The following is a 57671-nucleotide window of genomic DNA, read 5'->3' on the forward strand; positions in this document are numbered from 1 at the left end:
AAAGGGGCAAGAGCGCTTGGTTACTTGGCGCTTCTCCAAGTGACTCGCCGTAAGGGCGAAACCAATAGCCGCCGTTACCAAAGAAACGGATATGTACACAATCAAAACGAGCGAACGCCAGACCTCAAGACCGCTTCGCCGGCAAGCCAACGCCTACAAGGTCAGGCTCAGGATTCAACTGCTCCCACAACTCCGCCGCACCGGGAAATTCCGTGCCGTCTTCGGCACTCATATCATCCGGATCATAACGACTCAAACACCCCTCCCCCAATGTCGCGGGAGCCTTGGAAGTAGCTTTGTCCAGTGGATCAGCCATGGTCATGTCCTCAGTGCAGAAACGGCGAAGGGCCTGGAACGATTGAACGCCCAGGCCCTTCGAATTTCAACCGCGTCGTGTGACGGTCAGAACACTACTGTCTTATTACCGTGCACCAGCACCCGATCTTCCAAGTGATAACGCAGACCGCGAGCCAACACCATTTTCTCGACATCACGACCGAAACGCACCATATCTTCGATGCTGTCGCTGTGGCTGACGCGCACAACGTCTTGCTCGATGATCGGGCCCGCGTCCAGCTCTTCGGTCACGTAGTGGCACGTCGCACCGATCAACTTCACCCCACGCATGGAAGCTTGGTGATACGGCTTGGCGCCGACGAACGACGGCAGGAAGCTGTGGTGAATGTTGATGACCTTGTGCGCATACTCGCTGCACAACTCGGGCGGCAGGATTTGCATGTAGCGGGCAAGTACCACCACTTCGGCATCGTGCTGTTTGACCAGGCGCGAGACTTCGGCGAACGCCGGCTCTTTATCCTGCGGATTGACCGGTACGTGGTAGTAAGGAATGCCGTGCCACTCGACCATGCTGCGCAAATCATCATGGTTGGAAATCACACAGGAGATTTCGCAATCCAGTTCATCGCTGTGCCAGCGGTGCAGCAAGTCGGCCAGGCAATGAGATTCACGGCTTGCCATCAACACCACACGCTTCTTCTGCGCGGTATCGGTAATGCGCCAGTTCATCGAGAACTCTTCGGCAATCGGCGCGAACGCCTCGCGGAAAGCCTCGATACCAAAAGGCAGCGAGTCGGCACGAATTTCGTGACGCATGAAAAACCAGCCACTGAGATTGTCCGAGTGGTGGCTCGCTTCAGTGATCCAGCCGTTATGTGACGCCAGAAAGTTACTGACTTTAGCAACGATGCCGACGCGGTCCGGGCAAGCAATCACCAGCCGAAAAGTGCGCATGAGGGGGAAACTCCAGAACTTCGCAAAGGCCGCCATTCTAGCGATTGCGCAAAAAAACTGCAGTATAGATGACACCTCGCGTTGCACGAAGGCCGGTGGCACAAGCGTTGAGGGCTGTCGGTTACCTGCGCGATGGTGATCCTGTCAGCATTCTTCAAGCATTCAATTGTGAATATCTGTGATACCTGCGTCACACTATTTAACTGTACATCCAATTTGCGCCCTATTCATCGCAACTAATTTAAATAAACCCCGGTTAAATGTTTACTTGATGAAACACCCTGACTATTATTGCCGCACTGTCCCCTGCCATCCAGCGCACAACATAAGGTAGTCCCCATGTCCTTGATCAACGAATATCGTGCCACCGAAGAAGCTATCAAAGAGCTGCAAGCCCGTTTGAAGAACCTGTCCCAAGACGACAAACTGCAAACCGAGCTGGAATTCGAAGGCAAACTGCGCACCCTGATGGGCGAATACTCCAAGTCCCTGCGTGACATCATTGCGCTGTTGGATCCAGAATCCAAAACCAAAGCACCACGCGGCGGCGCAGTAAAAACTACTGGCACCAAGCGTGCTCGCAAAGTTAAACAATACAAAAACCCGCACAACGGCGAAGTCATCGAAACCAAAGGTGGCAACCACAAAACTCTGAAAGAGTGGAAAGCCAAGTGGGGCGGCGACGTGGTTGAAGGCTGGGCTACCCTGCTGGGCTAAGCCGCAAAGCTTGTCGCAGACCCATCCGCGACAAAAAAGAACGCCAGCAATCGCTGGCGTTTTTTTATGCCCGAGATTCAGGCCCGTGCATTTTCATTTTCAAAGATTCAAACGTTTGCGCAATGCCTGGACATAATTGTTCCACTCATTGAGCACCTCTTGCTGGAATGGCGTCGCAGTAATGTTCAATTGGGCTGCAGCTTCTACAAATGCTTCCAGGGTATTGGGTGCCCCGCACTCGGGCGCTGACAAACGTTGCTGACAGAATACTCGCCAGCGTTCTTGCTCTTCGAAACTCAACGTTTCGGGAAAGTTACGTGCGCGATATCGAAACAATAATTCAGGCAAACGTTCATCATCGAAAGGCCATTGCTCTTGCGCTAATTGCGCCGGGTCAGCCGCCCGGACTTGCTCACAAAGACGCCGGTCCCGATCACCGATAAAACCATCGTATAACTGTTGTTCAGGGTCTTGGCTCTGAGCGAAATCCTCTCGGGCATAAATGGCCTGAACTTTATCTCGCCAAATTGTTTGTGCGGCACTTAGTCGCAGCGTGCGTTCCTGATAAAGCGCCATATCCAGCCCCAGTCGTTGCTGATCATCGGGACGAAGCACCGACAACGGCGCCACCACCGGGCATTTGTTGATGTGGATGAGTTTGAGCGGTACCGGCAGTTCGCCTTCGGCCAGTTCATCGCGACGGGTATACAAACGCTGGCGCAAGGTCTCGGCATCCAGGTCGAGCAACCCCTGGGGATCCAGGTGCAGGTCACAGACAATCAGCGCGTTCTTGTTGCGCGGATGCCAGGCCAGCGGCAACACCACGCCGACATAACTGCGTGCCGCCGAAAAACGCCCGGAAATATGCGCCATCGGCTGCAACAGCCGAATCTGATCCATCACCTTTTGTTTGCTGCGCAACTGAAACAGCCAGTCGTAGAGCTTCGGCTGTTTTTCCCGGATCAGCCGTGCCAGCGCGATGGTCGCGCGAACGTCCGACAGCGCTTCGTGAGCATTACCGTGATCGATGCCGTTGGCAGCGGTCAGGCGTTCGAGTTTGAGCGTCACCCGTCCTTCGTCGTCCGTCGGCCAAACCAGGCCATCGGGCCGCAAGGCATACGCCGCACGCACCACATCGATCAGGTCCCAGCGACTGTTACCGCCCTGCCACTCGCGGGCATAGGGGTCGAAGAAATTTCGGTACAGGCTGTAACGAGTCATCTCGTCGTCGAAACGCAAGGTGTTGTAACCCGCGCCACAAGTGCCCGGTGCCGCCAGTTGCGCGTGAACCCGAGTCATGAAATCGGCTTCGCTCAAACCGTGTTCGGTCAGTTGGCCCGGCGTGATGCCGGTGATCGCGCAGGCTGCCGGATGCGGCAGGATGTCTTCACTGGGCTGGCAATAAAGATTGACCGGCTCGTCTATGACATTGAGATCAAAGTCAGTGCGCAGCCCCGCCACTTGCAGTGGACGGTCGCAACGCGGGTTGATGCCGGTGGTTTCATAGTCGTACCAGAAGATCGAGGTCACGGGCTATTCCTGAACTGAAGATCGGCGAAGTCTAGGCGTTCACATCCCGCCCCGGCCAGTAATCTTGCATTCAATCACCTCTGACCACGCACCGTGCAATACATAGTTATGTCGTTCCCCCCCGTGAGGCTGCTAGCATCGGACACACAGAGAATCCCGATCAGGCCACATCACCAGGTTGCCCATGCTCGAGACCACAGCACTGCAAAGGAAAGCGACGCTGTCCCCGCCACTGGATACGCGGTATCAGGTTGAAACGCCGGAAGGCATCGACTTGCCACTGCGCCCGGCCGGGTTGATGGTCCGTGCGCTGGCGTTCTCCATCGACCTCGGGCTGCGCGGGCTGATTCTGGGTCTGCTGTTTATCGTCCTCGCGTTTCTGGGGAAACTCGGCGCCGGGCTGGGCTCGATCCTGCTGTTCGCAGTGAGCTGGTGGTACATGGTGTTGTTCGAAGTGCTCAATCAGGGGCGCTCGCCGGGCAAGCAATGGATGGGCCTGCGGGTGGTGCAGGATGACGGCACGCCGATCGGCTGGTCCGCTTCGCTGTTGCGCAACCTGCTGCGATTTGTCGACCTGTTGCCGTTCGGCTATTTCCTCGGCGCCATCAGTTGCCTGCAACACCCCAGCTTCAAACGCCTCGGCGACCTCGCCGCCGGCACGCTGGTCATTTACCGCGAACAGCCGCTCACCCGACCGCAAGTACCCGACGTCGAACCGCGACGTCCGGCCTTCGCCATGACGCTGACCGAGCAACGCGCCATCCTAGGGTTTGCCGAACGCCAGGGTGAACTCTCCGAAGCGCGGGTCAATGAACTTGCCTCTATCCTCGCCCAACCGTTGAACGTCCCAGCGCCACGGGCGGTGTCGGAACTCAACGGCATCGCCCGCGGCTTGTTGGGCCCCGCATGAAGCAAAGTCTTTTCGAGAATCGCCACAAGGCTGAATGGGCGCAGTTTTCCCTCATGCTCGACAGTCTGGAGCGCAACAAAGACACCTCACGTGTCGCCAGTTTTGCGAAAGACTATCGCCGGCTCTGCCAGCACCTGGCGTTGGCTCAGGAACGTGGATACAGCAGTTTCCTGATCGACTCGTTGCAGCAACAGGTCCTGCGCGGGCATCAACAACTTTATCGACATCGCAGCCGCCTGGGTGCCAATGTGCTCGGCTTCATCCTCTCGGATTTTCCGCGGCTGGTGCGCGAACAGTGGCGCTTCGTGCTGGCCGCCAGCCTGATGTTTTTCGGCAGCCTGATCGGCTTCGCACTGTTGGTGTATCTGTTCCCGGACCTGGTCTACAACCTGATCCCGGCGCAACAGGTCAGCGACATGCAAAGCATGTACGACCCCAGCTCCGGACACCTGGGTCGCTCGGCGGAACGGGCGGCCAGTGAAGACTGGGTGATGTTCGGCTTCTACATCATGCACAACATCGGCATCGCTTTTCAGACGTTCGCCAGCGGTTTGCTGTTTGGCCTGGGCAGCGCGTTTTTCCTGTTCTTCAATGGCTTGATGATCGGCGCGGTGGCCGGGCACCTGACACAGATCGGCTACGGGCAAACCTTCTGGTCGTTCGTGATCGGCCACGGTGCTTTCGAACTCAGCGCCATTGCCCTGGCGGGTGCCGCCGGCCTGCAACTGGGCTGGGCATTGATCGCACCGGGGCGCCTGCCACGCGCCGAAGCGTTGCGAGTCGCGGCGCGCAAAAGCGTATTACTGATTTGCGGGGTCATGCTGTTTCTGTTGATCGCTGCATTTATCGAAGCCTACTGGTCATCCATGACCGGGCCGGCGCCGATGACCAAGTATCTGGTCGGCGCGACGCTGTGGTTTTTGGTAGCAATGTATCTGCTGTTTGCCGGACGGACTAGTCATGCGCCTGAGTGACGCGACCGTGGTGATCCGCCCTCGAACAACCTGGGAAGCCATGGACCTCGGCGTCCTGCTGAGCCAGCGGCACCGACGCCTGTTGATGACCAGCTGGGCCATGGTGACCTTGCCGGTTTTCGCCTTGCTCTCTTTGTTGTTGTGGGATTCACCGTCCCTCGCCGCCTTCATTTTCTGGTGGCTGAAACCGGCGTTCGAACGCCTGCCGCTGTACATCCTGTCCAAAGCCATGTTCGGTGAAACGCCCACCTTGAAACAGGCGCTGCGCCAATGGCCGCGACTGCTCAAGCCACAACTGCTCGCCAGTCTGACCTGGCGACGCTTGAGTCTGAGTCGCAGTTTCCTGATGCCGGTGGTGCAACTCGAAGGCCTGAGTGGGCAAGCGCGGCAACAGCGCTTGCAGGTGCTGTTGCAACGCGACGGCGGCGCGGCGCGCTGGCTGACGATCATCGGCGTACATCTGGAAAGTGCACTGTGGATTGGCTTGATGGTGCTGTTTTATCTGTTCCTGCCGCAACAGGTTGAACTCGACTGGAGCTGGCAAACGCTGCTGTCCGCCGCCACACAAGACTGGCGCTGGCTGGAACACCTGACCAACGTGTTTTACGTGTTGGTGCTCGTGGTGTGGGAACCGGTTTACGTGGCCTGCGGCTTCAGCCTTTATCTGAACCGGCGCACGGTGCTGGAGGCCTGGGATATCGAGTTGGTGTTCCGTCGTCTGCGCCAACGCTTGAGCAGTACCGCCGTCACCCTGCTGCTGGCGGCATTTCTGCTGATGCCAGCGGCGCAAACCGTGTGGGCCGCCGAGCCCGCGATCTCACCGGACAGCCCGCGTCTGCTGGACCAGCCTCTGACCAGCCAGGCGTCCCGGGACAGCATCAAGGCGATCCTCGATCAGCCGCCATTCAAGAACAAGGAAACGGTCACCCGCTATCGTTTTGGCGGCGAAGACAAACCCGCCGCCGAAACACCGGACGATGGCAAGGCCCCCGAGTGGCTGAAGGCGCTGCTCAAGTTGCTGGATAACCAGCGTTTCGGTGCATTGGCCACCCTGATTGAAGTGCTGCTGTGGGGTACGGTGATCGGGGTCATCAGTTTGTTGATCTGGCGTTACCGCGACTGGTTGCAGGCGTTCGTCAGTCGCCGACCGAGGTTGCCGCGCAAAGTTGCACGGCCGCTGCCACAGCAAGCATTCGGCCTGGATCTCAACCGTGAAACCCTGCCTGCCGACATCGCCGCCAGTGCGGAAAGCCTCTGGCAAACCAACCCGCGTGAAGCTCTCGGATTGCTTTATCGCGCCCTGCTCAGTCACTTGCTGCACGACTACAACATGGCGCTGAAACCGGCCGACACCGAAGGCGAAGTGCTGGAGCGCGTTGAACACCTGCAGCAACCCGCACTGCTGACTTTCAGCAAAAAACTGACGGGGCACTGGCAGAACATGGCCTACGGGCATCGCCTGCCCCCCGCGCAGGTGCAACAGGAACTCTGTGATGGCTGGCGGGCGCTGTTCAGTTCGGGAGCGGCGCATTGAACCGGCGTCTCTGGCTGGCGGTCGGCGTGTTCATTGCCGTGCTGTTGGCTGTGCTGAGTGTTTATCTGTTCTTCAAGGCAACGCCCTATCAGGCAGACATCGATCACGGCCCTTCGCCCGAAGCCCAGGCCAACCCTTATCTGGCCGCCGAACACTTCCTGCGCAAACAGGGCCTGACCGTCGGCCATGCCAACAGCCTCGACGTGCTGCCGACGCTGGACCCGCGCCAGCACAGCCTTTTGTTGCTCGGCGACCGGCAAAACATGACGCCACGGCAGATTGACCAAGTGATGAACTGGACCCGCGCCGGTGGGCGCCTGTTGTTCATCGCCGAATCACTGTGGGATGAAAAAACCGGCCAAAGCAATGACCTGCTGCTCGACCGGGTGCAGGTGCACCAGTCACTGAGCAAAGACCTCAAGGACCCGCCACCCGCTACCGGTGAGGATCCTTACCCCAACCTGACCAAACTGTATCTTGAGGATGAAGACGCCCCGGCCTACGCCACCTTCGATACCGCGTTCCATCTCGAAGACCCGAACAATCTCGCGCAAGCCTGGGCCAACAGCGGCAAGGCCACGCACATGATGCAACTCAACCAAGGGCTGGGCTCGATCATTGTGGTCACCGACGCCGACCTGTGGAAAACCCCGGCCATCGACCAGTACGACAATGCCTGGCTGCTCTGGTACCTGACCGCGGACACCCAGGTGACGCTGCTGTTCAACACCGATCACGACAGCTTGCTGACCTTGTTGCTGCGCTATTTCCCTCAGGCATTGGTCGCGCTCATCGCCCTGATCGGCCTTGGCCTCTGGCATGTCGGTGTGCGCCACGGTCCATTGATTGAACCGGCGCCGAGAGCCCGTCGACAACTTCAGGAACACCTGCGTGCCAGCGCCGATTTCATCTTGCGCCGCAGCGGTCAGGACAGTCTGCTGCAAGCCTTGCAGCAAGACATCCTGCGCCGGGTACGGCGTCGTCATCCCGGTTTTGATCAACTCGGCGTCGCCGAACAATGGCTGGTGCTCGCACGCCTGACCGGCCAACCCACACGCGCTATCAGCCAGGCCATGAGCCCGCGACCGAAGCAACGGCTGTCCAGCGTTGAATTCAGCCGTCAGGTCGCCCACCTGCAAACCTTGAGGAACGCCTTATGAGTGAACGGATCGAGCCCGGCGCGCCTAGCCATGCCGAGCAGCAACGCCAGCGCGCCAGTTATCTGGCCCAAGCGATAAGAGTTGAATTGCAAAAAGCCGTGATCGGCCAGAACACGGTGATCGATGACGTACTCACCGCGTTGATTGCCGGCGGTCATGTGCTGCTCGAAGGCGTGCCGGGGCTGGGCAAGACCTTGTTGGTGCGCGCCCTCGCCCGCTGCTTCGGTGGCGAATTCGCGCGCATTCAGTTCACCCCGGACCTGATGCCCAGCGATGTCACCGGCCACGCGGTGTATGACCTGCAAACCGAGCAATTCAAACTGCGCAAAGGGCCGCTGTTCACCAACCTGCTGCTCGCCGACGAAATCAACCGCGCCCCGGCGAAAACCCAGGCGGCGCTGCTCGAAGCCATGCAGGAACGGCAAGTCACCCTCGAAGGTCGCGCCCTGCCCATCGCGCAACCGTTCATGGTGCTCGCCACGCAAAACCCCATCGAACAGGAAGGCACTTACCCGCTGCCGGAAGCCGAGCTTGACCGCTTCATGCTCAAGGTACGCATGGACTACCCCGACGCCGAACAAGAGCTGAACATGGTGCGTCAGGTCAGCCGTTCGACCCGGGCCGACATGCTCGATGTGCAACCACTGCGCACCGTGTTGCAAGCCAAGGACGTGCTGGCCTTGCAACGTATCGCCAGTGATTTGCCCCTGGACGACCAAGTCCTCGACTACGCCGTACGCCTGGCCCGCACCACCCGCAGCTGGCCCGGCCTGACCCTCGGCGCCGGGCCTCGGGCGTCCATCGCGCTGGTGCGCTGCGCACGAGCACGCGCCTTGTTGCGCGGCGGCGAATTCGTGATTCCGGATGACATCAAGGGTTGCGCGCTGGCGGTGTTGCGCCATCGCGTACGCATCGCACCGGAGCTGGATATCGAAGGGCTGGAGGTCGATCACGTGCTGCGGCAACTGCTCGATCAAGTGCCGGCGCCACGTCTGTGAAACCCTCGCGCCTGCTGCTGATCTGGCTCGCAATCCTGCTGGCCATAGGCATCGTGCTGGGCACCTTGCGCGCACTGGACATTGCGCTGCCCTCAAGCCTTTTGTCGATCCAGTGGGGTTTATTGCTGGCGCTACTGGCCCTGGCAATACTCGATGCTGCCCGCCTCACACGCCTGCACTCGCCCCGGATAACACGACAAATGCCCGGCAGCCTGGCCCTCGGTCGCTGGAGCGAAGTCCGACTGGACGTTGAGCACAACTTTCCCCAACCACTGACGGTCCAGATTTTCGACCACGTCCCCGACGGCCTGAACTTCGAAAACCTCCCCCTGTCAGTCGAACTTCAGCCCGGCCAGCACAGCCAGGTCGGCTATCGCCTGCGCCCGCTCAAACGTGGCCACTTCAGCTTCGATCACTGCGAAATCAACCTGCCCAGCCCATTGGGCCTGTGGTCCGGCAAACGGCTTCTGAGCGTCACCGACCACACCCGCGTCTACCCCGACTTCGCCCGCCTCTACGGCGGCCAACTGCTGGCGGTGGACAACTGGCTCAGCCAGCTCGGCGTACGCCAACGACAACGACGTGGCCTGGGTATGGAGTTTCATCAGTTACGGGAATTTCGCGAAGGCGACAGCCTGCGCCAGATCGACTGGAAAGCCACCGCCCGGCAACGCACACCGATTGCCCGGGAGTATCAGGACGAGCGCGATCAGCAGATTATCTTCATGCTCGATTGCGGAAGGCATATGCGCAGTCATGATGGCGAACTGGCGCATTTCGATCATGCGCTGAATGCGTGTTTGCTGTTGAGTTACGTGGCGTTGCGTCAGGGTGATGCGGTGGGTCTGAGTACCTTTGCCAGCGATCAACCGCGTTATCTCGCTCCGGTTAAAGGTGCCGGTCAGCTCAACGTGCTACTCAATGCTGTTTACGATTTGGACAGCAGCCAGCGCCCCTCTGATTATCAGGCTGCCATCAGCCAATTAATGGCCCGACAGAAGCGCCGAGGATTGGTGATATTGATCACTAACCTGCGGGATGAAGACAATGAGGAACTGATAAGCGCTGTTCAACGGCTGAGCAAGCAACATCGCGTATTGATAGCAAGCATGCGCGAAGAGGTCCTCGACACCACACGACAAATGACGGTGCAAACCTTGTCGGAAGCGCTGAACTACAGCGGAACAGTTGACTATTTGAACTCACGAGCAGAACTCCATGAACGCTTGGTCGCCCATGGAATTCCGGTAAAAGATGTCCGCCCCAGAGAGCTGGGACCAGAATTGGTGACACAGTACCTGGCCTGGAAACGCAGTGGAGCTCCTTGACTGCTTTTTCACTTGGACGAATGGGTGGATATCACTCATATCGACACATCAATCCGGTCTCCAACACTCAACGTTATCTACGGTGAGACTCTTTAACTCCAATGGAGGCAGCTCGATCTGAATATCAAAATCGGTAGTCCGCAATCCTCTTGCACCCGTAATGTCGGCACCATGAATTTGAAGAGCAACAGATTGATCAGCCTGAAGTACAGTGAGGGTGTGCCTTAGATAAGGATTCCAGCTTTCGTCCTCCACCAAGTCTTTTTTCTTCCCACTTAAATCAATCGAATCCTCCGTACCGTTACTGAACCTTAGAATAACCTTCGAGCCTGGACCATCGCCTTTGTTCTCATATTGAAAGCCCAACAAATACTCAACTTGCGCAAATTGCGAATCCGTAAAGGATGCCGTTGAAACAGACTGCGAGTAGACTCTTTTCCCGTTCAACATCAAAAAGTTTCCGTACAAAATACTTTCATACCACCCCTCCCCACCGCCGCTACCAACGCGCTGCCAATTCGTGTCCCAGCCACTAGGAAACCTCCCGCTTTTTACCAGATTACGACCACGGATTTTTTCTGCACTCATGATGCTCACCTTTCTCTGTTAGCTGCTGTTGTAGTATTCGAAACGCTTCGAATTTGATAGGGCCACTCAGCCGGGCAACAGGTCCATCACAGCATTTGTGTAGTCGTTTCCTCCCGCCTTCGCCAGATAACGAACCTCGACAATGATATCTGTCAAGCTGTCAATCAAGGCCTTCTGTCGCGTGTCGTGCCGTGTAAAGTGCAGTTGCCATCTGGATACCGCACCTGTCCCCTCAAAGGGCAAATAGCGCTCATCACCAAACATCATTTGATGCAAACCGGCATCCTCAATTCCGCGGCTGACGCCTATTTGTTGATGGCTGCGCAGATTTAAAAGAACATACGGTGGCGGCATTTGATCCTTGTCGCCATAAAAGTAATCGAGTATCCCAATGTCTGGTTTAAGCACCGTGGTACTGGCGATTTGCGTCAGTGTTGCGCATACATCCCTGTAAGGGCCAAGTACAACCGGGAGAGTTATCGAAACGCTGACAATCTGGCGACAGTAGTGCCCTGGATAATCGCAGTCAAATAATTGCTGGGTAAATTCAAAGTCGAATTTCCCTGTCTCTTTTATTCCTTTAAGTACGTTATCCCAGTCTTTTTTCGGCTTAATAAATTCGCCCGCTTCAAACAGCTGACGCAGAGAAACTGTCTTGATCAATTCCAGGCGACGCTCGTTTCGACTGAGGAACTCCTTCTCAAGCGACATCAAGTCAAACAGCATGGACTCGCCAGCGCACAAGCCGTAGTAGTTATCCATCCACATATTGGGGCGAATGATCTGCGAATCGAAGTCGCCCATTTCGTACTGAAAACCGGTTTCGGCACTCAGGCACAATCCGGCGACTGCATCGTATGCCTGGAAGTACAGCACAGCCATCTGGCTCAATAGCCAGCGGTACAGTTCGACATTGGTTGAACGGGTTTTATAGAACGAGTACACATCCTGAGCATGAGCGTTGGCTCTTTCAGCATGTTCCAGGCTGGCTCGCGCAGCATAGACCGCATGCATCTGTGCTGCTATTTGCGCGTCCAATACTTGCATTTCACGTTCACCTTGATTGAGCGCCAGTCCCCACTCTTCCGATCTGCGTCCATAGTGAGAGCTGGTTGCTGACCTGTCCGCGGCAATCAGTTCTTTTTCCGCCGCGCCTCCCAGCAATAGTCCCATTGCTCGAAATGAACTGCCGAATATGATGCCGCCGGTACCCGCAGCAAAGCCCATGATCACCATATTCGGCGCATTATTAGCGTAGCCTTCTGCGACGTAAGCCTGGCTCGCATCGCTCATATCAGTCCTGGCTGCCATTTGGTCCTCAAGCGCAGCTACTTCCCCCGCAGACACGTTCTGATCAAGCAACTGGCGATAATGATCGATGCGCCCATCAATCACTTTCTTGCTTTCCTGCAGCGACTTCAGCGACTCTTCCTGTTGTTTCAGCGACTCCTGTTGGATCGCCCTGGCGTAGGCGCCCAGTTCAATTTGCTGCTTTTGCAACTGCTCCTCGAGCAAACTTCGGTCACGTGCTTCCATGCATTGTCGGACTTCGCGGCCAAAACCGATGAGTGTTTGCACTGCGTTTTGGGCCGTGCTCAACATGACCCGGAACCGATAGTGCGGAATATTGCGCCAGCCCCCCGCACTACGGGATGCACCGGACGATCCACCTGCCTGAGCTTGAAGCAACTTCTTCGGGTCTGTCGGTGCAGCAAATAGAGGGATAGACGACTGTTTGCCATCAATCGTCAAGTTATTGCGCATATTGCTAAGGCAGTTGTCGATGTATTTCCAGATACCCAGTACATCTTCATTGGCTGTGGGGCGGAAAACATCTTTTCTAATAATTGAAAAGTCAGTTAACCCGGAAATTCGGGCCGGCAAATTCGCCACCTGTACGTCCAGGGTACGACTGAAATTTTCCAATGCACTGTGAGTGCCGGCCTGGCGACGGGCAAGAATCTTGTCCACACTAGTCGGTTCCCAATGGCTCATAGCCTTCGCTTTGGGAGCATCACCCATCAGAAACAGAGCACGGATATACTGCAGTTTTGCCGCCGCCAGACTGTCGCGGGTCAAATGCCGGTAAAGCGAATCGGCATGGGCAATGATGCACCGTACATAAGCGATAAAAATCGCTTTACGGTAATGAATGCGTTTTGCAAAAGCGATGGCATCGGGGTCCACCAAGTCTTTGGCAACAAAACTGATATCACCCGATTCCAGCAAAGGCCGACAGAGCCAATAACGCTCATTGTTAACCATTGCGCCAGGACGGTTCTCCCGCAGCTGTGGATTAAAAATGTAGTGATACCAGTTTTGTGACTCTCGATAGTTGCGCTCTTCAGCCAGTCGATAGGCGATCAAAAACGGCAGGTGAAAAAATAACTCCCAATAAAACATGCCATGGGCACTGTTGAAGTCCATAGGAATGGTCAATGGATTCGGTGCCTTATCGGGCGACTCCCAAGGCGCGGGCTCGTGAGTAAACTGGGTGGATCTGGACAATACTTCGTCAATGGAAATCGCCGCTTTAGCGACAAGTTTATCGCCAAAGGTAGAGTTAAGCTGGACCCATTTCAACTCGGTACCCAATGGCCGCAGGTCCAGAAACTGCCCTCCAGAACCCTGCTTGCTGATCAATGGCACAGGACTGGTATTTGGCACTTGCAACACTTCCAGCTTATAACGATTGCGACCATACTCTTCGTCGCTGCTTCCCCATACTATGTCGAAGCTCTTGTTGACAGGATTACCTGTCCAGCCATGTTCAATCCAACCAGACTGCCCCCAACCACTCAATTCAACGGTGCCTTTCCAGGTATCCGCCGCAATAATGCCTCCATCAATTATTTTCAGCTCCATCTGCGCTGTCTCTGGTTTCTTTTGCACCTCCAACCTATTAACGGAATTGCCTAAAAACACCTCATTGGCAGCGCTGGACGAACCATAAGCGATAAAAAATCCAGCGCCGCTACGAACGCTACTGGATGACAGCATCCATAGTCTTTCCAGTTGAGCATGAGTCAGCGTAATACCTTTTATCAACTTAACGCCAAACGCCGTACTGACAAAATCAGCCTCGGTAATCGATACCAGTACATCGGCAGTCTCCGCACCTTCATTCTCTAAATGCAAAGAAAAACTAAAGCCTATCTTACCCTGATGATGGCAAGTCAGCTTGATGCCTTTCGCCCCGACTTTTGAAAGCTCAAAATAGGTCATCAATGACAGGACATGTGCACTATTAGCAAACACCAAATGATTCAACGTATAGTCAGGTCTATCAACTTCACACACACCCTGGACCTGCAACACATTAGTAATCACCTCCTCCCCACCGACTATATTCAATCGACTTTTTAAACTTATATTGGTCGATATGTACTTACTGATTAATCCTTCCTGTGTGGAGTCACCTGTTGTGGACACCGATGCCGGAACAAGCGACTGGCGTACGAGGGAACGCTCGTTGATGTGCAACTGATGCTGCAATGCCATGGGATTCGCAAATCGCCCATTGATCAATACTTCGAGACTTTCCTCCTGAGCATCTTGCGGTTCGAACCTTGAGTTCAATGACGCAAACATCCACCCGGGCTTCTCTTCGTCAACCCTCCACATGGCGTCCTTCGACGACTCGATGGGTACATCCGTTGTCGTAAAGCAAACGGCTAATACATCATCCACGTATTTGCGCGCCCCTCCAAAAGTGACCGCCAGCAGACGTGCGGAATCCTTGGGTACAACCGAGAAGTCCTTTTTTCCGAGACTGATGGGAAGTGACCAACGGCCATTGATCGCCAGCTGGGACAGTTTCATTTCCAGATGCCACTGACCCGGAACGACTGTACCGTTCTCAAAGTGCAGATCCGGATCACGAATGCCCTCGACATACACGACCATCAACCGTCCAGCAAAATAAACAGGCCGGATGGCCAATACGTCAGGGCCTAGCGGTAGATCAATAGGCAGCCATTCACTCCAGCATGCCGGATGCAGATACTTGCTTTCCTGTTTTAGCTCAACAGTTGCCTTACGCCAATAATAACCGCAGGGTTCTTCCCGACGACGACCTAAAAAATAATACACCGCGTTCTTGAACTGCTCGCTGCCATCTTCGGTTTCATCTATATAAGCAGATATCAGATCGAGATTGCAGGTCTCCACAAACCTTTTAAGGTGTTCATAAAGGGCCTTCTGCACAGCCGTATTACTCACACTGGCTTGTGCAAGATCGTCTTCCAGAGCTTTGAAGGAAGCAGTTTTATTCAGGCGCATCACCGGATTTATATAGTTCTCTGCATAATACTCAAGAGTTGAGTAACCCGCCCAATCACTAATATTGCAATAACGCTTATGCCAGGCTTCCAACTCTTCCTTGGAAAAGTCCCTTTGGTGGCCGGGCTCCATACCACAGTAAATAGCGCCAATATAGACCTGCATTGCAGCAATGGCTTCAGCCACTCGGGACGAGTCCACTAATGAGCTGACTTGAGTATCCAGCAACAAGTATTGAAACAGATCTTCAAGCGAAGACAGCTCTGGAATTTCAGGTTTTGCGGGGGCCACCTTTGCACGATAAAAGTCGGCCAGCGCTTCGCTGCGATACTCATCAAGCACACCAATAATGGACTTTTCCATTTTATAATCCCTTTCGAAATACCTTCTTCGGAATTTGAAAAAAACGCTACCGCAGCATTCAGTTGAATACCATTAATCAATTACCCTACTTCAGGCCACACAATATCGCAGCAGCTTGATCAACCTCGATCAACCACCTCTACGACATAGTTTTCCAAGGCGTCAGAAGTTACATCATTCACACGCAATACCGCTTTGAACTTTAAGGTCCCACTCGCGAGTGGTGGAGAAAACTGCACCCTGAAATGACCATCCTTAGCAACTATGCCTTTGGCAACTTCAACGTCACCCACATTACTCAACAATCGGATTTCCGCCCCAGGCAAGCCCACCCCATCAACCCAGGACGAAGGCCCTACCTTGGCGTTCATCAGCGGACTGATGATGTGTGGTTTATCGATGAAGTTCGTCACCTTGACATGCGCGTCCGGCGCCCAAGCTGTACTTCCATCGAAATGACGTTGCATTACCGAGAACACATGGGAATCAAGAAGTACCGGTTCTGCCAGCCTCACCGACCAACCACCCTGGGCATTCACACTGGTTTGAGCGAGGCGCGTGTTACTGTTCCGCCCTTCAAATACATTTATTTCCGCGTAGGCACTACCAAAGCCGGTCAGCAGTGGCTGGACTTCAACCGCCTGGTCCCCATTTTCCGGATAGGTCAGGACAGGAGGCGGAGCATCCAGGCGCCCCGGTAGTTCCAGACGCTGGTTAAGGCGGTTGCAGAAGAACGTCAGTTTGAAACTGCCGTTGCGTTCATCAGCACACTTGATCAGCCAGCTGAGCATCAGGTCATCGGGTTTGATCTGTACGTATGCGCCTGTCAGGGGTGTGAAATTCAAGCCCAGTGCCTTGGCGGAAAAATCGCCACTCCAACTCAGCATCGCGCGGGCATTTTCAAGGTCCACGTCTTTTGGCAAGTGAATATCAAGGCGGTATTCATGACCTCTGACAAACAACAGAGGCGCCTCCAGGCAAGGTTTATCAGACTGACTTAGATCGACCCACTCATAACGCCAGTCAATGGCGGGCACTACATCCAGCAAGAACGAAACGGTTTCTTCAACTTTGTCCGTGCGCTGCGCGGTGACCTTGTATTTTCCCGGCTCCTTGGCTTCAAACGGATAGGCAGAGCGCCCATTCTCATCCGTCAAGATAATGGTAGAGGCCCAACGCCCAGCTTCAGGTTCATTGATCGGTTCTACCGTCCATGCAATTGAACAATTGGGCACAGGACGGGCCTGATTATCCGCTTTCTCAAGCACTTTCACCCACAGCAAAGTAGAGGACTCTTTTCCGGCTACCGGATAGAGATAATCCGTCGCCTGGCCGTGTATTACTGCGCCATCGGCCACGTAGAGTTTCAAGGCTTGTTCACTTGCTCCGACCGCGGCGGTGAATGTTTGCATGCCTGATGCTTCAAACCCGGGCACGGTGAACCGAACCACTCCGTTTGCATCAGTCTTGAATGGGCCAAGAGTCTTGTCCCCGTACTTGAGCGTTACATCGACATCGGGCGCGACGGCTCCACTTAACAAAATCACATGGCATCGCAGGATCAGTTCCATCCCTCTTACGGCCATGCTTTCTGCCACCAACAATCTGATGGAAGGCAGACCAACGAACGTTAGATTGCGTATCAGTTTCGGGCTGAGCGTGCTGTAACGAACAAGCAACGTCGCTTTCTCAATGGGTTCCATACTTGTGACGCGCACCCTGGCAATCCCTTTGTCATCCGTTGTCGCCGACAACTTATCGGCTAGGATGCCCAGACCGCCAAACTCCACAGTACGACCGACACCGGGATTGGAGTGATCATCTACCAACTTCACTTCGACAGGGATGAAGTCAACGCCACCCGCCAGATAGTCTCTGGTGTCAACGCGAAGGCTGTCCAGATCAAACCCTAGCGATCGCTCATCACAATCGATCACGACTTCGGCAATCGCTACCTGTTGCAAGCCATAGACGGCTTTCACATGCGCGACTCCCATCCAGCTGCCAGCCTTGAACCGCGCCACGGCACGTCCGTCTTGATCAGTAAAGGATTCTTCATCGAGCAAACCTGGCCGATCGCAGCTCCATCTCACGGTGAGATTTACATAAGGTTTATCGGTCAAGTCACGCACTTTCAACTCGATCAAGGCTACCTGCTCACCGGCATTGGCAATAAGCGGAGTACCGATACAGTTGATCTCTGCAGTATTGCTTTGCCCCAACTCGCCAAACGACTGGTCGTCACCCTTGACCGAGGTTTCGGACAAGGACTCCATCATGTGTTCTGCCGCAGCGCGATAAGCAGTCTTGCCACTGTCAGGCGTTAGCTCGCCCAGCTTGATGATGGCCTTCGCATCGAGGCCGCTGCGCGCAGCCAGACCGCGAATACGCAGCAACGTATCCAAAACATCAAAACTTTGAACAACCGGTCTGGCAGGAAGAAGAAACAGGATACATTCGAGAACTTCCCTTACCCCCCACCTCAACACATGGGCCAGCTGAGTTGCAGCAGAGTCGCGAATCAGCCGCAGATCTTCGGCGGTCAAAATACTCGGCAAACTGTTGACCAGCTTTAAATAGTCCAGCAATCGTTCGGCAGGTTGCTCGGTATGAATCACTGCACGCCGATACAACGTTAGTTTGTACATCGTGTGCAGCGTCAGGTCCTTGGCTTGCAGGAGACCGAACCATTTCCAGTTTTCACGGGTGGTCAGCGTGACCAGCATCGCCGAGCTCAAGTCCAGTTTTTTAACAACTGCCACGCGACGCATCAAATGCGCCAGCAACGACAATACCTCGTCACCGATCCTGACTTTATCGGCACCTGAAGTCACGGCATTCAAGGCTCGTGCTGCCTCCGTGAGCAAGAGCGGAACACCTCCCTGACTCACCCACTTGAGCAGTGGCAACGTCAAGTCCTGAGAACAATCCAGATAGACGGACAACGTTTCCTGTACCACGGCACTTTGGGCAGCCTGGATTTGCAGCAGTATGGCCAAAATGATCGACACCACACGTTCGGCTTCATCACGATGAAGTTTTTCTTCACTCACCGCGAATTCGATTTCTGCGCGGGCAAGCCTCTCGTATTCCTCCCCGTCATTAGCTGCAGAAGCCATCACCAATCCGCGGGCGTCGACCAATTCTTTCAGTAAATCCAGCCAACCTGCATAGTATAAATTCTGGCTAGTAGGGACACCGGCTTCCAGTAATTTGTCTTCTGTGAACAACACTGGCTGCAAACGTTTATGTAAAGTCTCAAGCAAACTTGTTTCGGCTGCGGTAGGCAATTGCGGTGGTGTCAGAGGTGACACCATTTGAACGACAAAGAGCACGCTCAGATCATTCTCCCGGCACCATTGCACACAATCTGCTGCGGCTCGCATCACGCTTAAAATGTCACCATCTCCCGTGATCCCACTTACCGAGATACGCGCCTCTCCGGTGACTTTCTGAAGTACCCCGCCCGCACCACGATCACTGAGGGTTTCGAGCAACGCGACCATTTCAATTGGGGTAACTTTCAGTAAAGAAGCCAACTTCACAATGCGATAGAGCGATGAAAGAACGGGCAGACTGCGCTTTAACTGCGTGGTCAAATTGTGCCCTTTGGCAACCACTCGAGCCAAGTAACGCCAGGCTTCCTGGTTCAGCCCCAAAGCACTGCATATTTGATCGACGGTGCGCCTGTCCGCACGCGTCTGCGCATCGATAAAAAAAGCACCATCGTCAACTATCAACGGAGCATCAAAGTAAGCCTTTTCGTTAAAAATAGAGTCGAACTGAGCGAGTGCCTTTCCAGTACCAAACAGGGACACTTCGTCAATCATCGCTGTGAATTCTTCAACCGTACATTTGAACTCCTTATGGAACTCCTGAAACAGTCCAATCGCCCGTAGCGTATTGTTGGTAATCCGCAATGGCTTGGGTTTCGGATCAGCGCTACTTTGCAAGTCCAGTCGTTGCTCGGCCCTGTTGGCGGCAACCACCAGTTGATCGCACTGTTGGTGGGACAACTTCAGCCAACGTGCCAGACGCAACATTCGGTTGATGCGTTCCAGGCGATTTTCGCGGGTATTGATCAACTGACGGGTCGAACCTTTTACTGCAGGACTCAAACCCAAGGCAGGATCCTGGCCATCATTGATGAAGACAGAACCAAATTGCGCGGACCCGAAGGATGGATTGGTCAGGATTGTCTGATTTTTTGATCGATTGGTTACGTAGTTTTCGATTGAAAGGAAGGCAGTCAACGCCTCGGCATCAATGGACGTTTTATGGCAAAAGTGCACTGAGTCCAGTAGGTCTGAAGGGGTTGTGTCGAAATTCTCTTTTATGAAATCCTCATACGGTGTACCCAGCGTTATCTTTCGCTGCTTGCCAGCATCAGGCGCTGCATCATCATTTTCGGAAGGTTTGGTCTGGGGAAACTTGAAATTCTCTGTCAGCAATAGCTGCCCAACAGGGCCCACGCAACTGGATTGACGCAGTGCCACATCGGAAGACGCCCCGTGCGCGCCTTTCTGTTTGAAATACGGAGCTGATGGATCAATGGTCCGCACCACCTCACCCAACATTATATTGAATTGCTGGAGCACCTGACTCCACTGCACGAAGTACCACTCGAACGGCATACTGGGGAACGGGTACCGCGACTCCAGCATCAAATCATCAACCACATGATCAGCTTGAAGCGGAACAGAGGCTTCAATGATTGATTCCATGACTTCGTTGACGATCGAGATCGTTCGTTTGACCTGATACAGGCTTGTCGGGTCGAGCCGCATAGTGCCGATATCCGGCCTGCGACTGCTGATTTTAATTGGAGTGCCACCCGCAGCAGCTTCCAGCTGACGGGCCAACTCATACAACCTGACCAGATAAGCGCACGGGCCATTATGTGCATCCGGACTTTGCGAAGGCGTGCAGTTTTCCCAGTCAGGCTTGAACAGATCATCGAATGTCGGCGAGTCTCCTGGCGGCTTGATCCCCGTATAGTGGAGCGGATTGGACGGGCCTTGAAGAACCAACTGATGCTCACTGAATTCGCGAGCAGCATGGACCGCCAGGACAGTGGCCTGTTTCAGGAATCCATGGACGTCCTGTAAGTGCACATCGAACTTTTTTACAATGCCCTGTGACCCCATGTCCAATAGGTCGAATACCGTCCCACCTTCCTGAATGAAACCCTGGCACCGACTCATTACCGAGGGTTCGTCAGTGTCAAGAGTAAGTCTGAAAAGCTGCTCAAGGGCAGGGTTGGAATGGCTATTACTCATTGAACTTCTCCTGCGAGCGAGGCTGGGAGGAACGGAATGCGAAAGGCAAATCTGTTGTCGTCTTGAGTTGTTTTTTACGCTGCGTATACCGCGACTTCTACCTGTTAAAACTGACAGTCACGACGAACGGTATTGTTAACGCGGCGCGCAATAGAACTCCTTACGAGCTATTCCGCAAAATGATGTTTCTGGAAATTCAATTGCCCCGCAGATATCTGAAAGGAAAGTTTGCGGGAGTCGAACTAGGAGGGAGGGGTCAAGACATATATATCGAAAATAAACTCCGCTTTATCCCCCTTATTGCCTTCTATCCACATGAAATGTACAAATACCTGCATAGGACCTGGATCTACTGGTACCGAAACATCATAAGGCGAACCGTCAAAGCGGACGGCGTATTGTCGTTCATCTTCGTAATGGACTAATACTCCGGCAGTTGCATTCGGATACCCATAAAAAAAAGCAAACCCGCTAAATCTAAGCGGATTGGCTACAAACGTATTTGGTTGAGGTAATGAATCAGGCGGGTAGGGATACGGTTCCGCGGAGTTGAATTCTTTAGGTGGCATGACGCGAGGGGTTACCATGGGTTTCTCCTTTTTGCATGCGGTGCTCCGGGAACAAATGCAGCGCACCATTGTTGTTGCTATTTAGCCTCCTTACTAAAGCGTCTGGCTACTGTCAGAAATAACAGGTGGTTACTCGACACCCCGAAAAATTGCTACCGCCTGTCGGTTTTGATCAATGATCAGCACTGTTCACCGATCCGTAAGACCCACTTGCCAGCAAGACTTTTGTTCCCACAATTCCCTTCTGTTCCATCTGGCCGACAGCGCGGCTTAAAGTCTCCGAGTTCGGGATGTGTTGCCAGGCCTGCTCGCGAAAACGATCACAAATGCACCGCAGATTTCACGCAGACGCCGGCAACGGCTGAAAACTGAAGTACTGCTTCAACGCCTCCACCAATTGCCCAAACTCCGGCGGTGCCCATTGCAGGCTGAACCCGGCGTCATAGTGGTGAGGTGTCGCATCTTCGTGGCACCACAGGCAGCAGGCCTTGAGGTCGATGACCTGCTGGCAGCCATCGGCCATGGGGATTTTCAAGCGCAGATCAAAATCGGCGCCGATCATCATCGGTAACTGGCTGATGAGCATCAGCCCGTCTTCAGAGACGTTGCCCAGGAAACCAATCGGTTTGTCGGTGACGCTGTTGAACACTTTCAGAAAATACGGCAGTTGATGCCGCTCGATCCGGCGGTCAGTGAACATGCTGATTTCGCTACGCAAGGCCCTTAAGCAGGGCCGCACTAATGCTTCGGAACGGGCCTGCCTGCCGTTATCAAACAAGGGCCAGGCATTGAGCGCGCTCTCCCCGATCCCGGTGCGGCAGTCCATGAAACCGCTGCCACTTACGCCTGCCGATCACAGGTGTTACGTCGATTTAGAAACAAGGTTCTAAACCGGTTATTCGACTATAGCTCACCACCGCCGGTGAGCCAGCGGTTGAATGACCGCTGCAATCAGAACCGCGTAGGGCGCACCGCTGCTGCACTGCGCAGCGGGTAGTGACCCAGCGACTGCAAGGTTTCCAGCCGGGCGCGGGCGCGGTAGGCGTACTCGCTTTGCGGGTACGACGCCTGGATGAACTGGTAGGTTTGCGCCGCATCCACGAACATTTTCTGCCGTTCCAGGCACAAGCCGCGCAGCATCGACACTTCTGGCCACACATAAGGCCGCGCGCGGCTGGCGCGTTCGACTTTGGACAGTTCGAGCGTCACTTGCTCGCAATTGCCACGGTCATAAGCGCTGTAGGCATTATTCAAATGATGGTTCATCGAAAAACGGGTGCAGCCCACGACACTGAGGGCAAGGGCGGCTATGAGCACGAATCGCATGGGGGTTCTCCTGTCTTGAGCTCTGTATCGACCTGTGAGCGGAAATCTTCAGGATTGTTCGGTTAAAGAAAGAAACGAATAAGTAGTGCACATGAACAATGACTACACCCCAAGACCATAGTAGCCTCACTCAGCGCTTGAACTCAGGAGTCTTTGCATGTCCGTCCGTCGTACCAAAATCGTCGCTACCCTTGGCCCGGCCAGTAACTCGCCGGAAGTTCTCGAACAGCTGATTCTGGCTGGCCTGGACGTCGCCCGCCTGAACTTCTCCCACGGCACCCCCGACGAGCACAAGGCTCGTGCCAAGCTGGTGCGTGACCTCGCTGCCAAGCACGGCCGCTTCGTTGCCCTGCTGGGTGACCTGCAAGGCCCGAAAATCCGTATCGCCAAATTCGCCAACAAGAAGATCGAGCTGAAGATCGGTGATCAATTCACCTTCTCCACCAGCCATCCTCTGACCGAAGGCAACCAGCAAGTGGTCGGCATCGACTACCCGGACCTGGTCAAAGACTGCGGCGTGGGCGACGAGCTGTTGCTCGACGACGGCCGCGTGGTGATGCGCGTCGATACCGCCACCGCCACCGAACTGAACTGCACCGTGACCATCGGCGGCCCGCTGTCCGACCATAAAGGCATCAACCGTCGCGGCGGTGGCTTGACCGCTCCAGCCCTGACCGAGAAAGACAAGGCCGACATCAAGCTCGCTGCCGAGATGGAAGTCGACTACCTCGCCGTGTCCTTCCCGCGCGATGCCGCCGACATGGAATACGCCCGTAAGCTGCGCGACGAGGCCGGCGGTACTGCCTGGCTGGTAGCGAAGATCGAACGTGCCGAAGCCGTGGCCGACGACGAAACCCTCGATGGCCTGATCAATGCGTCCGACGCCGTGATGGTGGCCCGTGGTGACCTGGGCGTGGAAATCGGCGACGCCGAGCTGGTGGGTATCCAGAAGAAGATCATTCTGCACGCACGCCGCCACAACAAGGCAGTGATCGTGGCGACCCAGATGATGGAGTCGATGATCCAGAACCCGATGCCGACCCGCGCCGAAGTGTCCGACGTAGCCAACGCCGTGCTCGACTACACCGACGCCGTGATGCTCTCGGCGGAAAGTGCTGCCGGCCTGTACCCGCTGGAAGCGGTGCAAGCGATGGCGCGCATTTGCGTCGGTGCTGAAAAGCACCCGACCAGCAAGACCTCCAGCCACCGTATCGGCAAAGAGTTCCAGCGCTGTGACGAGAGCATTGCCTTGGCGACCATGTACACCGCCAACCACTTCCCGGGCGTGAAGGCCATCATCGCGTTGACCGAAAGCGGCTACACCCCGCTGATCATGTCGCGCATCCGTTCCTCGGTGCCGATCTACGCGTTCACCCCACACCGCGAAGCTCAGGCGCGCGCCGCAATGTTCCGTGGCGTGTACACCATTCCGTTCGACCCGGCTTCGCTGGCTCCAAATGAAGTCAGCCAGGCGGCAATCGACGAACTGGTCAAGCGTGGCGTAGTGGAAAAAGGCGACTGGGTTATCCTGACCAAGGGCGACAGCTACCACACCACTGGCGGCACCAACGGGATGAAAATCCTGCACGTTGGCGATCCGATGGTCTGAGTTTCAGACCGCTGAAACGCAAAAGCTCCGCAGTTAACGCTGCGGAGCTTTTTTTTGTTTAAAAGCAGTCTGATAGATGGTTTACCGCTTCTTACCTGTCAGATCTGACAGTAGACGCCCCTGCGTTCAGCCCCTTTAATCGACTCCGTCCACCTGCTATCGCTGTCATCAAGGTTTTCTCACGCTTGGCTGTTGCGGCCTGTCATTGGCAGTTCTCTATGGATAACTCACTCCGAAAACTCCAAATAAAGGAATAGAACGATGAGCCAGTACACAGCCCTGACCGCTCGCGCCGACGGTGATCTCGACCCGACATTTGGCGACGATAAAGACGGTAAGAAGATTCTACGTTTCCTCGATGCCCGAGATACTTCAGGCGAATGTATTGTCGAAGGCCCCGACGGCAACATCTATGTCGGCGGCGCCGTCGATGCAGACGGCGATGACATCATTCACAAGTTAGGTATTGCCTGCCTGCACAAAGATGGCACTCCGAACGTCGATTTTGGCAACAAAGGGTACGTAATCGTACGTTTTGGCCCTATGCAGGACACCCATCTGCGGCAAATCCTGTTTGTGACGGTCGGGGGTGAAACAAGAATCCTGCTGTCCGGTATCGATACGAAAAAAGGCGAGGTTGTACTTGCTCGCCTTCATCTCGACGGGCGTGTGGATGAACGCTTTGGCGTGAAAGGTCAGCTAACGGTCAAACTGCCCGCCAACCTTTCCGAGAGCCTTGGTCTGGGCTCTACACCGCTGACGACAACCAGCAGCGGCGCCTCGGGGCCTTGCGCGGTGGATGAGGGGAAAATCTATGTGGTCATGGAAATGTACATGCCGATCTGGATTGCCAGGGTCGCGTTACTGATCCGGCTCAACCCTGATGGCTCGTATGATACCGGCTTCAACAAGAGTGGTTATGTCGCCGTGACCAATCAACACTGGGGCAATAGCACCATCAGCGACATTCTGGTGCACAACGGAAAAATCACCGTGTGCGGAACACTGGCAGGTCATGGCATGGTGGCTCGTGTGAATGAGGATGGCTCTTTCGACCAGATCTTTGCAGACAAGGGTTTCAAAGTTTTCGACAACCTTGGCTTCGCGTTCGAAAAGCTCACCCCGTACTCCGATAAAAGTGTTCTTGTTGCAGGTTGGGGGTTAACTCCACGCCATGGCGTACTGGCCTGCCTCACCGAAAACGGTGAGTTTGAATCAACATTCAATAGCGGGAAGGTGCTGCTTCAATCCCTCGGAGAAGGTGTGATGTTTTTTGGTTGTGGACTGGTTGATGGAAAAATCATTGCATCAGGCAGATTTTGGCAAGAAGACAAAATCCCCGAATTCGTGGTGGTGCGCTACCTGATTAACGGCAAATTGGATACCGATTTTGGCCGCGGAAAAGGCTGGAACTCAACCCGATTCGAAAATCATAATGCGGTCGCTAACACTATGACCTTGCAAAAAGACGGGAAGGTGCTGGTACTAGGCGATTGGGGTGTCGGCGTCAGCTACGCAGCGCTCATCGCCCGTTTCCTGAACACCACACCATCGGTGGCAGCAACCGCATGAAGATCCTTCACACTGGCGATCCGATCGTCTGAGTAATCGGTTGCTGAAAAAAGAAAGCCCCGCCATATGAATGGCGGGGCTTTTTGGTTTCTGATCTGGAACATGTGTTGTTTTCGCGGGCCCCATCGCTGGCAAGCCAGCTCCTACAAGAGCGGTGATAACCCTGTAGGAGCTGGCTTGCCAGCGATGAGGCCAGATCAGGCACCACAAATTCAATGCCTGTTGATAAACTCCGACAACGCCGCAATCGCTTCCGGCGAACGAAGCCGCTGGGTGAACAACGCGCCCTCTTCTTCTATTACTTTGCGCAACTGCTCGCGGTCCGGGGCTTTCATCAATTGCTTGCTGATGCGCACCGCTTCCGGTGGCAGGGACTCAAACCGCAATGCCATCTCCCGCGCCTTGGCCAATGCCGCTTCGCCACTGCCCAGCGCTTCGGTCGCAATGCCCCACTCGGCCGCTTGTTCACCGCTGAAACCTTCACCGAGCAACAACAATTGCGCCGCTTTGGCATGCCCGAGCAATCGAGGTAAAAGCAGGCTGGAACCAAACTCCGGGCAGAGTCCGAGGTTGACGAAGGGCATGCGCAATCGCGCATCGCGGGTGACATACACCAGATCGCAATGCAGCAGCAGCGTAGTGCCGATTCCCACGGCGGCGCCAGCCACGGCAGCGATTACCGGTTTGCGGCATTCAAGCAGGTTGAGCATGAAGTGGAACACCGGGCTGTCGAGGTTGCTCGGCGGTTGTTGAATGAAGTCGGCGATGTCGTTGCCGGCGGTGAAGCACTCGGCGCTGCCGGTGATCAACACGGCGTTGATTTCGGGGTCGGTGTCAGCCTTTTTCAACGCCTCGGCCAAGTGGCTGTACATCGCCCGGGTCAGGGCGTTTTTCTTGTCGGGGCGATTGAGGCGCAGGGTCAGCAGGCCGCGTTCGCGTTCAATCTGGATGGCATCGGTCATGGTCGGTCTCGCGTCTGGAAATCAGCGCTCAACCGCGGGGCAGGAAGACGTCGGCCAGCAGTTGATTGCGCGGCAGTCCCGCCAGGTACAGGCGCCGGGCGAAGGCGTCGACGCTGTCGGGGGCCCCGCAGAGTAAGGCCAGGGTTTGCCGGGAAACAAGCCGCAGTTGCGCCAAAGCCGCGGGCAACTCGGTCGGCGTCCACAGCTCGATGCTGAGGTTCGGGCGGCTGGCGGCCATGGCTTGCAGGGGTTTGGCCAGATAATGCTCATCGGCATCATGGGCCAGGTGAATGACGCGGATGGCGCCCTGGTGATCCTGGCGCAGGGCTTCGCGCAAAACACCGAACAATGGGCCAAGACCGGTGCCGGCGGCCATCAGCCACAACGGTCGGGTGTGCCAGTCGGCGTCGTAATGCAGCGCGCCGCCACGCAGTTCGCCGAGACGCAGCGAGTCGCCGATCTGCAACAGACGCGCAGCGTCACTGAATGCACCGGGCTGGCGACAATCAAGGTGAAACTCCAGAAAGCGGTCTTCTCCCGGCAGGCTGGCGAGGGAATATGGCCGCGCCACGTGACCGGCCCACAACACCAGATGCTGCCCGGCGCTGTAGCGCAACGGACGCTGAGGGGTCAGACGCAAACGCAACACGCTGCTGCTCAACCAATCGACGGCGGCGACCTCGGCCGGGCTGCCGTCCTGTAGCGGATCGAAGGCATGCACCTGCAAATCCTCGACCACCTGACACTGGCACGCCAGGCGCCAGCCTTGCTGACGCTGTTCTGCGCTCAAGGCATCGGGGCGGCTATCACTCGGCAATCCTTGCATGCATTGCACCAGGCACGCATGGCAACTACCGGCGCGGCAACTGTAGGGAACGGACACGCCGTTTTGATTCAACGCGTCGAGCAGGTTGCTGCCCACTGCCACCGACCATTGGCGATCGCCGACCCGCAACTCAGGCATCGACGTTCTCCCACGCCGCCGCGCAACGATTGCGGCCGTCGCGTTTGGCGCGATAGAGCGCCTGATCGGCACGTTGCAAGGCATCGTCGAGATCGTCGCCCGGCTCCAGCAACGTCATGCCCGCCGACAGGCTGAGATTGCCGACCTTCAGGCCGATCAACTCGACATCGGTGAACGCAATGCGCAGCCGTTCGCAGCAGGAGGTCAGGCGTTCGCCGCTGCAATCGGGCAGCAACACCACGAACTCTTCGCCGCCATAACGGGCCAGTACATCGCCCTCGCGCAGGCAGGCGCTGGCCACACCGGCGAAGGCTTGCAGCACTTGATCGCCGGCGGCGTGGCCGTGCATGTCGTTGATGCGTTTGAAGTGATCGAGGTCGATCAGTGCCAGGCCATGCAGCACGCCGGGTTCCATGGCGTTGAGCTCGCGGGAGGCCAGGCGCAGGAAATGCCGACGATTGAACAGCCCGGTCAGTTCGTCGGTGGCCACCAGGTCTTCGAGCTGGCGCATCATTCCGCGCAGGGTGTCCTGATGCGCCTGTAAGGCAAAGCGGCGCTGCCGCATCCGCAGGCGTGAGGCCTGGACGTAACGGGCGTAAAGCTCCAGCCAGACCAGCACGATAAACAGCACGCACACCTGCAACGCGGCCAGCGCCGGATCGGCCAACTGAAAGTGGTAGCCCTCCCACAGCGTGATTCCACTGAAACTGAAAAACACCAGCAGCGCGCACCGCAAAAAGGCCCGACGCGACAGGTGAAACAGCCCGAACAACAGAATCAGCACGTAGAACACCAGGAACGCGCCACGGGCCTCATCCAGATTGGCGATCAGCCAGGTTTGCCAGCCCAGCCCCAGCAACACTTGTGCTTCGGTCAGGCTGGGGTCGGAAAACCGCAGGTTGCAACCGCTGTAGAACACCGCGAACAGTGCCGCCTGACTGATGACCACCAGGGCGCTGCCGACGGCGACATTCGCCAGGGGTTCATCGTAATGACCGGTGAAAAACGCCAGCCACAGCAGCAGTAGAGCCAGGGCGTAGGTGCCGGCCGCAAGGGCAAAACGTTTGAGCAAAAGGCGCTGGATAGCGTTATGGGTCAATCGTTGACTCACCGTGCGAAAGGAGGCTGACCGAGTGTCCTACTCTACAGACCGAATGCCACTTTAGTGGCGTGTCTGATAAATGACCATTCAATTTTCAGGCCGGAAAACCGGCGTCAAGGGCATGACTTTAGACCCTCCCTGAATTTGCGCACAAACCTTTGTAGGAGCCAGCTTGCTGGCGATAGCGGTCTGACAGATACAAATACGCTGACTGCCCCATTGCCATCGCCAGCAAGCTGGCTCCTACAGGGAACAACGCTCCCGCAAGCCGAATCCGCCTGACGGGCCTATGCGACCAACGATTGACTGCCGGCGCGTGTGCCCGCCTGCGAGGCGCGTTATACTGCCGCGCCTTTTTAGCGTCGCGCCAGCATGCCCGGCGTGCCTTGAAAGGTGCTTGCAACCGACCGATGCACCCAAGCTGCAAGCACCTTATTGAATGTTCCCGTCTTTTAGAGGAGCGCGACTCATGACCGTGATCAAGCAAGACGACCTGATTCAGAGCGTTGCCGACGCCCTGCAATTCATTTCCTATTACCACCCCGTGGATTTCATCCAGGCGATGCACGAAGCCTACCTGCGCGAAGAATCGCCAGCGGCCCGTGACTCGATGGCGCAAATCCTGATCAACTCGCGCATGTGCGCCACCGGCCACCGCCCGATCTGCCAGGACACCGGCATCGTCACCGTGTTCGTTCGCGTGGGCATGGACGTACGTTGGGATGGCGCCACCATGGGCCTGGACGACATGATCAACGAAGGCGTGCGCCGGGCTTACAACCTGCCGGAAAACGTCCTGCGTGCCTCGATCCTCGCCGACCCGGCGGGCGCTCGTAAAAACACCAAGGACAACACCCCGGCCGTTATCCACTACTCCATCGTTCCGGGTAACACCGTGGAAGTGGACGTGGCGGCCAAGGGCGGCGGTTCCGAGAACAAGTCGAAAATGGCCATGCTCAACCCGTCCGACTCGATCGTCGACTGGGTACTGAAGACCGTTCCGGAAATGGGCGCCGGCTGGTGCCCACCGGGCATGCTCGGCATCGGCATCGGCGGCACCGCCGAGAAAGCCGCCGTCATGGCCAAGGAAGTGTTGATGGAATCCATCGACATTCACGAGCTGAAAAAGCGCGGCCCGTCCAACCGTATCGAAGAGATGCGCCTGGAGCTGTTCGAGAAGGTCAACCAACTGGGCATCGGCGCCCAGGGCCTCGGTGGCCTGACCACCGTGCTCGACGTGAAGATCATGGATTACCCGACCCACGCCGCTTCGTTGCCGGTGTGCATGATCCCGAACTGCGCCGCCACCCGTCACGCGCACTTCGTGCTCGACGGTTCCGGCCCGGCTTCGCTGGAAGCGCCACCGCTGGACGCCTACCCGGAAATCGTCTGGGAAGCCGGCCCGTCGGCCCGTCGCGTCAACCTCGACACCCTGACCCCGGAAGAAGTGCAAAGCTGGAAGCCGGGCGAAACCGTCCTGCTCAACGGCAAGATGCTCACCGGTCGCGACGCTGCGCACAAGCGCATGGTCGAGATGCTGAACAAGGGTGAAACCCTGCCGGTGGATCTGAAAGGTCGCTTCATCTACTACGTCGGCCCGGTTGATCCGGTGCGCGAAGAAGTGGTTGGCCCTGCCGGTCCGACCACCGCGACGCGGATGGACAAGTTCACCCGTCAGATCCTCGAGCAAACCGGCCTGCTGGGCATGATCGGCAAATCCGAACGCGGCCCGACCGCAATCGACGCGATCAAGGATCACAAGGCCGTTTACCTGATGGCGGTTGGCGGCGCGGCTTATCTGGTGGCACAAGCCATCAAGAAATCCCGCGTGGTGGCCTTCGCTGAACTGGGGATGGAAGCCATCTACGAGTTCGACGTGAAGGACATGCCGGTGACTGTTGCGGTCGACAGCAAAGGTGAATCGGTACACATCACCGGTCCTGCCATCTGGCAGAAAAAGATCAGTGAGAGTCTGGCGGTAGAAGTGCAGTAAGTTGCGCTGAAACGCCCCTGAAAAAACCGGCCTGTTGGTGACGACAGACCGGTTTTTTTTCGCCTGGAGTAATCCCGGAATTTCCCAGGCTAACAGGGCTGACCTGTCAGATATGACAGGTCACAGCCGCCGCAGCCCCTGATAAGTTGAATGCACTTGTGCGTCCTTGTCAGGTGGAAACGGAAATGGCCACGGAAGAACAAAAAGGCACTATCAATATTTCAGCCCCCGCCCAACCGAAAATCGGCGGCGCCATTGCCAGTTTTGGCGGCTGGGGAGCAGTGGGGACTACAGGTTCGGCCTCGTTGGCCATACCGGTGCCCATTTCCCAGGCTCCCAATCGGGAAATGGTGCCGGCTCTTTCGCTGAGCTACAGCAGCCACGTGGGCAACAGTATTTTCGGTATCGGCTGGCATTTGACCGTCAATGCGATAACGGTGCGCACGAGCAAGGGCGTTCCACTGTACGACAAGCGCAAGGATCTGATGGTCGGCGCCGATGGCGAAACCTGGATGCCGGAGCTGGATGCCCAGGGCGAGATCGTTGACAGACCCGTCACTCTCGGGACAACAAATTATCGAGCCATTCGCTATCAGCCACGCATCGAGGGCGGTTTTGCCAAAATCGAACGGCTGGTCAGTGACGACGATGCGGCCGGTTTCTGGTTGATTCATAGCGCCGACGGCAATCGCCATGTCTATGGCAAGACGCTGGCCTCGCGCCGGGTAGAACCCAGGGACGAGAACAAACCCCAGGAGCCCGAACGCGTCGGAGTCTGGCTGCTGGACGAAACCGTCACGCCTCGGGGCGAGCACATCGTCTATGAATACAAGGCCGAAACGCAGAACCCGGTCGCGCCCGATTTTCGCGACTACCGTGCCCAGAGGTATTTGCAGCGAGTGCTGTACGGCAATGCAGTGGCGGAGTCAGAGCTGTATTCGTTGAAAGACGGTGGCTGGAAAGATGTCGATTTCCACTTTCATCTGCTGTTCGATTACGGCGAACGCAGCCACGACTTGACGCAAATACCGGTCTACGGCCCCGAGTACCTGCAGGGAGGCGATCAGCACGACAAATGGCTCGAACGCAGCGACCCGTTCTGGAATCACGATTACGGATTCGAACTGGGCACGCGGCGCCTCTGTCGGCAGGTGCTGATGTTTCACCATTTCCGCAACGAACTGGGTGACTCACCAAAGCTGGTCCAACGGCTTTTTCTGCAGCACCGCCAGGGTGCGCTGGAATACAACCACCTGACTGCCGCTCATCTTCAGGCCTACGATCAACAAGGCAAAGTCGAGAGCCGGCCGCCGTTCGAATTCAGCTATGCGCCCTTCGATCTGAAAAAAGCCGATCAACCCGGCTGGAAAGCGTTCCCGCAGATGCCAGGCCTCAATGACGGTCAGCGTTACCAATTGGTGGATTTGTACGGTAAAGGCATGCCCGGCATTTTATGTCGCTACGACAAGGCCTGGTTCTACCGCGAACCGTTGCGCGATAACTACCCCAGCGATGACGTTCGCTACGGCGACCTGACTGAACAGCCATACACTCCGCTGGCCGACAGCAGTAAATCGCTGCGTCAGACGCTCACCGACCTGAACGGTGACGGCAAGCTCGAATGGGGTGTACACGCGCCGACCATGAATGGCTGCTTCACCATGAACCCTGACCGCCAGTGGTCAGGATTTGTCCCCTACAAAGCCTTCCCGCTGGAGTACTTCCATCCTCAGGCGCAGATGGCCGACCTGGTAGGCGACGGTCGCACTCACGTGGCCCTGATCGGCAGTAACAGCGTGCGGTTGTACACCAATCTGGGCGATGACAAAGGTTTCAGTGCAGGCCGAAATGTGGAGCACGACAACGACGATGCCCTGCCACTGCCGAGCAATTCTGAAACCGAAGTGGTGGGCTTCAGTGACGTGCTGGGCAGCGGCAAACAGCACCTGTTCCGTCTCCGTCACAACAGCCTGGAGTGCTGGCCCAACCTCGGTCATGGGCGCTTCGGGAAAAGAATCGTGCTGAGCGCCCCGACATTTCCTTACGAGTCATTCAATGCTTCGCAAGTCTTGCTGGCGGATCTGGATGGTTCGGGGGCAACTGACCTGATTTATCTGGAATCCGATCGGATGCGGGTGTTCATGAACCACTGTGGCAAGGGTTTCACCACCGAGCCTATTGCTCTGCCCTGGCCTGAAGGCGTGCGCTACGACCGGTTGTGCCAGGTCACGACTGCCGACCTGCTGGGACTGGGCTGCACCAGTGTGGTCCTGACCGTACCGCACATGTCGCCCCGGCACTGGCGCTACGACTTCGTGAAAGCCAAACCGTATCTGGTCAACCGCAGCAACAACAACATGGGCACGCTCAGCCTCATCGACTATCGCAGTTCGGCGCAGGAGTTCCTCGACGAGGAATACGAGCACCATCAGATCGATAATGACAAGGTCGTCGAGTCCGGTGTGCCGTTCGCCATGCACCTGGTCAAGCGCCAGACCCAGATCGATGAAATCACCGGCAATAAACTGACCCAGCTCATGAGTTACCGCCAGGGTTATTACGACCCCTTCGAACGGGAGTTCCGTGGTTTTGGCCTGTTATTGCAGACTGATACCGAAGCTACAGAGGCGGAACGCAGAAGCCTGGGCTTCACCGCGCCGATCCTGAGTAAAACCTGGTTTCACACGGGCAAGAGCATTGATCAGCCAAGGGACGGTTATTACAACAACGATGTGCAGGCCGTTGCGCTGAAAGCCACCAAACTGGAACGTTTTCACGCGCGCGACAAGGCCGGCGAACCGCTGGAGCCTGACGAAGAAACGGCCCGCCAGATCGCACGTGCGCTCAGTGGCTCGACGCTGCGCTCTGAAATTTTCGCTCGGGATAACCCGGTTGTGCCGTATGCAGTGACGGAAGCCCGCTATCAGGTACGCCTGCTGCGTGCAAAAAACGAGCATTACCCCTATGCCGTGCTGCAACCCATGGCGCTGGAATCGATCAGCTATCAGTACGAACCTGAACTGGCGGACGACCCGCGCTGCGAACACAGCCTGAGCCTGAAATGGGACGAGTTCGGCAGCGTACTCCACGCGATGATCGTCTACTACGCCCGGCGCAAAACCGACGCAACGCCGCCCTTTGAAGACGAGCATAAAAACCGCTATTGGAAAGATGCCCACGATGAGGCGCAGCAGTGCTGGTATTTGACCGAGTCCAAGGCCGAATTCATTCACGTGTACGACGAAGCGACCTGGAAGCCGGGTATGCCTTTTCGACTGGGGTTGCCGTATCGGGAGCGCAGTAATGCGCTGGTGCTGGAAAAGGCGCAGTTGAGTATCAAAGATATCCACCACGAGAACTTTCTGGAGTGGAGCAAGGACGAGGGTGAATGGGCGAAGCAGTCGGTGCTCGCGGGCATGTCGATGCAGCTCTACACCGATCCTCTCAACAGTCAGACACTGGAACAAGGCAAGGCGACTGTCCATGCGCTGCTGGCCCATGTGGTGATTGCCGAACTGTATCGCAGGGCCTTGAGCGCTTATGACAAGCTCAAGGACAAAGACGGCAACATGCCCTTCAACCTCAAGGAGAAGCTCGAATCACGCGAGGTGGGTTACCACATCATGAAGTGGTTCTTGCCTGAGGTTGAGCAGTCGGAGCCCACCGACCCGACTGACGCGAAGGAATACCTGTGGTCGATTCACCGAGGGTTTCCGAAATACTATGATTCCGAGGGTTTCTACAACGTCGAATCCTTCCAGCAAACCCGAAGCCACGGCATCACCAAAGTCACCTACGACCCTTACTGGTGCCTGCACACAGCCATCGAATTGCCGGACGGTTGCATCACTCAGATCGTCGACACTGATTACTGCACGTTTCTGCCCGCAGCGATCAAAGACCCCAATCAAAACACCCAGGAAGCGCGCTACAACGCTTTTGGCGAAGTGCTGGTCACCAGTTTTTATGGCACCGAACTGGGTGAGGCGGTCGGCTTCGACCCGCTGAGCGACTACGTGCGCCCCGACGACCGCAGTCCGGCCCATGCCATCGAATCGCCCTATGTCGCCATCGGCAATTACGCCATGGCCATGTTCAGCGACGCGTTCAGCTGGATGGGCCGTCTGCCGACAACCGAGCCGCCCGCTGAGGAATGGCTGACCTGGGCGCTGGCAGAAGGGTTTGTGCTACCCAGCGGCCACCTTTGTGATCGCGCTCGCGAGCATCTGCACGAACTTGAAACCCCCACACCCTCCGAGCGACTTCTCCAGCAATACGTCGACGCCGCCCATCGTGAGCCGGTTCACATCGCGATCCTGCAAGCAGACCGTTATCCCGGTGACCCGGAGTTACAGATTCGCATCGCCATCAGCCATCAGGACGGCTTCAGCCGGGTACTGCAAACCAAGCAGGAGGTCGAACCGGGCAAGGCTTGGGTGGTGTTGGACGACGGCACCTTGAAACTCAAGGACGATGGCACCCCGGACGAAGCCTTAGCCGCGCGACGCTGGCGGGTCAGCGAGCCGGTCGAATACAACAACAAGGGTGAAAAAGTGCGGATCTACCGGCCGTATTTCGCGGATAGGTGGATAAACATCAAAGACCACTCAATGCGTAAACACGCCTATCACGACCAGCAGTTCTACGATGCTGCAGGGCGTCCGACCGAAACCGTGCTGGCGAAAAAAATGCTGCAAGGTGATCCACCGGAGCTGAAACCGCTGCGCCGGGAAATGTGGTACTGGATCTGGTGCACCGTGGCGTTTGACGAGAATGATCTGTTTGAGCCGCCACCACCCGAAAAGCGCCGAACCAACAGAACGCTCCATTGAACATGAGCATCCATTCGCATACGCCACAACTGGCGGTCATCGACAACCGTGGCCTGCCAGTTCGTCAGGTCGCGTACTGGCGGCGAGACGCGGCGGAGCTCAGGCCCGAAGCGCTGGTGACGGCTCAGGAACATGACGGCGCCGGTCGCCTGGTGGCGCAACGGGATCCGCGCTTCCTCGCGCCCGCGTCCCGTCCGAACATGGCCACGGTTTACAGCCTGTCTGGCGCGGCGTTGTTCACTGAAAGTCGCGACGCCGGATGGCGCCTGGGCTTACCGGACAGGACCGGGCACATGCGCGAGCATTGGGATGGTCGAGGCAGCCATTGGCAGAACGAGTACGACACACAGCGACGTCTGACGGCAGTCCTTGAACAAACCCGAGACTCAACCTTACGTACTGTCGAACGCCTGACCTACGCCGACAACGCTGGTGAGTTCGCCGAGCGCAATCAGTGCGGACAATTGATCCGCCACGATGATCGGGCCGGTGTGGTCTGGCTCGACCAGCAAGCGCTCAACGGCGGCGTCATCCGCCAACGCCGACGGTTTCTGCCGGATCAATCTGACGTCCATCCACACTGGCCCGTCGTCGAAGCGGAACGCGACGCCCTGCTGCAACCCGGCGCGGGCTACATGACCGCGAGCCGTTTCGGGCCGTCGGGGCAAGTGCTTGAACAGACCGATGCCGGCGGTCATCGACAACACTTCAGCGTTGATCGCGCCGGGCAATTGCAACGCATTGACCTGACCCTCGAATCTCAAGACCTGCAACCGCTGTTGAAAGCGGCGAGCTACAACGCCGAAGGCCAACTGCTAACTCAGGTGACCGGCAACGACGTCACCGGCAGCGCGACCTACGAGGCGGCGAGCGGCCGGTTGAAGCGCTTGACCGCCACCACCTCGGCATGTGCTCGCTTGCAGGACCTGCGTTATGAGTACGATCCGGTCGGCAACATCCTGCGACTGGTGGACCATACCCAACCCGTCACGTTTTTCGCCAACCAGCGTGTAGCGGCAGAAAACACTTACACCTACGACAGTCTTTACCAACTGATCTGCGCCACGGGTCGTGAGACTGCCAATGCCGGGCAGATCCCCGGTCTGCCGGAACTGATCACGCCCAGTCCCATCGACCCCGGGCGGCTGCTCAACTACACCGAATACTACGCGTACGACGCCAGTGGTAACCGCACCGAACTGCGTCATGTCAGTGATGGAAATCCGTTCAGGCAACAGCTGCGCGTCGATCCGCAGAGCAACCGCGCCCTGCCCTGGAACGACGGTGAAGACGAGCCGGACTTCCCACGCAATTTCGACGCAAACGGCAACCAGCAATATCTGGCCCCCGGTGCACAGCCGATGTCCTGGGACGCGTTGAATCAGTTGCAAAGCGTGACCACCGTCGGCCGCCCGACCGAGGCCGATGACGCTGAAGGGTATCGCTACAACGCAGCCGGTGAACGGGTGGCCAAGTTCAGCAGCCAACAGGCCCATGCCGTGGCTCATCGGCGTGTCGTTCATTACCTTCCGGGGCTGGAAGTGCGCACCAGCGATGACGACGAAGAACTTCAGGTCATCTGCGTTCCGCTGGCCCGTGGCAGCGTGCGGTGCCTGCATTGGGTCAAGGGCAAGCCCGGCGATATCGAGGCCGATCAGTTGCGCTACAGCGTTGACGATCATCTGGGGTCTTGCAGTCTGGAACTGGATAAACACGCGGGTGTGATCAGCCACGAGGGTTATTACCCCTATGGCGGTACGGCGTGGTGGGCGGCGCGTTCGAAGGTCGATGCGGATTACAAGACCGTTCGGTATTCGGGCAAGGAACGGGATGCGTGTGGGCTTTATTACTATGGGTTTCGGTATTTCGCGCCGTGGTTGGGGCGGTGGGTGAATCCGGATCCAGCCGGCTCGGTTGACGGCTTGAACTTGTATTGCTTCTGTGGAAACAACCCTGTCTGCAGGACAGATTCTGATGGGCGTATGTGGGGGCCGTTCGAAGAAGCTGTAGATGCATTTTTGGAGATCGAACCAGTAATCAGAGCGGAGTATGGCCTGCCACCGATCGGGCTGCCTGCTTCAGAGCTGGAAGACGATGAGTCAATGGATTACCAGGACTCACCGGAATCATTTGCAAGCCATGACTCACCGGGCGAATCCAGTCCGGGTTCTGCTGACAGCCCCGTCCCGCCCCCCTCACCAACAAATGATCAAAATACCGTCCTCGATATTTTGAATGCGAACCCCGATAAACCCGTTCACTACTGGAACGATGCAAACCTGCTGGAAAGGACCAGCTTCGGCGGCAAAGTGTACCGGGCAGATCGGCGCCTCCCTGAAGAGGTGCTAAGGGATGGGTTGAACCCCTCAACCGAGTTCACTTCCATTGGCAAAATGATCAGTAGCGAAGCGTTGACTGTCGCGGAGACACTCGAAGGGGTGCTGTTTTATGCAGCACAATCGCAAGATGATTATTACTTTTATGAGATCGATGCCGATGAGGTAGGTGGCGTCTCTTTGCTTGAAAACCTCGTACTCAATACACCAAGAATGCTTCAACACCTTAATGCCGAGCCCACCGGCAGCCCGACCGAACAAACCGGACTCTCAAACAGAATGCGTGAAGCACATTTGAATTTTGATGATCTGAACGATGGCAAACCCAGGATTAAGTCACTGGGTCGACTGCCAGAAGATATGAAACGTGCGCGCGTGACTGTCAACCACTGACCGATAAGGAAGGCAACCGATGGCATGAGATGAGAGCTGGCGCGAGATAACCTACATGCTATCTTGCGCCTCCTATCGCCAGTCCGACTCGCGTTCCATGATTTCGATTTCCCGTACCCTGCGCCTGACGCTGTACACCTTCATCATCCTCGCAGGCGCAGCCCTTGCAGCCACGCTAGCCATGCGCCACGCCGAGCGTCAGGCCCTAGTGGAAGATGCCGCCCGCGCCAATCTGCAACTGGGCTTGTACGCCACGTCCCTGCACACCCTGATCGAACGCTACCGCGCCCTGCCCGCCGTGCTGGCGCTGGACCCGGAGCTGCGTTCGGCGCTCAACGGGCCGGTGACAACGGAACAGCAGGACGTGCTGAACCGCAAACTGGAAAAGATCAACGGCGCCGCCGAGTCTTCGACCCTGGAACTGCTCGATCACACCGGCCTCGCCGTGGCGGCGAGCAACTGGCGTTTGCCCAGCAGTTACGTCGGTCACAACTACGGTTTTCGCCCCTACTTCAGCCAGACCCGCACCCAAGGCACCGGGCGATTTTATGCGGTGGGCGTGACCAGCGGGATTCCCGGTTACTTCCTGTCCAGCGCCGTCACCGATGACGGCGGGAAGTTTCTCGGCGCCATGGTGGTGAAGCTCGAATTTCCCGAACTGGAGCGCGAATGGCGTCAGGGCAGCGACACGCTGCTGGTCAGCGATGCACGCGGGATCATCTTCATCGCCAATCAGCCGGGCTGGCGCTATCGCCAGTTGAAACCGCTGAGTGAAAGCGACCACGCCGAACTCAAGGCCACCCGCCAATACGACAAGCAGCCACTGACGCTGCTCGGCTATCAATCGCTGCGGCGCTTTGACGACAACAGCGAACTGGCCCGGGTCGATGGCCCGGACGGCAAAGCGGATTACCTGTGGGAATCCCTGCCGCTGACCGCCGAGGGCTGGACGCTGCACTTGCTGCGTCGTCCGCAAGTGGCGTTCGAAGACAGTCGCAACGCCGCCCTCGCCGCTGCCGGGTTGTGGCTGACGCTGGTGTTTCTGCTGCTGTTCCTCAACCAGCGCTGGCGCCTGGCCAAGATGCGTCAGCGCAGTCGCGAAGAGCTCGAACAGTTAGTGGAAGAACGCACCCGCGACCTGCGCACGGCGCAGGACGGTCTGGTGCAATCGGCCAAACTTGCCGCCCTCGGCCAGATGTCGGCAGCGCTGGCCCATGAAATCAATCAGCCGCTGACTGCCCAGCGCATGCAGTTGGCGACGCTGCGGTTGCTGCTCGATCACGGCCGGGTCGACGACGCCTACAAGGCACTGAAACCGGTGGATGAGATGCTGACGCGCATGGCCGCCCTCACCGGCCACCTGAAAACCTTCGCCCGCAAAAGCCCCAGCGGCTTGCGCGAACGCCTGGACCTGGCTTCAGTGGTGGACCAATCGCTGCAACTGCTCGACACGCGTCTGCGCGATGAGCAAGTCAGCACCGTGCTGCACCTGACACGCCCGGCGTGGGTGCGCGGCGATGCGATTCGCCTGGAGCAGGTGCTGATCAATCTGCTGCGCAACGCCCTGGATGCGATGCAGGATAAACCCTGCAAACGCCTGGAAATCCGCCTCGAAGCCGACGAACAACTGTGGCGTCTGAGCGTCATCGACAACGGTGGCGGCATCGCCGAAGAAAATCTGTCGAAGGTCTTCGATCCGTTTTTCACCACCAAACCGGTGGGCGATGGCCTGGGCATCGGTCTGGCCGTATCCTTTGCCATCGTTCACGAATCGGGCGGACGCCTGAGCGCCGCTAATCACGACAACGGCGCGGTGTTCGCCCTCACCCTGCCCATCGATCCGGAGGCGCCTGGCGCATGCTGAATTCTGTGATGGTGGTCGACGACGAAAGCAGCATCCGCAGCGCCGTCGAACAATGGCTGAGCCTGTCGGGTTTCGAGGTGCAGTTGTTCAGCCGCGCCGATGAATGCCTGGCGCAGTTGCCGAAGCACTTCCCCGGGGTGATCCTCAGCGACGTGCGCATGCCCGGCATGACCGGGCTGGAACTGCTCGCCGAAGTGCAGCGCCGCGATGCCGATTTGCCGGTGATTCTGCTGACCGGCCACGGCGATGTGCCAATGGCGGTCGATGCGATGCGCGATGGCGCCTACGATTTTCTCGAAAAACCCTTCAGCCCGGAAACCCTGCTCGGCAGCCTGCGCCGTGCACTGGACAAGCGCCGACTGGTGCTGGAAAACCGCGCGTTGCACGAACAGGCCGATAACCGCGCCAAACTCGACGCGACCTTGCTCGGCGTGTCCCGTGGCTTGCAGACATTGCGTCGGCAAGTGCTGGATCTGGCGGCGTTGCCGGTCAACGTGTTGATTCGCGGTGAAACCGGCAGCGGCAAGGAGCTGGTCGCCCGTTGCCTGCACGACTTCGGTCCGCGTGCCGACAAGCCGTTTGTCGCGCTGAACTGTGCGGCGATTCCCGAGCAATTGTTCGAGGCCGAGCTGTTCGGACACGAGAGCGGCGCGTTCACCGGCGCTCAGGGCAAGCGCATCGGCAAGCTTGAATACGCCGATGGCGGCACGCTGTTTCTCGATGAAATCGAAAGCATGCCGCTGGCCCAACAGGTGAAATTGCTGCGGGTGTTGCAGGAGCAGAAGCTGGAGCGCTTGGGTTCCAATCAGAGCATTCGCGTGGATTTACGGATCATTGCTGCGACCAAACCGGATTTGCTGGACGAGGCGCGGGCCGGGCGTTTTCGCGAGGATCTGGCCTATCGGCTGAACGTCGCCGAGTTGCGCTTGCCGCCGTTGCGTGATCGACGCGAAGACATTCCATTGTTGTTCGAGTCGTTTGCGCACAGGGCTGCCGAGCGGTTGGGTCGCACGTTTGCGCCGCTGAGCGGCCCGCAGTTGAGCCATCTTTTGAGCCACGACTGGCCGGGCAATGTGCGTGAACTGGCGAACGTGGCCGAACGGCAAGTGCTGGGGCTGGAAGAGCCCACGCCTGTGGGCATCGATCCGGGGCAGTCGCTGGCAGCGCAGCAGGAAGCGTTCGAAGCGCATTGCCTGCGCGCGGCGTTGACGCGGCACAAGGGCGACGTGAAAGCGGTGCTTGAAGAGCTGCAACTGCCGCGCCGCACGTTCAATGAAAAGATGCAGCGGCATGGCCTGACCCGCGAGATGTTTTTGTAGGAGACCTGAAGTATCCATTGCCTGAACTGGCCTCATCGCGAGCAGGCTCGCTCCCACATTGGTCCAGTGTTCACAATTCAAATGTGGGAGCGAGCCCGCTCGCGATGAGGCCGGCACAGACAACACAAAACCAAGAGCCGGTAAGCAATTATCCGCTCACACCCAATTTCCAATAAGCGGATTTCCGCTCACTCAAACCTCAACCCCCCTCTAAACCGCCCCTCCCCCCGTTGGCACACCTCCTGCTATAGCCCCTGCAGGCTGCGTTTAAACGCGCTCCACAAAAACAATTAAACGAAGGATCCTTCAATGGATAACTCCAACGCCCTGCCCCTTGGGTCGGCTGCCGTGCCGGTCAAAGAAAGAACCACCGCCAGTCGTATCAAATCGATCTTCAGCGGTTCGGTCGGCAACATGGTCGAGTGGTACGACTGGTACGTCTATGCCGCCTTCTCCCTGTACTTCGCCAAAGCGTTTTTCCCCAAAGGCGACACCACCGCCCAACTGCTGAATACCGCCGCGATCTTCGCCGTGGGCTTCCTGATGCGCCCGATCGGTGGCTGGCTGATGGGCCTCTACGCCGACAAGGCCGGGCGTAAACGCGCATTGATGGCCTCGGTGTACCTGATGTGCTTCGGCTCGCTGCTGATTGCCCTGAGCCCCGGTTATGAAACCATCGGCATCGGCGCGCCGATCCTGCTGGTGTTCGCCCGTCTGCTGCAAGGCCTGTCGGTCGGTGGCGAATACGGCACCTCGGCCACCTACCTCAGCGAAATGGCGACCAAGGAGCGTCGCGGTTTCTACTCCAGCTTCCAGTACGTGACCCTGATCTCTGGCCAGCTCATCGCGCTGGCGGTGCTGATCGTGTTGCAACAAGTGCTGACCACCGAAGAGCTGTACGCGTGGGGCTGGCGTATTCCGTTCGCCATCGGCGCGCTGTGCGCCGTGGTCGCGCTTTACCTGCGTCGTGGCATGGAAGAGACCGAGTCGTTCACCAAGGTCGAGAAAGAGAAAAAAGAAAGCGCCATGCGCACGCTGATGCGCCATCCCAAGGAACTGATGACCGTGGTCGGCCTGACCATGGGCGGCACCCTGGCGTTCTACACCTACACCACGTACATGCAGAAATACCTGGTGAACACCGTCGGCATGAGCATCTCCGACTCCACCACCATTTCCGCTGCCACGCTGTTCCTGTTCATGTGCCTGCAACCGATCATCGGCGGGCTGTCGGACAAGGTTGGTCGTCGGCCGATCCTGATCGCCTTCGGTATCCTCGGCACGCTGTTCACCGTACCGATCCTCACCACCCTGCACACCATCCAGTCGTGGTGGGGCGCGTTCTTCCTGATCATGGCGGCGCTGATCATCGTCAGCGGCTACACCTCGATCAACGCAGTGGTGAAAGCCGAATTGTTCCCGACCGAGATCCGCGCACTGGGCGTTGGCTTGCCGTATGCCCTGACCGTATCGATCTTCGGTGGCACCGCTGAATACATCGCGCTGTGGTTCAAGAGCATCGGCATGGAAACCGGTTACTACTGGTATGTCACCGCGTGTATTGCCGTGTCGTTGTTGGTGTACATCACCATGAAAGACACCCGCAAACATTCGCGGATCGAGACGGACTAAGCTCGTCAGCGCAACAAAAAAATGGGGCAGACCTTAGCGGGTCTGCCCCTTTTCTTTGCCCGACACATTCCCTTGTAGGAGCCGGCTTGCCGGCGATGGTGTGTCAGCGACAAAAGTGTTGGCTGACACTCCATCGCCAGCAAGCTGGCTCCTACAGAGATAGAGTCGACTGGAAATAAGGTGGTCGTCCTTGCACTATGAACGCCACACCAACAGGAATCCCTTCATGCCCGACGACATCCACTACTACGAACCCGCCAACGGCCACGGTCTGCCGCATGACCCGTTCAATGCCATCGTCGGCCCGCGTCCCATCGGCTGGATTTCTTCGCAGGATGCCGACGGCCGCCTGAACCTGGCGCCCTACAGTTTCTTCAACGCGTTCAACTACATTCCACCGATCATTGGATTTTCCAGCGTCGGACGCAAAGACAGCCTGAACAACATCGAGCAGACCGGCGAGTTCGCCTGGAACCTGGCAACCCGGCCGCTGGCCGAGCAGATGAACCAGAGCTGCGCGATGGTCGGGCCAGAGGTCAACGAGTTCGAGTTGTCCGGGCTGACGCCCGTCGCGTCGAAAATCATTCAGGTGCCACGGGTCGCCGAAAGCCCGGTGTCCTTCGAGTGCAAGGTCACGCAGATCATCCAGTTGCAGCGCGCCGACGGCAACGTGGTGCCGAGCTGGCTGATTCTCGGCGAAGTGGTCGCCGTGCACATCGCCAAATGGCTGTTGAAGGACGGGGTGTACGACACCGCCGCGGCAGAACCGATTCTGCGCGGTGGCGGACCAGCGGATTACTTTCAACTGGGCCCGGAGGCCTTGTTCAAGATGTTCCGCCCGGGAGCGGTCAGGTAATTACCAGATCAGCTCGCCGTCTTCGCCGACGCCCTTGAGGTGCGTCAGTTGCAGGGCGGCAGCTTCGTCCGCTTCTTTGGCGGTCTTGAACGTCTGGTCTTCCAGCAATTTGTTGAAGCGCGGTGCGCCCGAACCACCGATGGCTTTGGTGGCAATCGCCGCATAGTAACCGCCCTCGCGGGGCACTACGGCGGATACGGCTTCGAAGGTTTCAAAGGCTTTGCGTGCCATGTCGCGGATCCTGGCTGATTGAGAATGGCGTCATTAAACCCTCAACCCGCCAGTTTGTGTACCCGCGACCGGGACTGCCACTGCGCCTGGGCCGCCGACACGTCCTTGAAGGTATGGAAATCCAGGCTGTTGACCACCAGCTCTTGCACCAGCTCAGCAAAAATATCCATGGCCGGCGTGCTGAAATAGGCCGTCATGGCTTGCTGATGGGTCCAGAAACCGGACACCAGCCACAATTCCGGATCGCACTGCGAATGCTGCAGGGAAAAACTCAGGCAGCCAGGCGCGGTGCGCGACGGCTCGATCAAGGCGCTGAGGCGCGCACCGAGTTCCGCCGAACACCCGGCGCGGGCCCGGACGAAGGCCATATGACTGACGGGGATCTGCTTAGACATGTTCAACCCTCCCAGGTACTCGAGTGGCAGCCGTGGGACGGGCTGCGACAGGATCCAAGATTAAGCCCCTGCACGCCGCCCCGTTAGTCGATTCCTGCCGGCTTGTTGCACAATCCTGCGAGGCTGCATTCGGTACCTGTAACAATGTGTGAATAGTGTCACAGGCCTGAAACACGAGGTTCGAGCAAGTTTTCTCTGCCATAGACTGCCTTGGCAGCACACCTCTTCAACCCCGTGCAGAATCAGGCAAGCTTTTCGCAGGATGTGTCTACCGCTGTGCCTTGCACAAATTTAAGCTCAGCTCATTCCCATTGCTTCGCCGAGGATGCCCTGCATGTCGTCGCTCGATCACTTTCAAGCCCCGCTGGACGCCGACATGGAGAAACAGCGCGCGGAACTGGCCGCTATCATCCGTCGCAACACGATGGAGGATGGCACTTATGCCACTGCCGTCGCCTCGCTGTTCATGGGCAAACACAGCCAGTCCCATGAATTCGCCCCGGTGCTGGCGCAACCGGCGTTGTGCATCATGGCGCAGGGGCGCAAAGAGGTCAGACTGGCCGACGAATACTTCAATTACGACCCGCTGAATTACCTGGTGGTATCGGTCTCCATGCCCCTGAGCGGGCGGATAGTGAACGTCACCTCTGAAGAACCGATTCTCTCGGTGCGGCTGGACATTGATCCGGCGGAAATCACCGCACTGATAGCCGACGCCGGCCCTTTGGGCGTGCCGACCCGCCCCACCGGTCGCGGTTTGTATGTCGAACGGATCGACACCGCGATGCTCGACGCGGTGTTGCGCCTGGCGCGATTGCTGGACACGCCGAAAGACATCGCCATGCTCGCACCGTTGATTCGCCGGGAGATTCTCTATCGGTTGCTGCGCAGTCAGCAGGGCCATCGCTTATATGAGATCGCGATTGCCAACAGCCAGAGCCACCGCATCAGCCAGGCGATCAAATGGCTCAACGGCAATTATGAGCAACCGCTGCGCATTGATGATCTGGCCAAGGAAGTGAATCTGAGCGTGTCGACCTTGCATCACCGGTTCAAGGCGATGACGGCGATGAGTCCGTTGCAGTATCAGAAGCAACTGCGCTTGCAGGAAGCGCGGCGGTTGATGCTGGCCGAAGGGCTGGAAGCGTCGGCGGCGGGGTATCGCGTCGGGTATGAAAGCCCGTCGCAGTTCAGCCGTGAGTACAGCCGGTTGTTCGGGGCCCCGCCGCTGCGGGATCTGGCGCGGTTGCGGTTGACGGTTTGATCCGGATTTTGTGGTGTTGCAAATGAAGCCATCGCTGGCAAGCCAGCTCCTACAGGGGATCCGCGTTCACCGCAAAACCCTTGTAGGAGCTGGCTTGCCAGCGATGAGGCCAGTCAATCCAGCCAGGTTCTAATGTCAGGCGCCTAGTACTCGGCAAGCCTCGGCCGGCAACGTCACCGACACCGGGTTGCCAATGCTCAACCCGAACCCCTGGCACGGCGTGCTCAACGCGGTAAACGACACCCCGGAACACTCCACGGTCGTCTCGATCGTCGCGCCGATGTCTCGCACGAACGTCACGGTGCCCAACAAACGATTCCCCGCCGTCGCCTGCGGATGCGACAGTTGCAGGTCCTCAGGGCGGATCAGCATCTTGACCCTCTCTCCCGCCGCAATGCTCGTGCAGATCGGCACTTGCAGCGCATCGCCCCCCGGCAGGCTGACCTGGCCGTTACCCAGCGCGGTCGCCGGGAAGATGTTGCCCGAACCGATGAAGTCCGCGACAAACTCGTTGGCCGGATGACGATAGATCTCGATCGGCGTGCCGACCTGCTGCACGCGATGCTCACCCAGTACCACGACGATATCGGCCATGGTCATCGCCTCACGCTGGTCGTGGGTGACCATGATGGTGGTGATGTTCAGGCGTTGTTGCAGTTGACGGATTTCCACCTGCATCGACTCGCGCAGCTTGGCGTCCAGCGCCGACAGCGGTTCGTCCAGCAGGAGGATTTTCGGGTGGTTGGCAATCGCCCGGGCAATCGCCACACGCTGACGTTGACCGCCAGACAGTTTCGCCACCGGGCGATCAATCATTTCCTGCAACTGAATCAGTTCCAGCAATTCCACTACGCGCTTGTGCTGATCAGCCTTGCTGACCCCGCGCAATTTCAGCGGATAGGCGATGTTTTCCCCAACGGTCATGTGCGGAAACAGCGCCAACGATTGAAACACCATGCCGAAATTACGCAGATGCGCCGGGGTTTGGCCGATGTCTTCACCGTCCAGGCGAATCTCGCCGCCGGTCAGGGTTTCGAGGCCGGCGATCATCCGCAGCAAGGTGGTTTTACCGCAGCCCGAAGGGCCGAGGAAACACACCAGTTTGCCTTCCGGCAAATGCAGGTTCACATCCTTTACCGCGCAGGCCGAGCCATAATGTTTCTCGACGTTTTCCAGAATCAGACCAGACATATGAATCACCTCAAGAATCAGAACGAAACGCCACCTTCACCGACCAGCTTCTCCAACGCCCAGATCAGGACGAAGTCGATCAGCACGATCAGCACGGCAAACGAAAATACGGTAGGGTCGAGCGACGACACGGTGCGGCTGTACATCCAGATCGGCACGGTCATCACGTCGATGGTGTAAAGGAAATAGGTCACGGTGAATTCGTTGAACGAGACGATGAACGCCAGCAGCATCCCCGCCAGAATCCCCGACTTCATCAGCGGCACCACCACATCGATGATCGCCCGCGTTGGCGAAGCACCGAGCATTTGTGCGGCCTCTTCAACTTCGCTGCCGATGGAGAGCATTGCCGCCGTGCAGTTTTTCACCACGAACGGCAGCGCCAGGATCACGTGAGCGATCACCAGCCGCGAGGTGGTCATCTGGAACGGCAGGCTGTCGAACACCAACAACAATGCCAGGCCCAATACCACCATCGGAAACACCAGCGGTAGCGACATCAGTTGCAGCGCCACCGCCTTGCCGCGGAACTCGCAACGGGTCAGCGCATAAGCCGCCGGCACCGCGATGATCGTGGCGAAGACCATGGTCAGGCACGACACCATCAGGCTGGTGGTCATGGCTTTGCCGAGGCTCAGCACATCACTCGCGTCCGGCGACACGAAGGTGTGCCAGGCGGCCTTGTACCATTGCAGGCTGTAGCTGCTCGGCGGGAAGTCGAGGTTCGACGCACCGCTGAACGACATGACGATCATGGTCAGGATCGGCAACACCGCCAGCAGCAAAATGAACCCCGAGAGGATGCCGGCAAACTTGCCGGTTTCGCCTGGCAGCAGCGAATAACGCTTCTTGATCACAGAGCTCATTGCGAAGCCTCCAGCATGCGCCGACGACGGCCAGTGATGTATTCGGACAAAGTCATGATCGCGAGCGTGGTGACAATCAGCACCACACCGGCGGCGGACGCGGCGGGCCAGTTCATCAGCGGGGCGATCTGGTCATGGACCATCACCGCCAGCATCGGCACGCGTCGGCCACCCAGCAACAACGGCACCACGAAGCTGCTGGCGTTGTAAGCGAAAACCAGTGTCGCGCCGGTGATGATCCCCGGAAAACTCATCGGCAGAACCACCTGGCGGAACACCTGAAAGCGACTGGCGCCCAGGGTGGCAGCGGCCTCTTCGTAAGTGCGGGCGACGCCGCGCATGGCGCTGGCGATCGGCAGCACGGCCAACGGGAACGCGGTTTGCACCAGGCCCATCAGTACGCCGTTCTGGTTGTACAGCAACATGATCGGGCGCTTGATCAGGCCCAGGCCCATCAGTGCCTGATTGAGCATGCCGCCCGGGCCGAGAATCACCAGCCAGCCGTAGCTTTGCAGCAGCAGGTTGACCAGCAATGGCAGCAGCACCGCAGCGAGGAAGATCCTGCGCACAAACGGCGACGTCAGGCGCGACATGGTGTAGGCCACCGGGATCGCCAGCACCACGGCGATCACTGCGCTGATCAGCGCCAGGCGCAAGGTCAGCAGCAAGGATTTGAGGTAATACGGTTCCAGCAATTGGGCGTAGCTGGCCAGGCTGAACCCGGTCCATTCCGCGCCTTTGGTGCCGACGCTCATGCGCAGCACCAGCAGGCTGGCGGCAATCAGCACGCCGAGAAACAGCATCGACGGCGTCAGAAAAAACCAGGCGCGGGTCGTCGGCGAAACACCCCGATTAGCGCGCACAGGAGCTGCATCGACCGGATGAGTCAGAGGTTGGTGTTCCATAGCAAGGGTCTCGTCAATGGAAAGCAGCTGGCAAACACAAGACCTCAGGCCACCTCGGCCCCTTGTAGGAGTGAGCCTGCTCGCGATAGCGGTGTATCAGTCGACATTAATGGTGAATGTCAGTCAGCTATCGCGAGCAGGCTCGCTCCCACAGGGGATCTTCAGTGATGAAGACCCTATGTTCGCCACTCGATCAGGAAGAAAAGATTTCCGTGTAGCGACGAATCCATTGGTCATGCACGGAGGCCAGGAAGGCGTTGTCGTGCATGATCGCCTTCTCGGCAATCTGCTCAGGCGTGAGGATGTACGGGCTCTTGCGCGCTTCGGCGGAGATGATCGCCTTGGCGTTGACCGGGCCGTTGTAAATGTCCTCAGCCATCTTGCCCTGCACCAGCGGGTCCAGAGAGTGGTTGATGAACGCGTAGGTCAGGTCGGTATCGCCCGGACGGTTTTTCGGCATCACCGACAGCATCAGGTCGGTGTAGAAACCTTCTTTCATGCCGAACGTGGCGCCCAGGCCGTAGGCCGGATCGCGGATCTGTTTCGGGAAGAAGGCCGGTGCGTACAGGCCACCCATGTCCAGGGAACCGGTGCGGAACAGCTCGGCGATCTGGTTCGGGTTTTCACCCAGGGTCACCACACGATCCTTCAGCTCGGCGAGTTTCTTGAAGCCGGGTTCGATGTTGTGTTCATCACCACCGGCCAGTTTGGCGGCGATGATGATCAGGTCCATCGCTTCGGTCCAGTTCGGCGGCGGCAGGAAGATGTTCGGCGACAGCTCCGCGTCCCACAGGGCGGCATAACTGTCCGGTGCTTCCTTGATGGTACGGGTGCTGTAGACCAGGCTGTTGCACCAGAGCAGGTAACCGATCCCGTGGCCATTGGCGCCGGTGCGGTATTTCTCCGGGACATCCACCAGGTTGGGAATACGGTTGAGGTCGGGTTTTTCCAGCAGGTTGGCGGCGGCCAGACCTTCGGCGCCAACGCCAGCCAGGGTGATGATGTCGTATTGCGGACGATCACCGCCGGCCTTGAGTTTGGCGACCATTTCCGAAGTACTGCCGGTGCGGTCAGCGATGACCTTGCAGCCGTACTTGTCTTCGAACGTTGCGGCGATGTTGCGCAGTGCGGCCAGGCCTGTGTCATCGGACCAGGTCAGCAGGCGCAGGGTCTTGCCCTGGAAGCGCGTGTCGCTGGCATTGGCCTTGACGAAGGGCAAGCTCATGGCTGCCGCGGCAACCGAGGCCACGCCTACGGTTTTGATGAATTGACGTCTGTTCAGATCATGCTCGCCCATTACGGACTCCCTTTGTTTTTGTAGGTATAAGGCAGGTCGAAACTGTTGCATCCGCGCGGCCGGATCAGTGTTATCCCCCGTATTTTCGGGGGCTTGGCTGAACCAGTGAGTTCATCCTGAGGTCGTGTAAAACACCTGACTATCGATAAAAATTCATTGAAGCCATGACGCCAGCGCATGCCTCCTTTGAAGGCATGCGCTCACCTTTTTCGTGCCGTCAGACGGCGCGAATCACGTGTTTGATTTCCTGGAAAGCCTGCAAGCCCCACGGCCCCAATTCGCGGCCGATGCTGCTCTGCTTGTAGCCGCCCCAGGCGGTCTGCGGGAAGATCACTTGCGGCGCGTTGATCCACACAAGCCCCGCCTGCAAAGCGTTGGCAACCCGATCCGCCGCCTCGGTATCGCGCGTTACCACGCTGGCCACCAGGCCGAACTGGCTGTCGTTGGCCAGGGCAATCGCCTCGGCTTCGGTGGCGAAACTGCGCACGCAGATCACCGGGCCGAAAATCTCTTCACACCACAGCGCACTGTCGAGGGGCACTTCGGTGAAAATCGTCGGCTGCAAAAAATAGCCGCGCGGCAGGTCTGCGGGGCGATTGCCGCCGCAGATCAGCTTGGCGCCAGCACTCAAACCGCGATCGATGTGGCCGAGTACGCGTTGGTATTGCGCCTGATTGACCAGTGCGCCCATTTCCACGTTCGGGTCGAACGGGTCGGCCACGCGGATGGCTTCAGTACGCGCCTTCAGGCGCAGGAGGAATTCGTCGGCCAGTTCATCGGCGACCAGCACGCGGCTGGTGGCGGAACACATCTGCCCGGCGTTGAAGAAACCACCGCCACAGGCCACTTCCACGGCCAGCTCGATGTCGGCATCAGCCAGCACCAGCAGCGAGGATTTGCCGCCCAGTTCCAGGCTCACGCCCTTCACGGTTTCTGCCGCGCGCTGCATCACCTGCACGCCGACCGCGTTGCTGCCGGTGAAGGAAATCTTGGCGATGCGCGGGTCCGCCGACATCGGCGCGCCGACCGCCAGACCGGTGCCGCAGACCACGTTGAACACGCCCTTCGGCAAACCGGCCTCGGCGATGATTGCCGCCAGTTCCAGCTCCGGCAGCGGCGTCACTTCCGAAGGTTTGAGCACCACGCAGCAACCGGCAGCCAGGGCCGGGGCGAGTTTCCAGGCGGTGGTGACCATCGGGAAATTCCACGGCACGATCAGGCCGACCACACCGCACGGCTCACGGCGCACACGGGCGCTGAAGTCGTCGGTGGGCAGCTCGACGTTGCTGTCCTGTTTGGCGTCGAGGCCTTCGGCCAGGCCTGCGTAGTACTCGAACGTAGCGATCACATCATCGACGTCGATGGCCGCTTCGAACAACGGTTTGCCGTTGTTGCTCGACTGCAAGTGCATCAACTTGTCGCGACCAGCCTGCACGCCCGCAGCGATTTTGCGCAGGATGGCACCGCGCTCGGCGCCGGTGGTTTGCGACCATGCCTTGAAGGCTTCGGTAGCTGCATTTGCGGCTTGATCGACGGCGTGTGCATCGCCGCCATTCACGGTGGTCAGCAACGCTTCGGTGGCCGGGTTGATCACGCGCAGGTGTTCGCTGCCTGCCGACCATTTACCGTCGATGAACAGACCATCAAGAGTGGTGGGGAAAGTCATTTCGACACCGCCTGCATCCACAGAGTCTGATCGATTTCAATCAGGGTCGGGCCTTGGCGATCGGTGGCTACACGCAAGGCGCTGCGCAGTTGCTCGACACCGTCGACCGCTTCGGCCGCACAACCCAATGCCTTGGCGACACCGATGAAGTCCGGGGTGTAGATGTCTACGCCGACCGGCTCGATGGCGCGGTTGACCATGTATTTCTTGATCTCTTCGTAGCCCTGGTTGTTCCACAGCAGGACGATCACCGGGGTACGCGCTTCAACGGCGCTGGCCAGTTCCGGCAGGGTGAATTGCAGGCCGCCGTCGCCGATCAGGCACACCACCGGAGGACGCGCGCCGTTTTCAACGCTACCGCCGAGCCAGGCGCCAATCGCTGCCGGCAAGGCATAACCGAGGGTGCCGTAGCCGGTGGACGAGTTGAACCAGCGGCGCGGACGCTCCGGGTTGAAGGTCAGGTTGCCGGTGTACACCGGTTGGGTCGAGTCACCGACGAACACCGCGTTCGGCAATTCGTGCAGGACGGTTTCGAGGAAACGGGTCTGGGCCAGAGTCGGCGCGTCCCAAGTGGCGGCGAGGTCTTCGCGCAGACGTGCGGCGCGGACCTGGCCCCAATCGTTGCGGCGCTCGGCCAGCGATTTGTGGGACAACGCGCTCAGCAAGGCTTGGGCAGCGTTGCGCGAATCGGCCACCAGTGCGATGTGCGGCGGGTAGTTGCGCACGGTCTGATCCGGGTCGATATCAACGCGCAGCAGCTTGCCGGGAATTTCGAAACCACCGGCGAAAGTGACGTCGTAGTCGGTCTCGGCCAGCTCGGTGCCGATGGCCAGAACCACATCGGCCTCGGCAACCAGGGCGCGAGTCGCGACCAGGCTCTGGGTCGAACCGATCAACAGCGGATGGCTGGATTCGAGCATGCCTTTGGCGTTGATGGTCAGCGCCACTGGCGCGTCCAACAATTCAGCCAGTTCAGTCAATTCCGCAGCGGCATCGATGGCACCGCCACCAGCGAGAATCAACGGACGCTTGGCGCCGGCGAGCAGTTCGGTCATGCGGCTGATCGCGCTTGGCGAAGCACCGGCGCGGTCGATATTGACCGGCAGGCTGCTGAGCAGGTCGTCGGCTTCTTCAACCAGAACGTCCAGTGGGATTTCGATGTGAACAGGACGCGGACGACCGGCCTGGAACAGCGCGAAAGCGCGGGCCAACACGCCCGGCAATTCGGACGCCGACATCAGGGTGTGGGAGAACGCCGCCACGCCGCCGACCAATGCGCTCTGGTTCGGCAGCTCGTGGAGCTTGCCGCGACCACCGCCCAACTGGCTGCGGGTCTGCACGCTGGAGATCACCAGCATCGGGATCGAATCGGCGTAGGCCTGGCCCATGGCAGTGGTGATGTTGGTCATGCCCGGGCCGGTGATGATGAAGCACACACCCGGTTTGCCGCTGGTGCGTGCATAACCGTCGGCCATGAAACCGGCGCCCTGTTCGTGACGCGGAGTGACGTGGTTGATGCTCGAACGGGCCAGCCCGCGATACAGCTCCACGGTGTGAACCCCAGGGATGCCGAACACCTGCTCAACCCCGTAATCTTCGAGTAACTTGACCAATACTTCGCCGCACGTCGCCATGTCTTTTGCCCTTTTTGTTCGTTTGAGACGCCGGGCCTGCGCAGTGTTTATGATGAGCGGGCAGGTCCAGGGATGGCCTCATTGGAACGGGCGACACGTAGCCGCAACAATGGATAAAAAGTCATACTAGCCATGTCCTCACGTCATACCTTGGATCCCAATGAAACGATTGCCTCCCCTGCCGGCGCTGCACACTTTTCTGATTACCGCGCAGTGCTGCAACTTCACCCGTGCCGCCGAACAGCTGTTCATCACCCAGGGCGCGGTGAGTCGACAGATCGCCGGGCTGGAAGAACATTTGGGTTATGAGCTGTTCATTCGCCAGGCCCGCGGCCTGGATTTGACGGCTGAAGGACGGGAGTGGCTGCCACGGGTGCAGCAGATTTTCGGCTTGATCGACGAGGCGGTGGAGCAGATCGGCGAGAAGCGCGAAACCCTGCAACTCAAGGCGCCGACCTGTGTGATGCGCTGGTTGTTGCCGCGCCTGTTGCAGTGGCAACGGGAGCGTCCGGATGTGCCGGTGGAGCTGACCACCACGGTCAAGCACGGCGTGGATTTTCATCGCGAGCAATTCGACGCGGCGGTTATGTATGGCGCGCCGCCGGACAACGCGCTGACGTCTTATCTGCTGTTCGACGAGCAACTGACGCCGGTGTGTTCGCGACCGATGCTGGAAGGGCCACAGGCCTTGCAGTCACCGGCGGATCTGCAACAGCACTTGCTGCTGCACCCGACGCGGGATGAGCGCGACTGGAATGCCTGGCTGAAAGCGGCGGATCTTCAACTGAGCAATGTCAGCAAGGGTCAGCATTTCGAAACCCTGGACCTGGCGATGTCGATGGCGTCTCAGGGGACAGGTGTGGCGATTGGCGATTGGTCGTTGATTGGCGATGACCTGAGTGCCGGGCGGCTGGTCATGCCGTTTGAATTGAAGGTGAAAACCGGGTTGGCGTATTACCTGGTATTCCCGGAGAAACCTGCACCTTCGCCGAAGTTGCGCGAATTGATGGGGTGGTTGGTGGAGCAGGCGCAGAGTCGGTGAAGGCCCAAAAGCATCGCCGGCAAGCCGGCTCCTACAGGGTTCAAATCCCCCCCTGTAGGAGCCGGCTTGCCGGCGAAGGTTTAAGCCGCGCCATCAATACCCGACAGTAAACCGCTGACGGGAGTGCTTCGGCGCTTCCACTTCATCCAACATCGCAATCGCATAATCAGCAAACGTAATCCAGCTGCGCCCCGCGCCGCTCACCAGCAAATCATCCTTGCCAACCCGGAACGTACCCGTACGCTCGCCTTCGACAAACTCCGCCGACGGCGACAGGAAGGTCCAGTCCAGTTCCTGTTCCTTGCGCAGGTTTTCGAGAAACAACGCACCGGCGCTGGCCTCTGCCTTGTATTCCGCCGGGAAACCTTCGCTGTCGATGACGCGGGTGCCGTCCGGCAGCAACAGCGAACCGGCACCGCCCACCACCAGCAGACGTTTCACCCCGGCCTTCTTCACCGGCGCCACAACGGCAGCGGAGGGAATCGTGGCGAAATGTGCCGCGCTGATAACCACATCATGCCCCGTCACAGCGGCTTGCAAGGCGTCGCCATCCAGCACGTCGACATTCTTGCTGACCACCCCGGCACGCTGGCCGATTTTCGACGTATCGCGCGCGATGGCCGTAACGCTATGACCACGACGCAGGGCTTCTTCCAACAGTTGGCTGCCGGCACGGCCGGTGGCACCGATGATTGCGATGTTGCTCATGACGTTCTCCAGTGTGGATCAGTGTGAGTGGGTGAATCGGGTTACCACTTCATCTCGCCCTTGGCGACTTTGGCGCTCAGCTCCAGCGAGCTTTCTTCGCCCAGTTTCGGGTAGCGTTTTTTCATCGCGGCGATCAGCGCGGCGGCGTCTTTGGCCTTGGCGGTTTCTTCGTCGAAGGCTTTGATGTAATCCGCGGTGAACTGCACGGCGGCCAGGGAGCGGGCACTTTTGCCGAGGTAGTGACCCGGCACGAGGGTGTGCGGTTTCAGGGTTTCGATGGAGTGCAGCGTAGCCAGCCAGTCAGCGTGGGACTGCGCGGTTTGGGTATCGGCCATCCATACGTGAATGTTTTCTGCGACGACCACGCCACCGACCACTGCCTTGATCGACGGGATCCACACAAAGGTACGATCCGGTTGTTTGCCCTCAAGACCCACCACCTGCAACTTCTGCCCTTCGAGCATCAGGCTGTCGCCCTTGAGTACGTCCGGCACGATGGTTTTGGCCGGCACGTCGGCACCCATTTTCGGCCCCCAGAACGCCAGTTTGCCGTCGACGGTTTGCTTGATGTGGTCCACGGTCGGTTGCGAGGCGAGCACCTTGGCGTTGGGGAACGCGGCGGTCAGGGTGTCGAGGCCGAAGTAGTAATCCGGGTCACCGTGGCTGATATAGATGGTGGTCAGTTGCTTGCCGCTGGCGCGGATTTTTTCCACCACTTGCTCGGCCTGGGATTTGCCGAATTGCGCGTCCACCAGAATCGCGTCTTTCTCGCCGCTGACCAGCACCGACGTCACCGGGAAGATCGCTTTCTCGCCGGGGTTGTAAACATCCAGCGTCAGCGTCGATGCCGCCGCGTGGGCCGCGAAACCGAGGGTGGCCGTGGCCAGCAAAATACGCTTGAGGTTGAAACCGATCATCTGTTGCTCCGTTGTTTGATAGACGCCCTTTGTGTAGGAGCCGGCTTGCTGGCGATGGATTTGAAGACGCCGCGTTTATCCAGGAACTACGCGTTATCAACACCGCCCGCAGCAAGCCGGCTCCTACAGAATATGGACAGAGCTTAGTTGCCTTATTCGTTACAAAAAATGCGATGCTTAGACATAGTTTGTTTCTGAAAGCGGGCAAATCATGGATCGTCTACAAGCAATGCGCGTATTCGTCACGGTGGTCGACCTCGGCAGCCAGTCGGCCGCCGCCGATCATCTGGACCTGTCGCGGCCGGTGGTTTCGCGGTATCTGGCGGAACTGGAAGACTGGGTCGGCGCGCGCCTGATGCATCGCACCACGCGTAAATTGAGCCTGACCGCCGCCGGCAGTGAAATCCTGCCGCGCTGTCGGCAGATGCTCGACCTGTCCACAGACATGCAGGCCGCCGTCAGCGAGCCGGACGATGCGCCGCGTGGCCTGCTGCGAATCAGCGTCAGCACCTCGTTCGGCCAGGCGCAATTGGCGGATGCGATGGCCGCCTACGTCAAACGTTACCCCGGCGTCAGCATCGACCTGCAGATGCTCGACCGCACGGTGAACCTGGTGGATGAGCGCATCGATCTGGCGATTCGCACCAGCAATGACCTGGACCCGAACCTCATTGCGCGACGGCTGACGGTCTGCCGCTCGGTGATCTGCGCCGCCCCCGCTTACCTGCAGGAGCACCCGACGCCAATGCGGGTGGAAGACCTGAGCCAGCACAACTGCCTGACCCACTCCTACTTCGGCAAAAGCCTGTGGCACTTCGAGCAGGACGGCGAACCGGTCTCGGTGCCGGTGCAGGGCAACATCAGCGCCAACGAAGCGAGCACCCTGCTGCGCGCAACAATCGCTGGCGCCGGGGTGGCGATGCTGCCGAGCTATCAGGCGGGTGTGCATATCCACAGCGGCGAACTGATCCGCCTGCTGCCCCAGGCCGAGCCGCGCCAGATGAACATCTACGCGGTGTATGCCTCACGCAAGCACATGCCGGCGGCATTGCGCAGCGTGCTGGATTTTCTGGTGCTGCGGTTTCCGGAAGAACCAGAGTGGGATGCAGGATTGTAGATACGCCCCCCTGTAGGAGCCGGCTTGCCGGCGATGGTCGTTAACGATAACGCGGGCTTACCGGATGAACGCGGTGCCTTTACGTTCATCGCCAGCAAGCTGGCTCCTACAGGGGGGAATGCATGACTGGCAACTCACTGCCGCTGACCTATGCTGAACTTAGTACCGAAGGGTATTCGTTCAGAGGTCAACGCCA

Annotated in this window: 42 protein-coding genes (1 of these 42 running past the window's edge); 20 read left to right on the forward strand and 22 right to left on the reverse strand. The window is 58.0% G+C overall.

Annotated elements, in window-relative coordinates:
- Positions 1 to 124: 124 nt before the first annotated feature.
- Both J4E42_RS18480 and purU read right to left on the reverse strand, forming a co-directional pair.
- Positions 125 to 316, reverse strand: a complete 192-nt coding sequence (locus J4E42_RS18480; protein WP_207285822.1) for a hypothetical protein — start codon at positions 314 to 316, stop codon at positions 125 to 127.
- An 86-nt stretch (positions 317 to 402) separates the two neighbouring features.
- A complete protein-coding gene (gene purU / locus J4E42_RS18485) occupies positions 403 to 1251 on the reverse strand; it encodes a formyltetrahydrofolate deformylase (RefSeq protein ID WP_008031689.1) in 849 nt (282 codons plus the stop codon).
- Between the two features lie 339 nt (positions 1252 to 1590).
- Here purU and mvaT point away from each other — a divergent pair, with 339 nt between their 5' ends.
- Positions 1591 to 1968: a histone-like nucleoid-structuring protein MvaT gene (mvaT, locus tag J4E42_RS18490; protein ID WP_007933316.1), complete on the forward strand. Its 378-nt coding sequence runs from the start codon at positions 1591 to 1593 to the stop codon at positions 1966 to 1968.
- 99 nt (positions 1969 to 2067) lie between these two features.
- Here mvaT and sbcB read toward each other — a convergent pair whose 3' ends face one another.
- Positions 2068 to 3498, reverse strand: a complete 1431-nt coding sequence (gene sbcB / locus J4E42_RS18495) for an exodeoxyribonuclease I (protein WP_207285823.1) — start codon at positions 3496 to 3498, stop codon at positions 2068 to 2070.
- A 184-nt stretch (positions 3499 to 3682) separates the two neighbouring features.
- Between sbcB and J4E42_RS18500 the strand changes: the two genes are divergently transcribed.
- Genes J4E42_RS18500 through J4E42_RS18525 form a run of 6 tightly spaced genes read left to right on the forward strand, consistent with a single transcriptional unit; the run spans position 3683 to position 10402 of the window.
- Positions 3683 to 4408, forward strand: coding sequence for an RDD family protein (locus J4E42_RS18500; protein ID WP_207285824.1), 726 nt, complete (start codon positions 3683 to 3685; stop codon positions 4406 to 4408).
- A complete protein-coding gene (locus J4E42_RS18505) occupies positions 4405 to 5382 on the forward strand; it encodes a stage II sporulation protein M (RefSeq protein ID WP_207285825.1) in 978 nt (325 codons plus the stop codon). Before J4E42_RS18500 ends, J4E42_RS18505 begins: the two co-directional genes overlap by 4 nt.
- On the forward strand, positions 5369 to 6916 hold the full coding sequence (locus J4E42_RS18510; protein ID WP_207285826.1) for a DUF4129 domain-containing protein: 1548 nt from the start codon (positions 5369 to 5371) through the stop codon (positions 6914 to 6916). The genes J4E42_RS18505 and J4E42_RS18510 overlap by 14 nt, the downstream gene beginning before the upstream one ends.
- On the forward strand, positions 6913 to 8076 hold the full coding sequence (locus J4E42_RS18515) for a DUF4350 domain-containing protein (protein WP_207285827.1): 1164 nt from the start codon (positions 6913 to 6915) through the stop codon (positions 8074 to 8076). Before J4E42_RS18510 ends, J4E42_RS18515 begins: the two co-directional genes overlap by 4 nt.
- A complete protein-coding gene (locus J4E42_RS18520; protein ID WP_207285828.1) occupies positions 8073 to 9074 on the forward strand; it encodes a MoxR family ATPase in 1002 nt (333 codons plus the stop codon). The genes J4E42_RS18515 and J4E42_RS18520 overlap by 4 nt, the downstream gene beginning before the upstream one ends.
- On the forward strand, positions 9071 to 10402 hold the full coding sequence (locus J4E42_RS18525) for a DUF58 domain-containing protein (protein ID WP_207285829.1): 1332 nt from the start codon (positions 9071 to 9073) through the stop codon (positions 10400 to 10402). Before J4E42_RS18520 ends, J4E42_RS18525 begins: the two co-directional genes overlap by 4 nt.
- Before the next feature lie 48 nt (positions 10403 to 10450).
- Here the strand turns inward: J4E42_RS18525 and J4E42_RS18530 are convergent, their stop codons facing one another.
- The 6 genes from J4E42_RS18530 to J4E42_RS18555 all read right to left on the reverse strand — a co-directional run bounded on the left by J4E42_RS18530 (position 10451) and on the right by J4E42_RS18555 (position 22808).
- Positions 10451 to 10990: a hypothetical protein gene (locus J4E42_RS18530; RefSeq protein WP_207285830.1), complete on the reverse strand. Its 540-nt coding sequence runs from the start codon at positions 10988 to 10990 to the stop codon at positions 10451 to 10453.
- Positions 10991 to 11056: 66 nt separating this feature from the next.
- Entirely contained in the window at positions 11057 to 15634 is a 4578-nt protein-coding gene (locus tag J4E42_RS18535) for a neuraminidase-like domain-containing protein (RefSeq protein WP_207285831.1), read from the reverse strand.
- Positions 15635 to 15753: 119 nt separating this feature from the next.
- Complete coding sequence (locus J4E42_RS18540) at positions 15754 to 20913, reverse strand: Tc toxin subunit A (RefSeq protein ID WP_207285832.1); 5160 nt, start codon at positions 20911 to 20913, stop codon at positions 15754 to 15756.
- Between the two features lie 242 nt (positions 20914 to 21155).
- On the reverse strand, positions 21156 to 21500 hold the full coding sequence (locus tag J4E42_RS18545) for a hypothetical protein (protein WP_207285833.1): 345 nt from the start codon (positions 21498 to 21500) through the stop codon (positions 21156 to 21158).
- Positions 21501 to 21822: 322 nt separating this feature from the next.
- Positions 21823 to 22182: a PilZ domain-containing protein gene (locus J4E42_RS18550; RefSeq protein ID WP_032828936.1), complete on the reverse strand. Its 360-nt coding sequence runs from the start codon at positions 22180 to 22182 to the stop codon at positions 21823 to 21825.
- Between the two features lie 251 nt (positions 22183 to 22433).
- Complete coding sequence (locus J4E42_RS18555) at positions 22434 to 22808, reverse strand: tol-pal system YbgF family protein (protein WP_008031709.1); 375 nt, start codon at positions 22806 to 22808, stop codon at positions 22434 to 22436.
- A gap of 157 nt (positions 22809 to 22965) precedes the next feature.
- On the opposite strand from J4E42_RS18555, the gene pyk reads away from it, so the two are divergent.
- Positions 22966 to 24417: a pyruvate kinase gene (gene pyk / locus J4E42_RS18560; RefSeq protein ID WP_008031711.1), complete on the forward strand. Its 1452-nt coding sequence runs from the start codon at positions 22966 to 22968 to the stop codon at positions 24415 to 24417.
- A 261-nt stretch (positions 24418 to 24678) separates the two neighbouring features.
- Complete coding sequence (locus J4E42_RS18565; RefSeq protein WP_207285834.1) at positions 24679 to 25989, forward strand: delta-60 repeat domain-containing protein; 1311 nt, start codon at positions 24679 to 24681, stop codon at positions 25987 to 25989.
- Between the two features lie 212 nt (positions 25990 to 26201).
- On the opposite strand, the gene J4E42_RS18570 is transcribed toward J4E42_RS18565, so the two are convergent.
- Genes J4E42_RS18570 through J4E42_RS18580 form a run of 3 tightly spaced genes read right to left on the reverse strand, consistent with a single transcriptional unit; the run spans position 26202 to position 29014 of the window.
- The gene (locus J4E42_RS18570) at positions 26202 to 26951 is read right to left on the reverse strand and encodes an enoyl-CoA hydratase-related protein (protein ID WP_207285835.1); all 750 of its coding nucleotides are present in this window, start codon (positions 26949 to 26951) and stop codon (positions 26202 to 26204) included.
- 28 nt (positions 26952 to 26979) lie between these two features.
- Positions 26980 to 27915: an iron-sulfur-binding ferredoxin reductase gene (locus tag J4E42_RS18575; RefSeq protein WP_207285836.1), complete on the reverse strand. Its 936-nt coding sequence runs from the start codon at positions 27913 to 27915 to the stop codon at positions 26980 to 26982.
- The gene (locus J4E42_RS18580; protein ID WP_008041969.1) at positions 27908 to 29014 is read right to left on the reverse strand and encodes a GGDEF domain-containing protein; all 1107 of its coding nucleotides are present in this window, start codon (positions 29012 to 29014) and stop codon (positions 27908 to 27910) included. The genes J4E42_RS18575 and J4E42_RS18580 overlap by 8 nt, the downstream gene beginning before the upstream one ends.
- A 472-nt stretch (positions 29015 to 29486) precedes the next feature.
- On the opposite strand from J4E42_RS18580, the gene J4E42_RS18585 reads away from it, so the two are divergent.
- The 7 genes from J4E42_RS18585 to J4E42_RS18615 all read left to right on the forward strand — a co-directional run bounded on the left by J4E42_RS18585 (position 29487) and on the right by J4E42_RS18615 (position 44242).
- Complete coding sequence (locus J4E42_RS18585) at positions 29487 to 31010, forward strand: fumarate hydratase (protein WP_008041971.1); 1524 nt, start codon at positions 29487 to 29489, stop codon at positions 31008 to 31010.
- A gap of 185 nt (positions 31011 to 31195) precedes the next feature.
- Complete coding sequence (locus J4E42_RS18590) at positions 31196 to 35842, forward strand: SpvB/TcaC N-terminal domain-containing protein (protein WP_207285837.1); 4647 nt, start codon at positions 31196 to 31198, stop codon at positions 35840 to 35842.
- Between the two features lie 2 nt (positions 35843 to 35844).
- Positions 35845 to 38571 carry an RHS repeat domain-containing protein gene (locus J4E42_RS18595; protein ID WP_207285838.1) on the forward strand — a complete coding sequence of 909 codons (2727 nt, stop codon included), beginning with the start codon at positions 35845 to 35847 and terminating at the stop codon, positions 38569 to 38571.
- Between the two features lie 97 nt (positions 38572 to 38668).
- Entirely contained in the window at positions 38669 to 40435 is a 1767-nt protein-coding gene (locus J4E42_RS18600) for an ATP-binding protein (protein WP_207285839.1), read from the forward strand.
- The gene (locus tag J4E42_RS18605; RefSeq protein ID WP_207285840.1) at positions 40429 to 41754 is read left to right on the forward strand and encodes a sigma-54 dependent transcriptional regulator; all 1326 of its coding nucleotides are present in this window, start codon (positions 40429 to 40431) and stop codon (positions 41752 to 41754) included. The genes J4E42_RS18600 and J4E42_RS18605 overlap by 7 nt, the downstream gene beginning before the upstream one ends.
- 309 nt (positions 41755 to 42063) lie before the next feature.
- The gene (locus J4E42_RS18610) at positions 42064 to 43386 is read left to right on the forward strand and encodes an MFS transporter (RefSeq protein WP_008034303.1); all 1323 of its coding nucleotides are present in this window, start codon (positions 42064 to 42066) and stop codon (positions 43384 to 43386) included.
- Between the two features lie 226 nt (positions 43387 to 43612).
- A complete protein-coding gene (locus J4E42_RS18615; protein ID WP_008041982.1) occupies positions 43613 to 44242 on the forward strand; it encodes a flavin reductase family protein in 630 nt (209 codons plus the stop codon).
- Here the strand turns inward: J4E42_RS18615 and J4E42_RS18620 are convergent, their stop codons facing one another.
- Complete coding sequence (locus J4E42_RS18620) at positions 44243 to 44473, reverse strand: hypothetical protein (RefSeq protein WP_008034307.1); 231 nt, start codon at positions 44471 to 44473, stop codon at positions 44243 to 44245.
- 41 nt (positions 44474 to 44514) lie between these two features.
- Entirely contained in the window at positions 44515 to 44868 is a 354-nt protein-coding gene (locus J4E42_RS18625) for a putative quinol monooxygenase (protein WP_008034309.1), read from the reverse strand.
- Between the two features lie 334 nt (positions 44869 to 45202).
- Between J4E42_RS18625 and J4E42_RS18630 the strand changes: the two genes are divergently transcribed.
- A complete protein-coding gene (locus J4E42_RS18630) occupies positions 45203 to 46132 on the forward strand; it encodes an AraC family transcriptional regulator (RefSeq protein WP_192228607.1) in 930 nt (309 codons plus the stop codon).
- 135 nt (positions 46133 to 46267) lie between these two features.
- Here the strand turns inward: J4E42_RS18630 and J4E42_RS18635 are convergent, their stop codons facing one another.
- The 6 genes from J4E42_RS18635 to J4E42_RS18660 form a co-directional block, all read right to left on the reverse strand.
- A complete protein-coding gene (locus J4E42_RS18635) occupies positions 46268 to 47323 on the reverse strand; it encodes an ABC transporter ATP-binding protein (protein WP_192228606.1) in 1056 nt (351 codons plus the stop codon).
- Positions 47324 to 47340: 17 nt separating this feature from the next.
- Positions 47341 to 48189 (reverse strand): ABC transporter permease, encoded by an 849-nt coding sequence (locus J4E42_RS18640; RefSeq protein WP_008034315.1) that lies wholly within the window; start codon positions 48187 to 48189, stop codon positions 47341 to 47343.
- Positions 48186 to 49094 carry an ABC transporter permease gene (locus tag J4E42_RS18645; RefSeq protein ID WP_008034316.1) on the reverse strand — a complete coding sequence of 303 codons (909 nt, stop codon included), beginning with the start codon at positions 49092 to 49094 and terminating at the stop codon, positions 48186 to 48188. Before J4E42_RS18645 ends, J4E42_RS18640 begins: the two co-directional genes overlap by 4 nt.
- Before the next feature lie 193 nt (positions 49095 to 49287).
- Positions 49288 to 50391, reverse strand: a complete 1104-nt coding sequence (locus J4E42_RS18650; protein WP_008034320.1) for an extracellular solute-binding protein — start codon at positions 50389 to 50391, stop codon at positions 49288 to 49290.
- 217 nt (positions 50392 to 50608) lie between these two features.
- Positions 50609 to 52057: an aldehyde dehydrogenase family protein gene (locus J4E42_RS18655; protein WP_207285841.1), complete on the reverse strand. Its 1449-nt coding sequence runs from the start codon at positions 52055 to 52057 to the stop codon at positions 50609 to 50611.
- The gene (locus tag J4E42_RS18660) at positions 52054 to 53691 is read right to left on the reverse strand and encodes a 5-guanidino-2-oxopentanoate decarboxylase (RefSeq protein WP_207285842.1); all 1638 of its coding nucleotides are present in this window, start codon (positions 53689 to 53691) and stop codon (positions 52054 to 52056) included. The genes J4E42_RS18655 and J4E42_RS18660 overlap by 4 nt, the downstream gene beginning before the upstream one ends.
- A 160-nt stretch (positions 53692 to 53851) precedes the next feature.
- On the opposite strand from J4E42_RS18660, the gene J4E42_RS18665 reads away from it, so the two are divergent.
- A complete protein-coding gene (locus tag J4E42_RS18665) occupies positions 53852 to 54733 on the forward strand; it encodes a LysR substrate-binding domain-containing protein (protein ID WP_008034326.1) in 882 nt (293 codons plus the stop codon).
- Positions 54734 to 54826: 93 nt separating this feature from the next.
- Here the strand turns inward: J4E42_RS18665 and J4E42_RS18670 are convergent, their stop codons facing one another.
- Positions 54827 to 55441, reverse strand: a complete 615-nt coding sequence (locus J4E42_RS18670; protein WP_207285843.1) for an NAD(P)-dependent oxidoreductase — start codon at positions 55439 to 55441, stop codon at positions 54827 to 54829.
- Between the two features lie 41 nt (positions 55442 to 55482).
- On the reverse strand, positions 55483 to 56358 hold the full coding sequence (locus J4E42_RS18675; protein WP_008034330.1) for an MBL fold metallo-hydrolase: 876 nt from the start codon (positions 56356 to 56358) through the stop codon (positions 55483 to 55485).
- A 211-nt stretch (positions 56359 to 56569) separates the two neighbouring features.
- On the opposite strand from J4E42_RS18675, the gene J4E42_RS18680 reads away from it, so the two are divergent.
- Both J4E42_RS18680 and J4E42_RS18685 read left to right on the forward strand, forming a co-directional pair.
- On the forward strand, positions 56570 to 57475 hold the full coding sequence (locus tag J4E42_RS18680) for a LysR family transcriptional regulator (protein ID WP_202949197.1): 906 nt from the start codon (positions 56570 to 56572) through the stop codon (positions 57473 to 57475).
- Positions 57476 to 57670: 195 nt separating this feature from the next.
- Position 57671: a 1-nt sliver of a hypothetical protein gene (locus J4E42_RS18685; RefSeq protein WP_008034333.1), read on the forward strand. Its footprint extends 176 nt past the window's final position; only 1 of the gene's 177 nt is visible here; its start codon straddles the right edge of the window (only 1 of its three bases is visible, at position 57671); its stop codon lies beyond the right edge, outside the window.

Origin of the sequence: Pseudomonas sp. FW300-N2A2, assembly GCF_017351735.1 — a bacterium.
GTDB classification, from domain to species: domain Bacteria; phylum Pseudomonadota; class Gammaproteobacteria; order Pseudomonadales; family Pseudomonadaceae; genus Aquipseudomonas; species Aquipseudomonas migulae.

Excerpts from the sequence above, each read along its gene's own strand:
- J4E42_RS18615 (WP_008041982.1), top strand. The coding sequence starts at position 43,613 with ATGCCCGACGACATCCACTACTACGAACCCGCCAACGGCCACGGTCTG.
- J4E42_RS18570 (WP_207285835.1), bottom strand. The coding sequence starts at position 26,951 with ATGACCGATGCCATCCAGATTGAACGCGAACGCGGCCTGCTGACCCTG.
- J4E42_RS18540 (WP_207285832.1), bottom strand. The coding sequence starts at position 20,913 with ATGAGTAATAGCCATTCCAACCCTGCCCTTGAGCAGCTTTTCAGACTT.
- J4E42_RS18500 (WP_207285824.1), top strand. The coding sequence starts at position 3,683 with ATGCTCGAGACCACAGCACTGCAAAGGAAAGCGACGCTGTCCCCGCCA.
- mvaT (WP_007933316.1), top strand. The coding sequence starts at position 1,591 with ATGTCCTTGATCAACGAATATCGTGCCACCGAAGAAGCTATCAAAGAG.
- J4E42_RS18595 (WP_207285838.1), top strand. The coding sequence starts at position 35,845 with ATGAGCATCCATTCGCATACGCCACAACTGGCGGTCATCGACAACCGT.
- J4E42_RS18480 (WP_207285822.1), bottom strand. The coding sequence starts at position 316 with ATGGCTGATCCACTGGACAAAGCTACTTCCAAGGCTCCCGCGACATTG.
- J4E42_RS18650 (WP_008034320.1), bottom strand. The coding sequence starts at position 50,391 with ATGGGCGAGCATGATCTGAACAGACGTCAATTCATCAAAACCGTAGGC.
- J4E42_RS18625 (WP_008034309.1), bottom strand. The coding sequence starts at position 44,868 with ATGTCTAAGCAGATCCCCGTCAGTCATATGGCCTTCGTCCGGGCCCGC.
- J4E42_RS18530 (WP_207285830.1), bottom strand. The coding sequence starts at position 10,990 with ATGAGTGCAGAAAAAATCCGTGGTCGTAATCTGGTAAAAAGCGGGAGG.
- J4E42_RS18670 (WP_207285843.1), bottom strand. The coding sequence starts at position 55,441 with ATGAGCAACATCGCAATCATCGGTGCCACCGGCCGTGCCGGCAGCCAA.
- J4E42_RS18605 (WP_207285840.1), top strand. The coding sequence starts at position 40,429 with ATGCTGAATTCTGTGATGGTGGTCGACGACGAAAGCAGCATCCGCAGC.
- J4E42_RS18665 (WP_008034326.1), top strand. The coding sequence starts at position 53,852 with ATGAAACGATTGCCTCCCCTGCCGGCGCTGCACACTTTTCTGATTACC.
- J4E42_RS18630 (WP_192228607.1), top strand. The coding sequence starts at position 45,203 with ATGTCGTCGCTCGATCACTTTCAAGCCCCGCTGGACGCCGACATGGAG.
- J4E42_RS18675 (WP_008034330.1), bottom strand. The coding sequence starts at position 56,358 with ATGATCGGTTTCAACCTCAAGCGTATTTTGCTGGCCACGGCCACCCTC.
- J4E42_RS18590 (WP_207285837.1), top strand. The coding sequence starts at position 31,196 with ATGGCCACGGAAGAACAAAAAGGCACTATCAATATTTCAGCCCCCGCC.
- J4E42_RS18545 (WP_207285833.1), bottom strand. The coding sequence starts at position 21,500 with ATGGTAACCCCTCGCGTCATGCCACCTAAAGAATTCAACTCCGCGGAA.
- J4E42_RS18640 (WP_008034315.1), bottom strand. The coding sequence starts at position 48,189 with ATGAGCTCTGTGATCAAGAAGCGTTATTCGCTGCTGCCAGGCGAAACC.
- J4E42_RS18600 (WP_207285839.1), top strand. The coding sequence starts at position 38,669 with ATGATTTCGATTTCCCGTACCCTGCGCCTGACGCTGTACACCTTCATC.
- J4E42_RS18520 (WP_207285828.1), top strand. The coding sequence starts at position 8,073 with ATGAGTGAACGGATCGAGCCCGGCGCGCCTAGCCATGCCGAGCAGCAA.
- J4E42_RS18680 (WP_202949197.1), top strand. The coding sequence starts at position 56,570 with ATGGATCGTCTACAAGCAATGCGCGTATTCGTCACGGTGGTCGACCTC.
- J4E42_RS18550 (WP_032828936.1), bottom strand. The coding sequence starts at position 22,182 with ATGTTCACTGACCGCCGGATCGAGCGGCATCAACTGCCGTATTTTCTG.
- J4E42_RS18620 (WP_008034307.1), bottom strand. The coding sequence starts at position 44,473 with ATGGCACGCAAAGCCTTTGAAACCTTCGAAGCCGTATCCGCCGTAGTG.
- purU (WP_008031689.1), bottom strand. The coding sequence starts at position 1,251 with ATGCGCACTTTTCGGCTGGTGATTGCTTGCCCGGACCGCGTCGGCATC.
- J4E42_RS18535 (WP_207285831.1), bottom strand. The coding sequence starts at position 15,634 with ATGGAAAAGTCCATTATTGGTGTGCTTGATGAGTATCGCAGCGAAGCG.
- J4E42_RS18510 (WP_207285826.1), top strand. The coding sequence starts at position 5,369 with ATGCGCCTGAGTGACGCGACCGTGGTGATCCGCCCTCGAACAACCTGG.
- J4E42_RS18505 (WP_207285825.1), top strand. The coding sequence starts at position 4,405 with ATGAAGCAAAGTCTTTTCGAGAATCGCCACAAGGCTGAATGGGCGCAG.
- J4E42_RS18655 (WP_207285841.1), bottom strand. The coding sequence starts at position 52,057 with ATGACTTTCCCCACCACTCTTGATGGTCTGTTCATCGACGGTAAATGG.
- J4E42_RS18555 (WP_008031709.1), bottom strand. The coding sequence starts at position 22,808 with ATGCGATTCGTGCTCATAGCCGCCCTTGCCCTCAGTGTCGTGGGCTGC.
- J4E42_RS18660 (WP_207285842.1), bottom strand. The coding sequence starts at position 53,691 with ATGGCGACGTGCGGCGAAGTATTGGTCAAGTTACTCGAAGATTACGGG.
- J4E42_RS18585 (WP_008041971.1), top strand. The coding sequence starts at position 29,487 with ATGACCGTGATCAAGCAAGACGACCTGATTCAGAGCGTTGCCGACGCC.
- pyk (WP_008031711.1), top strand. The coding sequence starts at position 22,966 with ATGTCCGTCCGTCGTACCAAAATCGTCGCTACCCTTGGCCCGGCCAGT.
- J4E42_RS18645 (WP_008034316.1), bottom strand. The coding sequence starts at position 49,094 with ATGGAACACCAACCTCTGACTCATCCGGTCGATGCAGCTCCTGTGCGC.
- J4E42_RS18610 (WP_008034303.1), top strand. The coding sequence starts at position 42,064 with ATGGATAACTCCAACGCCCTGCCCCTTGGGTCGGCTGCCGTGCCGGTC.
- J4E42_RS18635 (WP_192228606.1), bottom strand. The coding sequence starts at position 47,323 with ATGTCTGGTCTGATTCTGGAAAACGTCGAGAAACATTATGGCTCGGCC.
- J4E42_RS18565 (WP_207285834.1), top strand. The coding sequence starts at position 24,679 with ATGAGCCAGTACACAGCCCTGACCGCTCGCGCCGACGGTGATCTCGAC.
- J4E42_RS18575 (WP_207285836.1), bottom strand. The coding sequence starts at position 27,915 with ATGCCTGAGTTGCGGGTCGGCGATCGCCAATGGTCGGTGGCAGTGGGC.